Below are 47,962 nucleotides of genomic sequence, written 5' to 3' on the forward strand. Positions count from 1 at the left end.
CTTTTCCGGGGGGCCTGGGGGGTCGTCCCCCTAGAAGGGCACAGGCTCTTCCGGGGGGCCTGGGGGGTCGTCCCCTCAGAAGGGCACAGGCTTTTCCGGGGGGCGCGGCTTCGCGTTGATCAGCCGCCGCTGGTCACCGGGAGGTTGTTGGGGTTGAAGTACGGGGTCGTGGCGAGTTCGCGGAGCGCCGACAGGGCGTGCTTGTCGCCGGTCACCGCGAAGGCGCGGCGCCGGTCGCGGGCGTTCTTGGCCCGTTCGTCCGAGTTGAAGTAGACGACGGCCTTGACCTGCGGGTCCTGCAGCGTCTTGGACGCCTCGCGGAGCCATTCGGCACGGCGCTCGCCGTAGGCCGCCGGGACGCCGAACTCGGCGACCATGATGGGCTTGGGACGGTCCCGGGCCCACTGCATGAACAGCTTCAGGGACTCCGACAGGTCGCGGTAGTCGAAGTCGGAGCCGGGCTGCGCGTCGGCGCAGATCCAGTCCACATGGTCGTCGCCGGGGTAGAACGCGCCGGCGTCGGCGCCGCCGAACCCGCGGGCGGTCGGGCACCACACCCAGGCGACGTTGTGGACCTGCTCCTGCTCGAAGACCTGCCGCAGGTGCTTCCACGCGGCGACGAAGTCCTGCGGGGAGTGGACCCGCTTCCTGGCCGCCGCCGTGTCCATGTCGGGCGACCAGCGCAGGAAGATCGGCTGGCCCAGCTGCTTGACGGCGCGGGCGCGCCGCTGGATCAGCTCGTCGTACTCGCCCTGCACGATCTTCCTGGTGTCGGCGCCGGCCCAGGTCAGCAGCAGGTGGCGGTTGCCGTCGGCGACGGACTTCTCCAGGGCGCCGGGGAAGTCGGCCGTCCAGCCCCGGTAGCTCTGCACGATGTCGAGCCGCCGCCCGAGTTCGCGTTCGAAGCCGGTGACGGGCGCCATCGCGGGCTTGCCGGACGGCGAGGCCGAGGGGGACTCCGAGGGGGACGCCGAGGCTCCGCCGTTCTCCCCCTCGCGGCCCTTCTTCTTCCGCTCGCCGTCGTCGGCCGGCACCCAGGCCCCGAAGTACGCGCCCTCCTTCGGCGGGGTCGGAGCCACGCCCGCCCGCGCCGTCGTCGTGATCGTCGGTGCCGCGCCCGCGCCGCCGCCGCAGCCGGCCGCCACCGTGGCGATCATCGCCGCGGTGGCGAGCAGCGCCGTCCCCACGATCGGCAACTTCGCCCGCGCCGTGCGCGCACGCGCCCTCACCATCGACCTCCGCTCGTACCGACCCCGTGCCCCCGGGACGGATGTTCACCCCGCCGCGCCGAACCGCGCCTAGCGGGCTCCGGGATCAACTCCCCGGACTGAAGGACCATACTCGGCAATGCGGGCGAAGGCGGCCACGTCCAGAGCTTCGCCCCTCGCCCGCGGGTCGACGCCCGCGGCGCGCAGCGCCTCCTCGGCGGCGGGCGCGGACCCGGCCCAGCCCGCGAGCGCCGCGCGCAGCGTCTTGCGGCGCTGCGCGAAGGCCGCGTCGACCACCGCGAACACCTGCTCGCGGGTCGCCCTGGTCGGCGGCGGCTCGCGGCCGGTGAACGCGACGAGGCCCGAGTCGACGTTCGGCGCGGGCCAGAACACCGCCCGTCCGACGGCTCCGGCCCGGCGCGCCTCGCCGAACCAGGCGAGCTTGACCGACGGCACGCCGTAGACCTTGCCGCCGGGCGGCGCGGCCATCCGGTCGGCGACCTCCGCCTGCACCATGACGAGCGCGGACCGCAGCGACGGCAGCGTCGCCAGCAGGTGCAGGACGACCGGCACCGCGACGTTGTAGGGCAGGTTCGCGACGAGCGCCGTGGGCGCCGGCCCCGGCAGGTCCGTGACCTTCATCGCGTCGGCGCGCACGACCTCCAGCCGGTCCGCGACGCCGGGCGCCCGCGCCGCGACCGTGGCGGGCAGTTCGGCGGCCAGCACCGGGTCGATCTCCACCGCGACGACGCGGCGGACCTCGGCCACCAGCGCCAGCGTCAGCGAGCCGAGCCCGGGGCCGACCTCGAGGACGACGTCGTCAGCCGCCAGGCCGGCGGACCGGACGATCCGCCGGACGGTGTTGGCGTCGATGACGAAGTTCTGCCCGAGCGTCTTGGTCGGCCTGATGCCGAGCCGTCCGGCCAGCGCCCGCACTTCCGCCGGCCCGAGCAGGCGCGATGTCTCCCCCACGGGACAAGTGTCCCAGCTCAGGAGAACAGAAACTTCCCGCAGTTGGGCCACTGCCCCTGCCAGCGCCCGTTCACCTTGTTGTAGAGCTGCTGCGCGCGGTAGGTCTGCTCGTCCGGGCTGGCGTCGGACGGCCTGCCCGTCCCGCCGACCGACTGCCAGGTCGCCATGGAGAACTGGTAGAGGCCGTAGTACCCGGCCGGGTTCACGGCCTTCGGGTTGCCGCCGGACTCGCACTTGGCCAGCCCGGCCCAGTTCAGCCCGGCGGCCGAGCCGGTCCCCGCCGACTGCGGGCCGACCGCGAGGACCCGCGTGACGGGCGTGCGCTTCACCTTCTGCGCGAGGACCTTCTTGACCTTCCGGGTCCGGCCCTTCTTGTCCTTGCGCGGCACGTACGCCCACTTCACGATCTTGATGCCGGAGCGGCCCTCGCGCAGGACCTTCTCGCTCCACGGCGGCACGGAGTCGCTCTTCTTGCGGATCGTCTTGGGGGGCGTCTTCACGACCGTCAGCTTCGGCTTCGACAGCAGCCGCGCGATCTTCACGAGCTCCCCGGCGGGCTGGTCCGCCGCCGGCTTGACCAGGTCGTACGGGCCGAGCTTGATACCCGCCTCGTCCAGGACCTGCTGGACGGTCGTGCCGGTCGTCATCGCCTCGGTCTGCTTGCCGTCGACCACGATGACGACCTTGTGCGGCGCCGGAGGCGAACTGGCGGCCGGGTCGGCCGCGGCCACGTTGTTCTTGGCCGCCGATCCGTCGCCGCCGCAGGCCGTCGCCAGCAGTGCCACCGCCAGCAGCACGGACGCGGCGGAGGCCGCGGGAGTCCGGCGGGCGGGTTTCGATAGCGCGGGTTTCCAGAGCACGGGTTTCCAGAGCACGGGGAGTTCCTCCAGGGGGCGGGCCAGGGGGTGCCCGTTCAACGGCCAGAGACTAGAGCCACCCGCCCCGCCTCCGCCACCTCAACGCCCACACGGGCCTCTGACGGAACGCTCCGCCGGGGAGGCGCGTCGAAGGGATCATGCTCCGGGTCCGGCTGGTCGCGCTCACCCTGCTCACCGGGGCCGTTGCCGCCATGCTGTTCTGGCCGGTCGTCATGACCTACACGCTCGTGTACGGCGAGAAGGCGACCGCGTCCGTCGAGCACTGCGAGCGGGAATCGCCCAGGGCGAAGGGGGGACGCCGGCTGACCTGTACCGGCACGTGGCGCACCGAGGGCGGCGGATCCGGCGAGGGTGAGATCTACGGCCTCGGCGACGAGGACGCCGGCACGGACGTCGCCGTGCGGATCGGCCCCATGGGGCCCTACGCAGGCGGCTTCCTCAGAAACGGGTACCTCTTCCTCACGGCGATACCCCTCCTGCTCATGCCGTTCGTCATGTTCTGGGCGCTGCGGGTCACCCTGGCGTCCGGCCGGAGGCTCGCCAAGTCCCTGCTCGCGGACCCCGCCGCCGGGACGGTGCTCATCGTCTCCGGGGACAAGGTGTTCCATGCGGACGGCCTCCCCCACGCCGCGCTGGGCCCGCCCGGCCCGCCGCCGCCCGGGCACCGGCCGGTCGAGGTGCCGGGCCGCCGTCGCCGGCTGTTCGAGCGCTCCGGCTTCGACAAGGCGGCCGGCATCAACCGGGACGCGACCGAGTTCCGCGCCCTGACCGGCCCGCGCGGGCACACGCTCGCGGTCGTCGAGTACCGCTCGGCCGAGGACCTCGAACCGGAGGACGCGCTGCTGGATCCGTCCGGAGCTCCGCTGGCGCTGATCCGCAGGCTCGCCCCCGCACCGCGCGCCTACGAGATCGTCGACCCGGGCGGGGCGCCCATCGGCTCCGCCGCCGCCATCGGCGGCAAGTTCTCCAGCAGCCTGCGGCTGACGGACGCGCAGGGCGCCACGGCCGCGACGATCGCGCACACCGGGCGGCGGTGCGTGATCCGCGTGGAGAACGCGGCGCGGCCGCTGCTCCGCGACGTCGCGATCGTCATCGCCTTCGCGACGTTCCGCACCACGGACTGAGCAGCCCGCGCCGGTCACCAGGGGCCGAAGACGCGTTCTCCGTTCGCGGCGATCGCGGTGCACAGCTCGGCGACGTCCACGCCCTTGATCTCCGCCATCGCGCGGACCGTGTGCGGGATCAGGTACGAGGCGTTCGGCTTCCCCCGGTGCGGGATCGGCGTCAGGAACGGCGCGTCGGTCTCCACGAGCAGCAGGTCGAGCGGCGCCGCCCGCAGGGCCTCGCGGAGCGGCTCGGCGTTCTTGAACGTGACGTTCCCGGCGAAGCTCATCACGTAGCCGCGCTCGGCGCAGGTCTCCGCCATGCGGGCGTCGCCGGAGAAGCAGTGGAAGACGACGTTCTCCGGCGGGCCCGCCTCGTCCAGGACGGCGAGGACGTCGTCGTGGGCGTCGCGGTCGTGGATGACGAGCGCCTTGCCGGTGCGCTTGGCGATCTCGATGTGGGCGCGGAACGAGCGGTGCTGGTCGGCCTTCGGCGCCCAGTCGCGGTAGTAGTCCAGGCCGGTCTCGCCGATCGCGCGGACCTTCCGGCCGGCGGCGAGCCGCTCGACGTCGTCGAGGACGGCGTCCTCGACCCCGGTCGTCTCGTTCGGGTGGATCGCCACGGCCGCGTACACGTCGTCGAACTCGGCGGCGGCCTCCACCGCGAAGCGCGAGGACGGCAGGTCGCAGCCGATCGTGACGATGCGGGTGACGCCCGCCGCCCGCGCCGACCTGATCTGCTCCTGCACCGGCGTGTCGACGACGTCGAGGTGGCAGTGGCTGTCGAACACGTCCACCGGGAGGCGCTCGGGGAGCGGGGGGAACGAGCGCGAGGACTGGCCGTCGCCGTCCCGGCTCACGGGCTCTCCAGCCGGGCGAGCTCCTCGTCGACGACCGACGCGTCCAGCTTCTTGAACAGCGGGGTCGGCTTGGTCAGCGGGACGCCCGCCTTGACCGGCACGGACTCCCAGCGCGCCTCGGTCGCGTAGTCGCCGGTGAGGACGCGGTAGTCCGGCCCGCCCTCCTCGGAGACCGTCTTCAGTTCCGGCATGCCGCTCCACACGCCCTCGCCGCCGAGCATCTCGTACACCTGCTGCGAGGAGTACGGCAGGAACGGCGTCAGCAGCGACTTGGCGTCGTCCACGACCTGCAGCGCGGTGTGCAGGATCGACTGGACGCGGGCCGGGTCGTCCTTCAGCTTCCACGGCGCCTGGTCGGACAGGTAGCGGTTGGCGTCGCGGACGACGTCCAGCGCCTCGGTGATCGCGTTCTTGAACCGGGAGCGCTCCAGCTCGGCGCCCACGGCCGCGAACGCGTTGCGGCTGCGCTCCATCAGCGCGCGGTCGGCGTCGGTGAGGTCGCCCGGCTCCGGGATCGCGCCGAAGTTCTTCGCCGCCATGTTCACCGACCGGTTGACCAGGTTGCCCCACGCTGCGACGAGCTCGTCGTTGTTGCGGCGGACGAACTCCGACCAGGTGAAGTCGGTGTCCTGGTTCTCCGGCCCGGCGACGGCGACGTAGTAGCGCAGCGCGTCCACGTCGTAGCGGGCCAGGAAGTCCTGCACGTAGATGACGACCTGGCGGGACGAGGAGAACTTCTTGCCCTCCATCGTCAGGAACTCCGACGACACGACCTCCGTCGGGACGTTCAGCTCGCCGAGCGAGCCCGGCTTGCCGCCCCGGTCGCCCTTGCCGCCGTAGCCGAGCAGCATCGCCGGCCAGATCTCGGCGTGGAAGACGATGTTGTCCTTGCCCATGAAGTAGTAGGACAGGGCGTCCGGGTCCTGCCACCAGGCGCGCCACGCCTCCGGGTCGCCGGAGCGGCGGGCCCACTCGACGGAGGCGGAGAAGTAGCCGACGACCGCGTCGAACCACACGTACAGCTTCTTGGCCGGGTTGTCCCGCCAGCCGTCCAGCGGGATCGGGACGCCCCAGTCGAGGTCGCGGCTGATCGCGCGGGGCTGCAGGTCGTCCAGGAGGTTCAGCGCGAACTTCAGCACGTTCGGCCGCCACGCCAGCGCGCCGCCCTGCTTGCCGCGCAGGTACCGGCCGAGGACCTCGGTGAACGCGGGCAGGTCGAGCATGAAGTGCTCGGTCTCGACGAACTTGGGCTTCTCCCCGTTGATCCGGGACACCGGGTTGATCAGGTCGACGGGGTCGAGCTGGTTGCCGCAGTTGTCGCACTGGTCGCCGCGCGCGCCGTCGTACCCGCAGATCGGGCAGGTGCCCTCGATGTAGCGGTCGGGCAGCGTGCGGCCGGTGGACGGCGAGATCGCGCCCATCGTCTTCTGCGGGAAGATGTAGCCGTTGTCGTACAGGCCCTTGAAGATCTCCTGGACGACGGCGTAGTGGTTCAGCGTGGTGGTCCTGGTGAACAGGTCGTAGGACATGCCGAGGCCGTGCAGGTCCTCGGCGATGACGCCGTTGTAGCGGTCGGCGAGCTCGCGGGCGGACACGCCCTCCTTGTCGGCCTGCACCTGGATCGGCGTGCCGTGCTCGTCGGTGCCGCTGACCATCAGGACCTTGTTGCCCGCCATTCGCTGGTAGCGCGCGAACATGTCGGCGGGCAGCGCGAAACCGGAGACGTGCCCGATGTGACGGGGCCCGTTGGCGTACGGCCATGCGGGCGCGGTCAAGATGTGACGGCTTGACGAGGACATGGGATCAGGGTAGTCGCGTCGCGGGGGGCGATGTGCGCGAGTAGCCTGGTCCGGCGTCCGGCGGGCGGTCCGCCCTTCCGGCAACCGCAGGCTCCTTAGAAGGCAGAAGCGAGGCATGGCCCACACCCAGGCCGACCAGCAGGCCGACCGGCAGGCCGGCGAGCAGGAGGCGGGAACGACGAGGGACGCCGGCCCGGACGGGCGGCGCCGGTCCCCGGCCGCGCGGCTGCGGCGGACGCGGCGGGTGGTGTGGCTGTCCCTGCTGGTGTCGGTGTCCGCGATCGCCGTGCAGTGGGTGCTGCTGACGCCGCCGCTGTACTTCGACCCGTACTACGTGTGGCTCGCCGCGGGCTCCTGGCCGGACATCCCGCTCACGAGGTGGCCGTTCAACGAGGTCCCGCACCAGGTGACCCGGCTCGGCCTCGTGCTGCCCGCGCGGCTCGCGCAGGAGGCCCTCGGGTCCGGCGAGGCCGCCTACTTCGTCGTCGCGGCGCTCGGCGGCTGCGCGTTCTTCACCGGGACGTACCTGGTCGTCCGGTCGCTGTTCGGGGACGTGGCGGGGGTCGCGTCGGCGGCGGTCCTGCTCGTCCACCCGTTCTTCACGATGACCAACCCGTTCGGCCACGAGATCACGTGGTCGACCGGGGTGGTGCTGCCGGACATGCCGGGCGCCGGGCTGTTCGCGCTCGGGATGGCGGGCCTGGTCGTCGCGAGCCGCCGGACCGGGCGGGCCCAGACCCGGCTGCTGCTGGCCGCCGGGGCGTGCCTCGGCGCGTCGTTCCTCGTCCGGGAGTTCCTGGCGTTCCTGTTCCTCGCCATCCCGGTGTACCTGGCGCTGCTGCGGATCCCGTGGCGCCGCAACGTCACGGTCGGCGCGCCGATGCTCGCGATCCTGGCGGCCAACCTGATCCACAACCAGCTCGTGTGGGGGACGCCCCTCGCCGGGCTCGTCTCGGCCGCCACGCACGGCGGCCAGTCGCGCGACTACGTGACGCGCGAGCTGGCGCTCCGCTCGTTCCCGCGCGCCATGCACGACTGGCACGCGCTCGGCGCCGTCTTCACGGTCGCGCTGGCGCTGACGATCGTCGGCTGGGCCGTCACCCGGGACCGGCGGCTCGCGCTGGTCCTGGTCTGGTTCTTCACCCTCGCCGTGCCGCTGACGCTGTTCTCCGGCGTCCTCGACCCGAACGACATCAAGCTGCGGGCCTGGCTCCAGCGGTACTGGTTCGCGGTGCTGCCCGCGCTCCTGGCGGGCGGGTTCGGGTCGCTGATCCTGATGTTCCGGATGCTGCCGGCCGGGCTGCTCTCCCGGATGCGGCTGCGTTCGCGGGTCGTCCGCCGGGGCGTCGTCCTCGTGGTCGCGGTCGCGCTGGGCGGGACGTACGCGGTCGCCGCCGTCAGCGCCGTCCCCGACCTGCCGCGCGACAAGGCGTGGCACGAGCTGCGCGGCTACCTCGCCGAGCACCGCGAGATCACGCTGATCTGCGCCGACCGGCGGCTGGCGCAGACCCTGACGTTCTACACGCGGGACATGCGGGGCGAGCCGGTGTGGCGCGGCGAGATCCGCGACTTCCCGCACTACCTGCCGAAGGTGCCGCTGAACGCGCGGGAGGGGCCGATGCTCTACACGCGCTGGCGCGGCATGGAGTCGCAGATCGCGTCCGGCTGGCGCCCGTCCGACCACGGCTGGACGCTCAGGTGGCGCTCCTCCGACGGGATCCTCGAAATCTGGAACCCGCCGCCAGCGTCCGCAGACCCGGCCTGACGGCTAGCGGGACCAGGCGGCCCAGTCGCCGGTGTCGGTGCGGCGGCTGTCGACGACGTGCCAGCCGGGCGGGGCGCCGTGCGGCCAGGACGCGCTGGCCGGGACGTTGTCCGGCCACGCCAGGACGATGAGATCGGCGTTCTGCGGCGGCGGCGTCCAGCGGGCGTCGAAGACGCTCCCCTCGCTCCACCACGCCCAGTAGTAGTGCGAGAGCCGGGTCGTCCACGGGACGTTCCAGTCGACGGCTATGGAGCGGTGGTCGCGCAGGTCGACGCTTCCCCTGAGGTCGGTCTGCGCGACCGCCTCGCGCACCAGCGGGCGGGCGATGCGGTCGGTGGCGGTGACGCTCATGCCGATCCCGACGACGGCGAGGACGGCCGCGAGCACCGGCGGGCCGTGGCGCCGCGGCCGGGCGAACACCACCGCCGCGAAGAGGACGGCGAGGCCGGCGAGGGTGGCGTGCCACAGGTGGAACTCGGCCCAGTCCCAGGTGAGGAACGCCGTCTCGGGGAAGTCGTAGGCGGTGTAGGTGTACAGGCTGAGCAGGTCGCCCGCGTACCACTGGACGACGCACGCGGCGGCGAGGGTCAGCGCGGCCGCCGCGGCCGCCGCCCGGAGCAGCGCCCGCCGCGACGCGCGCAGCAGGACCGCGACCCCCACGGCGAACAGCACGGGCGTGACGCAGGCGAGGTAGCGGCCGTAGACGTAGTTGCCGATGCGGTACTCGACCGGCAGCGCGGCCGAGGTGGCGAACGCGATGCCCGCCACGACCGCGAGGACGGCGAGGGCCAGCGCCCGCGTCCGCCCGGAGGTGCCGGGCACGGCGGACGCGGCGGCGGGCCGGATCGCGGCGAACGCGACGGCGACCAGGCCGACCGCCGCCACGCCGCCGGTGGCGACGGCCTGGTACCAGACCTGGCCGGTGCCGAGCGACATCGTCCAGGCCCAGCCGTCCTCGGTGGTGATCCGCCGGACGACGTTGGCGCCGAGGTCGTTGTCCCCGTGCGGGTACATGTGCGGCAGCAGCGACCGGTTCAGCAGCGTCGCGGCGGCCGTCCCCGCGGCGGCGGCGAGCGCCGCGAGGGAGACGCCGGGCCGGCGCCGCCACCGGCACGCGAGCGCGGCCGCGAGCAGCCCCGCGTGCGCGACCAGCAGGATCGCGCCCCGCGAATGGCAGGCGTAGGCGTAGGCGACGAGCAGCGAGGCGCCCGTTCCCGCCAGGTGCAGGCGGACGGACGAGGCCCGGTCCGCAGGCGGCGGGGCGTTCAGCCACCTGTGGACGAGCAGCAGCCACCCGACGAGGATCACCGGCAGGACGGCGTCGGTCAGCGCGAACTCGGAGTAGAACAGCACGCACGGCAGCACCGCGGTCACGTGCGCGAACACGTACGACCAGCGCCTGCGGACCCCGAGGCGGCGCAGCAGCAGGTAGCCCAGCGGCAGCATCAGCGCGCTGACCAGCGCGTTGACCACCAGCGCGCCGCGGTAGACGGCGACCGGGCCGTCGCCGGCCAGGAGCGCGGGCAGGAGCAGCAGCGGGTATCCGCCGCGGTAGACGGTCCCGGACGACATGTCGGCGTCGGGGCCGCCGGCCAGGACCCGGGCGGCGAACAGGTAGCCGGACTCGTCGGGCGTCGCGACCGGCACCGTCTGCTCGGCGCCGAGCCAGAGCCGCACCGCGACCTGCGCCAGCCAGCCGAGGCCGAACAGCAGGGCCCAGCGGCGGCGGTCCGGCCGGGCGGGGGCGGTGCCCGGTGCGGCGGGCGCGGCCGGCGGGCGCGCGACGGCCGGGGACGGGGAATCGGCGCCCGCCGGTATTCGCGTGCTCATCGACGTACGGACCCCCGTGCAACGCTCAGCTACTTCTCGGCTTTCCCGGCGGCCCGTCCGGGCAGCCGTTCAGCTGGGGAGGCTAGGCGTCGTCGTCCTCGGGGACCGCCCTGCGGATGGCGATCTTCGCGCCCGCCGCCTCGTCGCCCTGCTCGGCGGCGCCCGCCTCGTCCTTCGCGACCTGCTGCGCGGCGGCGTCCACGACCCCGGCGGCCTCTTCGGCCGGGTCGGTGAGCGGCGGGTGCTGGCGGCGGCGGATGCCGAGGATGCTGACGAACAGCGACGCGAAGATGGCCTGGAAGCTCATCACCAGCGCGGTCGCGGCGGGGACGACGATGCGCAGCGAGTGCCGCGGGTCCAGCTCGCCGAAGCTGTTGACCCGCCAGTGCAGCAGCGACGCGACGAGACCGGCGAGGCCCGCGACGGCGAGCAGGCCGCCGAGCAGCAGGCCGCGCTCCAGGCTCCACCAGTCGATGATCTTCTGGACGCGGCGGTCGTGCGGCAGGAATCCCTCCTGCATCGCGTACACCTTCGTGAGCAGCGCGAACAGCACCGCCTGGAAGCCGATCACGAGCGCGGCGCCCGCGCCCACGAGGGTGTCGACGTCGAACGCGACCTCCCCGACCGTGACCGGGCCGGTCGACAGCGCGATCCCGGCGACCAGTCCGAGCGTCATGAATACAAGACCGGGGATGAGGAAGAGCCAACGAGGGCTGTAGAGCAGGAGGAAGCGCAGATGACGCCAGCCGTCGCGCCAGGTGTTCAGGTGCGGGGCGCGGGTGCGGCCGTCGGGCGACAGCGTCGTCGGCACCTCGCGGATGTCGTAGCCCTGCAGCGTGGCCTTGACGACCATCTCGCTGGCGAACTCCATGCCGCCGGTCTGCAGCCCGAGCCGCATGATCGAGTCCTTGTTGAAGGCGCGCAGCCCGCAGTGGAAGTCGCCGATCTTGCTGCGGAAGAACAGCCGGCCGATGAAGCTGAGCACCGGGTTGCCGAGGTAGCGGTGCAGCGGCGGCATGGCGCCCTCGGCGATGCCGCCCTTGAAGCGGTTGCCCATGACGAGGTCGGCGCCGTCGCGCAGCTCGTCCAGGAACGGCCCGAGGGTGGTGAAGTCGTAGGAGTCGTCGGCGTCCCCCATGGCGACGTACCGGCCGCGGGCGGCGGCGATCCCGCCCATCAGCGCGTTGCCGTACCCCTTGTCGATCACCGGCACGACGCGCGCCCCGGCTTCGCGGGCGAGCTGCTGGCTGCCGTCGGTGCTGCCGTTGTCGGCGATGACGACCTCGCCGTCGATGCCCTTGTCCTCGAAGAAACCGATCGTCTTGCGGACGCAGGTCTCGACCGTTTCGGCCTCGTTCAGACATGGCATCACTACGGAGAGTTCCACGCGATCTCCTTCGTTACCCCTGGTGACCGTCTGCGGCGGTGTTTTCCACTAATCTCTTTTGTTCCGCGGTGCGGCCCGTCGTCGGTTCATGATGCCTGCCGGGGACGGGTAATGATGGCCGCTCTCGTCAAGAGCACCCGTATCGTGTTGCGCACTTGCAACCGAAAGACCCTCACCGCCACGGTCGCGGGCGGCAGGCTAGGACGTCAAGCATACGGGCACAGCGGCCCGGAAAGGTTGGGTCGGCTGTGACGCGCGGCGGAGAACGCAGTGCCACCGGACCGGGGGCCGGACACCACAGGGGAGGTGCGGCAGTGGCGGGCGAACCAGCAGAGGGCACGGGGCTCGGCACGGCGCCGGGCACCGTGCCGGACGGCGCCGCACGGGGCGGCGACGACACGGGGGACGGATTCGCGAAGGCCGCCGACGCGGCCCGCGACACGCCCGGCGGGCCGAAAGTCGCCGACAAATCGGATGCCGCAATTTCGGACGATCCGAAAAGCACAGCACGTACCGGCCTGAAGTCCGGTTCGGGTCGCGCCCGCGGACTGTGGACACTTGCGCGCCGCCATCCGGCGTTCAGTGTGATCATTGCCACAGCGGCACTGCTCCGCGTCGTGGCGATGCTCGGCTACCAGCCGGTGATGTTCTTCAACGACAGTTTCGACTACCTGCACGTCGCCACCGAGCCGTATCCGCACCCTTTGCGCCCGAACGGCTACGCATTCCTGCTCCTGCTGCTCAAGCCGTTCCACAGCTTCGCGCTGGTCGCCGCCGTCCAGCACCTCATGGGCCTGGCCATGGGCGTGATGATCTACGCGCTGCTGCGGCGCAGGTTCGGGCTGCCCGGCTGGGGCGCCGCGCTGGCCGCCGCGCCGGTCCTGCTGGACGCCTACCAGCTCCAGCTCGAGCACCTCGTGCTCTCCGACACCATGTTCACCTTCCTGGTGGTGAGCGCGGTCACGCTGCTGCTGTGGCACGACCGCCCCTCCTGGAAGATCGCGGCCGCGGTCGGGCTGATCATCGGACTGTCGTGGCTGACCCGCTCGGTCGGGATGCCGGTGCTCCTCGGCGTGCTGCTGTACATGCTGGTCCGGCGCAGCGGCTGGAAGCTGATGGGGGTCACGCTGGCGGCCTGCATGCTGCCGGTCCTGGCCTACATGGGCTGGTACAAGGCGGAGAGCGGCAAGTTCGCCATCACCGAGAGCAACGGGATCTTCCTGTACGCCCGGGTCTACAAGTTCGCCGACTGCCACAAGATGAAGGACCTGCCGGTCCGCGAGTACCCGCTGTGCACGTTGCCGGCGAACCGGCTGCCCAACTCGCAGGACGGCATCTGGAACGCCCAGTCGCCGCTGAACCGCTCCCCCGGCATGCGCTTCGGGCCGGAGAACAACGCGCTCAGCAACGACTACGCCAAGCGGGCGATCATCTCCCAGCCCGGCGACTACCTGCGGGTGGTCGCGCACGACTTCTTCCGCGTCTTCCGGTGGGAGCGGACGGTCTTCCCCGACCCGGCGACGTACTCCCAGTACGAGTTCCGCCGGACGCCCACTCGGACGCTGCCCGACTGGCAGATGGACGCCAACTCGATCGCGTCCGCCGAGGCGCGGGCGTACGAGCGCGGCGACGCCGAGACCCGCGTGGTCGAGCCGTTCGGCGCCGTCGCCCGCGGCTACCAGGACGTCTTCTACCTGCGCGGGACGATGGTCGGCGGCATCCTGCTCATCGGCCTGGCCGGGCTGGTCCCGCTGTGGCGCCGCTTCGGCGGCCAGGCGGCGCTGCCCTGGACGCTCGCGACCGGGCTGCTGCTGGCGCCGGCGGCCACCGCCGAGTTCGACTACCGGTACGTGCTGCCCGCCGTCCCGCTGGCGGCGCTGGCCGCCGGCATGGCGTTCAGCCCGGAGGTCCGCCGCACGGTCGCCGGCTGGAAACGCGACCGGCGCCGCGCCGCCGTCTCCGATGCCCCCGCGCCACCGGTCCCGGCCGAGCAGGCCGAGACCAAGGTCCCGGAGGTCGCGGCCAAGTAGGCCCCGCTCACCAGGCGTGCATGCGGCGAAGGTGGAACACCATCGCCACGTCCTCGCCGCCGCGCGCCCGGGGCACCTCCGCGTGCGCGACCGGCCGCGCCGCGAGCGCCTTGACGTTCTGGCTCTGGCAGGCGGTGCAGCACCGGTCCAGCCAGGGCGTCATGCACGGCTGCCCGCCGCGCTCGTAGACGACGGCCTCGTTCCCGTGCCCGTCGGCGCAGTGCCGGACCTCCAGCTCCTCCGTCCAGGCCGCCGAGCAGTTCAGGCACTCGAAGGCCCAGCTCTCATGGCTCGTCCAGGTAGTCCGCACGACCGATTCCCCCTCGGTCCCCCATCCGATGTTTCCGAGTGGGTTTATTCCCTGAACAAGCAGGCCGCACCGCCAGAAGCCGGTTACTTCTTCGCCTGCACGACGGCGTCGTAGACGACACGCTTGGGGACGCCGTTCTCCTTGGCGACGTCCACGATCGCCTGCTTGCGGGGCGTCCCGGCGTCCACCCGGGCGGCGACGGCGGCCGCGAGGTCGGCCGGGTCCGTGAGGCCCTCCGGCTCGGGCGCTCCGCCGACCACCAGCGTGATCTCGCCGCGCACACCCTCGTCGGCCCACGCGGCGAGTTCGCCGAGCGTCCCGCGCCGGACCTCCTCGTAGGTCTTGGTCAGCTCCCGGCACACGGCGGCGGGCCGGTCCGCGCCGAACGCGTCCGCCATGTCCGCGAGCGTGCCGTCCAGCCGCCGCGGCGATTCGAAGAACACCATCGTCCGCGCCTCACCCGCGAGCGAGGCGAGCCGCCGGGCCCGCTCACCCGCCTTGCGCGGCGGAAACCCCTCGAAGCAGAACCGGTCGGTGGGCAGCCCCGACACCACCAGCGCGGCGGTAACAGCGGACGGCCCCGGCAGCACCGAAACGGGCACACCTTCAACGATCGCCGCCCGCACGAGCCGGTACCCGGGATCCGACACGCCCGGCATCCCCGCATCGGTGATCACCAGAACGTCCCGCCCGTCCAGCAGCTCCCCCAGCAGTTCCTCGGCCCGGGCCTTCTCGTTCTGCTCGTAATGCGAAACGACCCGCCCGGAAAGCTCAACACCCAACTCCCCCGCCAACCGCCGCAACCGCCGAGTGTCCTCAGCCGCAATAACGTCGGCCTCCCCCAAAGCCCGGACCAACCGCCCGGAAGCATCCTCCACCCGCCCAATAGGCGCCGCCGCAAGCACCAGAGTCCCCGTCACGAGAGCAATCCTCCCGCCAGCCACCACCACACACCAACCCCAACGTTCGCGACGCACCCGTCAGCCGAACACATCGCGGCACCCACTTTCACGACCACACCAGCCACCACCGCACCACGCACCGACCTCAACGCCTGCGATCGCGTCCGAAGGCAGGTTTCGAGCGAAGCAAGAAACCTGATCGCGCAGCGAGCCGCCAGGCGAGCCGGAGCGATGCAGCGATCGCGCGCAGCGCCCGTTGAAGGAAGGCGCTCAAGCGCCTGACGCCGAGGGCGCTGCAATAATCCAGAGATGACAACGGATCTGGTCCCCGCCCCGGCCGTTGGGTCTCGGCGGCGGCCGCCCCCGCTGCGGGAGTGGCTCGCGCCCCCGATCCCGGGGAGCCCGCTGCTGTCCTGGCTCGGGCCGCTGCTGGTGACGCTGTTCGCGGGTTTCCTCCGGTTCGACGGCCTCGGGACGCCGAAGGCGGTCGTCTTCGACGAGACGTACTACGCGAAGGACGCGCTGGCGCTGCTGGAGTTCGGCTGGGAGCGCAACACCGTCGAGAACGCCGACAAGATGCTGATCGCGGATCCGGACGCGAACATCTGGGCGGAGGGCGCGGCGTTCGTGGCGCATCCGCCGTTCGGCAAGTGGATGATCGCGATCGGCGAGTGGCTGTTCGGGGCGACGCCGTTCGGGTGGCGGTTCGTGCCGGCGCTGGCCGGGACGCTGTCGGTGCTGATCCTGTGCCGGCTGGCCCGCCGGATGACCGGGTCGACGCTGCTGGGCTGCGCGGCGGGGCTGCTGCTGGCGCTGGACGGGCTGCACTTCGTGACGAGCCGGGCGGCGCTGCTGGACGTCTTCGTGATGTTCTGGATCCTCGCGGGGTTCGCGTGCCTGGTGAACGACCGGGACCGTTCCCGCCGCGTCCTCGCCGAGAAGATGGAGGGCGGGTACCGCTCGGCGCACGGGCCGTTCCTGGCGCACGGGTGGCGGTACGCGGCGGGCGTGTGCCTCGGCCTGGCGTGCGCGACGAAGTGGACGGGCCTGTTCTACGTCGCCGCGTTCGGGCTGATGGTCGTGCTGTGGGATTACGGGGCGCGGCGCGCGGCCGGGGTCCGGTCGCCGTTCGCGGGGACGATGCTGCTGGAGGCCGTTCCCGCGTTCGTCCAGCTCGTCGTGGTGGGGCTGGTGACGTACCTGGTGACCTGGTGGGGGTGGATCTTCCGGCCGGGCGGCTGGGGGCGCGGCGACGCGGCCGACTTCGTGCTGTGGCGGCCGTTCGAGGCCATGCCGGACCTGTGGCGCTACCACGGGCAGATGCTCGGTTTCCACAGCGGGCTGGACGACGAGCATCCGTACCAGTCGTGGCCGTGGGACTGGCCGATCCTGCGGCGTCCGGTCGCGTTCTTCTACAACGAGCCGGAGAACGCCTGCGGGGCGGGGCGCTGCTCCCGCGAGATCCTCGGGATCGGGACGCCCGCGCTGTGGTGGGGCGCCATCGCCGCGCTCGTCGCCGTCGCGTTCATCTGGATCATGCTGCGGGACTGGCGGGCCGGGGCGATCCTGCTCGGGTTCCTCGCCGGGTGGCTGAGCTGGTTCCCGTCGGCGTTCAACGAGCGCACGATGTTCCTGTTCTACGCGACGCCGCTGCTGCCGTTCATGGTGCTGGCGGTCGTCCTGGTGCTGGGGTACCTGATAGGGCCCGCGCCCGCCGGGGTGAGGGGCGCGCACGCGGCGGACGCCGGTGGGCTCGACCACGGCGACTACCCGGCCGATCCGGACGGGTCCGGCGCGAGCCGGGCCGCGCCGGCCGGCGGGGCGGGGGCGCGGCGGCTGCTCGGCGCCGCCGCGGCGGGGGCGTTCGTGCTGGTGGTGCTGGCGAACTTCGCGTACTTCCATCCGATCCTGTCGGCTCAGACGATCCCCTACGACGACTGGCACGACCGGATCTGGTTCCAGTCCTGGGTGTGATCCGGGGCGTCAGGCGGCGGCCTCGGCGGTGACGGGGCGCGCCGGGGCCGGGCGCAGTGTCCGGGCTCCGAGGAGGCAGAGGACCAGGGCGAGGACGCCGCCCGCCCCGGCGCCGGCGAAGGCGCCGGGGACGCCTCCGACGTCCTGCCCGATGCCGGACACGAAGGAGCCGAGGGAGCCGCCCGCGCCGATCGCCGCGACGATCCAGGCGAACGCCTCGGTGACGGTCCCCTCGGGGGCGAGCCGGTCGACGAGCGCGAAGCTGCACGCCAGCACGGGCGCGAGGGAGACGCCGCTGACGAACGCGAGCACCGACATGGCGGGCAGGCCGGGCGCGAGGACGAGCGGGACGTAGCCGGCGGCGAGCGCGGCGAGCAGCCACGGCAGCCGCCGGTTCGGCTCGCCCGCCCACGGCCGGGCGCCGTAGACGAGCCCGCCGGCGAGCGCGCCGCCCGCCATGCACGCCAGCAGCAGCCCGGACGCGAGGTCGCGGCCGTAGCGTTCGGCGTAGGCGACGACGGCCACGGCGTAGACGCCGAGCGCGATCCCGGCGCAGGCGAGCGACAGCAGCAGGACCCGCATGCCCGGGGAGCGCAGCGGCCCGGCCCAGTCGGCGGCGCGCGGCCGGCCCCGCCAGCGGCGGGACGGCCCGGACAGCGCGACGACCAGCGTCCCGGCGATGCCGAGCGCGCCGGTGAGCAGCAGCGCGGCCTCGGTGTTCACGACGGCCGCGGCGACGACGAGCAGCGGACCGACGGTGAAGAGGAGCTCCTGGGCGGCGGCGTCCAGCGCGTAGGCGGCGTCGACCTGCTCCTGTCCGTCCAGGACGTCCGGCCACAGGGCGCGCAGCCCGGCCTCCAGCGGCGGGGTCGCGAACCCGGCGAGGACGACCGCGCCGACGGACAGCGGCAGCGGGCCGGCGCCGGTCGCGGCGAGCAGCACGAAGCCCGCGGCGGAGGCGCAGGCGGCCGGGAGCAGGACGACGGGCTGGCCGAGCCGGTCCATGGCGCGGCCGAGGACGGGCTGGCCCGCGGCCGTCGCGAGGCCGAGGATCGCGGCGAGCGTGCCGGCGAGGGGGTAGCCGCCGCCGTCGGCGCGGACGTGCAGCACGACGGCGAGCATCCCCATCCCGTTGGGGAGCCGGCCGAGGAGGGTTCCGCCGAGCAGTCGCGCGGCGAACGGCCTCCGCAGGAAGAGAACATAGCCGCGCATGGGGGGACCCGCCGTTCAGTCATACGTATTACCCGTCCGGTCATACGTACCATGTCGGTGCGGTCCGGCTCTACCCTGAATTCGTCCCAGCCGCCCGCAGGGGAGGAAAATGTGTCGTTAGCCGGCCGTCCCACCAGCAAGGACGTGGCCCAGGAGGCCGGAGTCTCGCAGTCCACGGTCTCGCTCGTGCTGGGCGGCAAGTGGGCGGGCCGGGTCTCCCCCGCCACCGCGCACAGCGTCCGCAGCGCGGCCGAGCGGCTCGGGTACCGGCCCAACCAGGCGGCCCGGAACCTGCGGCTCGGCACCACCCGGACCGTGCTGCTGATGGTCCCGACGCTGAGCGCGCCGTTCTTCGGCCCCGTCTACACGGGCGCGGCGCGGGCCGCGGCCCGGCACGGCTTCGCCGTGGTCGTCTCGACCTGGCCGGACGACGCGGTCGGCCCCGCGGACAGCCCGTTCGCCGTGACGGACGAGGCGATCGACGGGATCCTCGCGTCCTCGATGGCCGTGGAGGCGCTCGGCGGGTTCCGCGACACGCCCGCGGTCATGCTGGACAGCGGCCCCGCCGGCGAGCGCGTCCCCACGGTCGACTTCGGCGTCGCCGACGGCATGCGCGAGATCGCCGCGCACCTCGCCGGCCTCGGCCACCGCCGGATCGGGCACGTGGGCGCGGCCGTCGACCAGTGGACGTTCCACGCCCGGGGCGGCGCCCTCGCGGCCGCCGTCGCGGCCCTGCCCGGCGGCGTCCTCACCCGGGCGACCTGCGCCATCGACGTCACCTCGGCCAAGGAGGCCGCCGGACGGCTGCTGGACGCGCCGGACCGGCCGACCGCGCTCGTCTGCGACGACGACCTGATCGCCGCGGGCGCCTACAAGGCGGCGCGGGCCCGGGGCCTGGACATCCCCGCCGACCTGTCGGTCACCGGGTTCGACGACGTCCTGCTCGCGACCGCGCTGGAGCCCGAGCTGACGACCGTCCGCCTCCCGGCCGAGGAACTGGGCGCGCAGGGCATGACCACCCTGCTCGACCTCCTGTCCGGCGGGCGCCCGAGCCCCCGCGTGCTGCCCGGCGAGCTCGTCGTCCGGGAGTCCACGGCCCCGCCGGGCGCCTGACGGCCGCCCGTGCCGTCGAAGCCGGGTATGGAAGCTGGGTATGAGGGGCGCATGGCACCCCGTCCGTCCGAGAGCGGCGTCCCGTCCGAGACCGACGTCGAGGCGCATCCGGCGAACCGCATCGGCACCGCGCCGCCCCGGACCCGGGCCTGGCGCCGCGGCGAACTGGAGGCGGAGGGCTTCCCCGTCACCGCGATGCGGGAGCACCTGCGGCACCCGGACGCCGTCGTGTGGCTCGACCTGTGCGGTGCGCGCCACGAGGACCTCAACGTCATCGCCGACGAACTGGACCTCGACCATGTCGCGGTGGAGGACGCCGTGTCCCGGCACGAGCGGACCAAGCTCGACCGCTACCACGGGTACGCGTTCCTCAACACGTACGTCCCGGTGGTGGACGGCGGCGACCTCACGTTGCACGAGCTGTCGGCGTTCATCACCGATCGTGCGCTGGTCACGGTGCGGCAGGACCGCGGGTTCGACGTCGACGCGCTCATCCGGCGATGGGACGAGAGCGCCGGCCCCGACACCGGCGACACCGGTGCCGGGTTCCTGCTCTACGGGCTGCTCGACCTGGTCGTCGACCTGCAGCTGGACGCCGTCCAGGCGCTCGACGACGAGGCCGACGAGGTGGAGGAGCTGGTCTTCGGCGACGCGTTCCCCGTCAAGGAGATCCAGCGGCGCAGCTACCGCCTGCGCCGGAACCTGACGGCGCTGCGGCGGGTCGCGGTGCCCATGCGGGAGGTCGTCAACACGCTGCTCCGGCGGGACGTGCAGCTCGCGGCGCCGTCGCTGACGCCCTACTTCCAGGACGTCTACGACCACACCCTGCGCGTGGCGGAGTGGACGGAGGGCCTGCGCGAGCTCGTCGCCGACCTGCTCGACGCGCGGCTGGCGCTGCAGGGCAACCGGTTGAACGAGGTGATGAAGAAGGTCACCAGCTGGGCGGCGATCATCGCCGTGCCGACCGCCGTCACCGGCTTCTACGGGCAGAACCTCCCGTACCCGGGCTTCGCCGAGCACAGCGGCTTCATCGCCAGCACCGTCATCATCCTCGTCTGCAGCGGCACCCTCTACGTGGTCTTCAAACTCCGCGACTGGCTGTGAGCCGCGATTGGACAGCGGCTCCGCCGCTTTGATCTTCTTTCCGCATGAAGGGAAACACTCCCCGGCTCCGGGCGTCGCTCGGCACCGCCGTGCTCGCCCTCGCCGCCCTCACCGCCTGCGGCGACGGCGACACGGCCACCACGGGCGCGGAGGCGCCGGGCGGCGGCGCGTCCCGCGTCCCGGCCTCCGCCTCGCCGCCCGCGACGTCCGCTCCCGAGGTGGCGAAGCAGATCCGCCGCCTGGAGAGGACGCGGGACATGCGCATCGGCGCCTACGCCGTCGACACGGGCACCGGCCGGGCCGTCGGCCACCGGATGGACGAGACGTTCCCGTTCGCCTCGACGTTCAAGGCGATCGCGTGCGGCGCGGTCCTGCGCAAGGCCCGCAGTTCCGACCCTGGGCTGCTGGACCGCGTCATCCGCTACAAGGAGAGCGACCTCAGCGCCCACTCCCCCATCACCGAGAAGCACGTGAAGACCGGCATGACCGTCGCCGACCTCTGCCACGCGACGATCACGCAGAGCGACAACACGGCGGGGAACCTCGTCCTGAAGCAGATCGGCGGCCCCGCCGGGTTCACCGCCTTCCTCCGCTCGCTGGGCGACCAGGTCACCCGCTCCGACCGCTGGGAACCCGGCCTCAACGAATGGCGACCGGGCGAGAAGCGCGACACGACCGCGCCGCGCGCCTGGGCCGGGACCTTGCAGGCCCTCACCGTGGGCGACGCCCTCGCGCCCGCCGACCGCAAGCAACTGACCGCCTGGATGAAGGCCACGGTGACCGGGGACAAGCGCATCCGCGCGGGCCTGCCGGACGGCTGGACGGCCGGCGACAAGACCGGCACCGGCGGAACCTACGGCTCCGCCAACGACATCGCCATAGCCTGGCCCCCGTCCGGCCCCCCGGTGGTCATGGCGATCATGACGACAAAGCAGACCCCGGACGCAGCCGCAGACGAGCAGGCGATAGCCCGAACAACAACAATCCTCCTCCGGGGGGTCACAGGCCCCTGAGGAACTTCGCGGCGATGGGGGCGGCGGCTTCGGCTCCCGTGCCGCCGTCCTCGACTATGACGGCGAAGGCGATGTCCTTGCGGTAGCCGATGAACCAGGCGTGGGTCGGGGGCTCCTCGCCCGAGCCGAACTCGGCGGTCCCGGTCTTGCCCGCGGTCCCGGCCGGGAAGCGGACGTCGGACGCGGTGCCCTCGCTGACCACGGCGGGCATCAGGACCTGGAGGGCCTTCTCGACCGCGGGCTCCAGCTTCTTCGGCGGCACCGGCTTGCGGCCGCCGGCGTCGAGGGCCTGCGAGGCGAGGGACGCGTCGACGATGCGCGGCGAGTGCCAGGTGCCGTTCGCCGCCGCGGCCGCGACGCTCGCCATGTTGAGCGGGCTCGTCAGCACCTGGCCCTGCCCGAACGACGCCGCCGCCAGGGCGGTGTCGTCCTTGTTCTGCGGGAACGCGGCGCGGACGGCGGGGAGCCCCGCGATGATCGGAACGTTGAACCCGAACTGGCCGGCGACCTCGGTGAGCCGCTCCTCGCCGAGCTTGTCCACGGCTAGGCGCGCGAACGTGGTGTTGCACGAGTGCGCGAACGCCTCGCGGAACGGGACCTTCCCGAAGTCCTCGTCCTCGTAGTTGTGGAACGAGCGGCCGCCGATCGTGGTGGTGGCGGGGCAGCCGACGCCGGTGTTCACGCCCACCCCGTCCGCCACGAGGGCGGCGGCGGTGACGACCTTGAACGTCGAGCCGGGCGGGTACTGGCCCATCAGGGCGCGGTTGTAGCCGCCGGGTTTGTTGGCCACGGCGAGGATCTCGCCGGTGGAGGCGCGCAACGCGACCATGGAGGCGGGCTTCTTCGCGCCGGCCAGCGCCTCGCCGGCCGCGGACTGCACCTCCGGGTCGATCGTCGTCTTCACCGGCTCGCCGTCGGAGCCGTCGAAGCGCTTCAGCGTCTTGACCTCGTTGTCCTTGGCGTCGACGATCTGCACGGCGAGCCCGGGCGTCCCGGCGAGGCGGCGCTCGTACTGCCGGTGCAGGCCGTCGGTGCCGACCGCGTCGCCCTCCCGGTAGGGCGGGCCGAGCTCCTTCGCGGCCTTGGCGGACGCGGTCCCGAGCTGCCCGGCGAGCTGGCGGGCGGACCCGGACGGGGACGCGCTCAGCACGCTGCCGTCCGCGGCGAGGACGGAGGCGCGGCCGGACCAGTCGCGGGCCGTGCGCAGCCGCTGCCCCTCCTTGAGCTCCGGATGCAGCAGCTCCGGGGACCAGCGGACGCGCCATTCGCCGTCCCGCTCGACCAGTGCCATGGCGCCGTCGTAGGTGAAGGTCCGGGTCCGGGCCATCAGCAGCTCCGCCGTGTAGGACCCCTTCACCTCGCCGTCGTCCGCGTCCCCCATGGAGGCGACGGTGAAGCGCTGGCCAGTCACGGCCAGGTCGTCGAGCATGCGGGTGAAGCGCTGCTCGAAGTCGGGCGGCGGCCGGTCGGTCAGCGCCTTCATCGCGGCCAGGTCCCTGCTGCTCCAGGCCGCGAGGAAGCGCTCCGCGGTGTCCCGCGGGTCGTCGCCGCGGCGCACGAACCACACCGCCCCCGCTCCCACGATCACGACCACCACCGCGACGGCCGCGGCGATGATCACTCGGGATCGGTGCATATCGGTCTCCCTTCCCCTCCGATCAAGGCACAAGAACATCAGGCGCACCGCGAAATGTCCAAGATTGATATCTATGTCAGAGGGATATCTCACTTGATATCGTCGCTGATCGTGAACCTGGTCGGGCATCTGCGGTGCTTCGTCGCCGTGGCCGAGGAGCTGCACTTCGGCCGGGCGGCGGAGCGGCTCGGCATGGCGCAGCCGCCGCTGAGCCAGCGGGTCCAGCGGCTGGAGCGCGAACTCGGGGTGCGGCTGTTCGACCGGTCGAGCCGGAAGGTGGCGTTGACCGCGCCGGGAAGGCTACTCCTGGACGAGGCCCGTGACATCCTCACCCGCGTGGACCGCATCTACTCCGTCGCCGAGCGGGCCAGGCTCGGCGAGGTCGGGACCGTCCGCGCGGGCCTGCCGAGCGATCTCGGCGGCCCGATCGTCGCCGCACTGATCGCCGCGTTCCGGGCGCGCCGCCCGGACCTGCGGCTCGACCTGCGGGAGACGGGGACGGCCGAGCAGGTCCGCGGGCTGGCGGAGGGCGCGCTGGACGCGGGGATCGTGCGGCACCCGTGCGACTCCCGCGGCCTGGAGCTCGGCCCGATGCTGGGCCGGCCGCTCGGCGTGCTCGTGCCCGCGGCATCGGAGCTGGCCGCGTCGCCCGAGGTGCATCTCGCCGACCTCGGCGGCCGCGACCTCGTGGTCCCACCGCGCGAGGAGGCGCCCGGCGCCCACGACGACCTGCTGGCGTCCTGCCGCAGGCACGGCTACGCGCCGGACGCCGTCCACGAGGCCCGGCACCCGCAGTTCGCGCTGGGGCTGGTCCTCGCGGGGACGGCCGTGGCCCTCGTCCCCCGCGTCGACGACACCACCGGGGTGGCGTGGCGCCCGCTGGTGGGGGAACCGCTGGCGTGGCGGACGTCGTGCATCTGGCGGCGGGCGGGCGACCCCGAGCACCTCCGCGCCATCACCGACTTCGTCGCGGTCGCGACCGCCGTCCTGCGGCGCGAGGCGGGCATGACGCCGCTGGACGCCGCGCCCGCACGCCGTGTCGTCCCCCGGCCGTCTTCGGGGTTCCTGGCATGAGCGAAGCGAAGCGGGGGGCGTGGGGGGGCGACCCCCCACAGGCGGAGCGCATGAGCGAAGCGAAGCGCGTGGGCGAAGCGCGCCGGGCCGCCCAGGGGGAGGTCGCCGAGCGGATCGAGGCGGAGTTCCGGGCCGCCGGGGTGACCGGCTGCCTGCACGTCGTGGACATGGACAGCGGGCGGGAGGTCGCCGTCCGGGCCGGCGACCCGGTCGTCCTCGCCTCGGTGTTCAAGGTGCCGCTGCTCGTCGCGTTCCACCGGCAGGCCGCCGAGGGCGTCCTCGACCCGGCCGAGCCGGTCGTGCTGGGCCCGGCCGACCGCACCGCCGGGCCGACCGGGATCTCGGGGATGCTGGACGAGGTGCGGATGTCGCTCCGCGACCTGACGTTCCTGATGATCACGGTGAGCGACAACGCGGCGGCCGACGCCGTCCTCGACCGGGTCGGCCGGGACGCGGTCAACGCGGCCGCCGCCGCGCTGGGGCTCAGCGACACGGTCGTCGAGGTCAGCGGGCGCGAGCTGCACGAGTCGCTGCTCGCCGACGCGGGCGTGACCGGGTTCGCGGACGTGTGGTCCCGGCTGGACGACCCCGGCGTGGCCGCGCGGCTGCGCGCCCTCGACCCGCTCCGCACGAGCCGCAGCACCCCCCGCGACATGACCCGGCTGCTCTCGATGATCTGGCGGGACGAGGCGGCCCCGCCGGACGGGTGCGCGGCGATGCGGCGGCTCCTCGGGCTCCAGGTCTGGCCGCACCGCCTGTCGTCCGGGTTCCCGTTCGACGACGTCGTCGTCAGCGGGAAGACCGGGACGCTGCCGACGCTGCGCAACGAGGTCGGCGCGGTCGAGTACCCGGACGGGGGCCGCTACGCGGTCGCGGTCTTCACCCGGTCCCTGCTGCCCGTCGCCGTGCTGCCGCGCGCGGACGCCGCCATCGGCACCGTCGCCCGCCTGGCGGTCGAGGCACTCCGCCGTCCCTGACCTTCGGTACCGCCCCTATACCACCGATCGGCCTGTCCGCTACACCCGATCCGGGTGACCGCCAAGCCAGCACTCCCTCGGGAAACATAAGCTGTACCCCGGCTTTGATCACTCTTGGGGAGACTTCGTTGCGGCTGCCGGAGCATCTGGAGCTACTGCTCACCGACGAGCCGGTGCTCGACGTCTACTCGTACGGCCCGTGGCGCGTCCCGGACGGGCTGTTCGAGGAGATCGCGGCGCGGATCGACGGGCTGGCGGCCGACCCGCGGGCGGCGGAGCTGACGACCGACGAGCACAAGCTGCTCACGCTGCCCGCGACGCTGGTCACCGCGGAGATCTTCGGCATCCTCGCGTTCCTGCCGGGCGGCGGCGCGATCAAGGCGGGGTCGTACTCGCAGCTCCCCGAGCGGCTGCTGCACCGGCACCTGGTGAACCCCGGCCCGCTCAGCACCCGGATGACCCGGTGGGACGCGCCGGGCGGGCGGTGGCGCCCGCCGGTCGACTGGCTGATCGAGGCGCCCGACCGGGAGCTGGCGATCGAGCTGGCCCGCGACTGCCTGTCGGTCCTGGAGGGCATCCAGCCGCTGGAGGAGCGCCGCAAGGCGCTGCTGCGGCTGTACGACGACGCGCCCGTCTGCGACGTGAACCTGCCGAAGCCGGAGCTCCGCGAGCACTGGCACGCGCACGCCGGCGACGACATCGTCACGGCGGTGCCCGAGCTGCTCGGCCCGGTCGGCTACCTGGAGTGGGTCTGCACCGGGCTGCTGGCGGCCTACGAGGTGCTGGCCGAGGCGGCGCCGCGCGACGAGAGCGTCGAGACCCACCTGATCCAGCTGCTGCTGCAGGGCAGCATGGAGCACGTCCCGGCGGAGCTGGCCGTCGCGGTGGGCGAGGAGCGGTACCACGAGCTGCGGCGGCGGTTCCCCGCCGAGCACCGCGGGTTCAAGCCCGGGGCCTGGCAGGAGCGGACGCGCGCGTGGCTCGTCCGGGCGCTGGTCGCGGGCGCCGCCGACGCCTGCCGGGGCTGGCTCGACATGGCGATGCGGTTCGTCGCGATCGCCCAGGGCCTGCCCGGCGACCCGTGGTTCCCGAAGGCCGAGTGGATCCCGGTCGGCCAGTTCCAGACCGACCTGCGGCGGCTGTACGCGCCGCGCCGCCGCGTCGTGAACCCGCTCACCGAGACGCTCAAGAGCGTCGGGGAACCGGCCGGGGACGCCGCCGCGCGCACCGGCGGCCGGGCCGGCGGCGGGTCGGACCGCCCGGCGGAGATCGCGACGTCGCTGGTCGGGCAGCCCGAGGTGGTCGCGGCGCTGGCCGAGCTGACCCGCGGCGAGGAGCCCGTCCGGCTGCTGATCGCCGGCCCGGACGGCACCGGCAAGCGCGACGCGGCGCAGGAGCTCGGCCGGGCGCTGGCCCTCGGCCGCGACCCGCACTGGGTCACCGACAACCTGCTCACCGGGCAGCGGCTGTCGGACGCCGTCGCCAAGCTGCACGCCGACGCCCGCGACTGCGCGGGCGACCGGCTGCTGATCATCGAGGGCCTGGACACCATCGTCGGCGACCCCGGCAACGGGGAGGCCATCGCCGCGGAGCTGCACCGGCTGCTGGCCGTGCATCCCGACCTGCACCTGGTGGCGCTGGCCGGCGCGGGCGGCGACGAGCGGATCCGCGACATCAACCCCGTGCTGCCGCAGCGGTTCCGGATCGCGCGGACCCGGCCGTTCACCGCGCAGGGCCACGCCGAGCTGTTCCGCCGCGCGCTGGAGGCCCGCGGCGCCCGTGGCACCAGGCAGGCGATCGAGGCCGCGGGCGTGCTGCTCGCCGCGACCCCGCCGATGCAGACGCTCCGCAACGCCCGCCTCGCACCCCACCTCGCCGACCTGGTCGTCGCGGCGGCCCGCGCCCGCGCCGCCGCGGCGCGCGACGCTGCTGGAGAGGCGGCCGGCGAGGCGGCGGACGGCAGCGCGCCGAAGGCGGGCCTGCTGATCCGCAAGCAGGACATCCCGGACACGCTGGACACCTCGCAGGCCACCGGCAACCCGCTCGCCGAGCTGCGCGACCTCACCGGGCTGGAGACCGTCAAGCACGAGATCGCGCTGCTCGTCGCCGGGACGCACGCGGCGCGGCTGCGCAGCGAGTCCGGGCTGACGATCACCCCGCCGACCCGGCACATGGTGTTCACCGGCAACCCCGGGACCGGCAAGACGATGGTGGCGCGGCTGCTCGGCCGCATCTACAAGCGGCTCGGCGTGCTGTCGTCCGGGCACCTGGTCGAGGCGTCCCGCGCCCACCTCGTCGGCGAGTACATCGGGCAGACCGCGCCCCGCACCCGGCGGCTGGTGGAACGCGCGCTCGGCGGCGTGCTGTTCATCGACGAGGCGTACACGCTGACGCAGTCGCCGCTGAAGGGCGACTACGGGCACGAGGCGATCGCCGAGCTGGTGAAGCTCATGGAGGACCACCGGGAGGACCTCGTGGTCATCGTGGCCGGGTACGAGCAGGAGATGGCGGAGTTCCTCGCCGCCAACCCCGGCCTCGACTCCCGCTTCCCCAAGCAGATCCACTTCCCCGACTACACCGACGACGAGCTGATCATCCTGTTCGGGCAGCTCGCCGCCGCGGACGGCTTCCGGCTCGCGCCCGGCACCGAGGACGTCCTGCTGGCGATGCTGCGCCGCGCCCCCCGCGGCCCGTCGTTCGGCAACGGGCGGCTGATGCGCAACATGCTGGACGTCGCGGTCGCGAACCAGGCCGACCGCGTCGCGTCCGCCGCGGTGGTGGCGGGCAAGGAGATCGGCGGGGCCACCGGCAAGAGCGGCAAGAACCGCAAGCCCGCCAAGCCGCCCAGCAAGAAGGACCTGGTCACGCTCACGGCCGACGACCTGCCGCCCCTCCTGGACCACCCAGAAGAGTTCTTCGGCCTGTACCTGTGACGGCCGTCAGGCGGCGGCGAGGTTCGCGGCGGCGTCGAACAGCAGGGACTCGGCTCCCCGCCGGGTGACCAGCTGGGCGCCGACCGGGAGGCCGTGGACGGTGCCCGCCGGGACGCTCAGCGCGGGCAGGCCCAGCACGTTCCACGGGCACGTGAGGCTCACCAGCGTCGGCACGTGCGACCCGAGCGGCCCTTCCGTCTCGCCGATCTTCGGGGCGGTGATCGGGAGGGTCGGCAGCGCGAGGACGTCGTAGCGGTCGAGGAGCCCGGCGACCTCCGCCGCGAACCGCTCGCGTTCGCGGAACGCGCGCAGGTAGCGCCAGGCGGGCGTCCGGCCGGCGCGCTCCAGGCGTTCCAGGGTCGGCGGCTGGAACAGGCCGGGCGCCTCCGCGACCCGCTCGGCGTGCACGTCGTAGGCTTCGGCGTCCTGGATGGCGCGGAACACGGCCCTGATCCCGGGCAGGTCGATCCGCTCGGACGGCGCGTCCGGGAACAGCGCCCGGACGGCCCGCTCCACGTCCGGGTCGATCTCCAGCGGTTCGATCCAGGCGACGCGGCCGTGCGGCGCGCTCTCGTCCACCGGCGACGGCACGGCCTCCGCCGGGCCGGTCAGCGCCCGGTAGGCGATGCGGCAGTCGTCCGCGGACGCGGCGATGACGCCGACGTGGTCGAACGACACCGCCAGCGGGAACACCCCGCCGGCCGGGATGGCCCCGTACGACGGCTTGAACCCGGCGATGCCGCAGAACGCGGCGGGGATCCGCACCGAGCCGCCCGTGTCCGTGCCGATCGCGAGCGGGACCATGCCGGCGGCGACGGCGGCGCCGCTGCCGCTGCTGGAGCCGCCCGACATCCGCTCCCGGTCGTGCGGGTTGCGGACGGGCCCGTTCACCGACACGTCGCCGGTGCCGCCGTAGGCGAACTCGTGCGTGCCGGTCTTGCCGACGATGACGGCGCCGGCGTCCCGGAGCATCGTCACGCAGAGCGCGTCGGCCTCGGCGACATGGCCCTCGAAGTGCGCCGACCCCATCCCGGTCGGCAGGCCCGCCACGTCGATGATGTCCTTCACCGCGACCGGGACGCCGTGCAGCGGACCCCGGTCGTAGCCGGCCGCGAGTTCCTCGCCCGCGCGCGCGGCCGCGGCCCCGGCCCCCTCGGGGTCGAGGGTCACGAAGGCGTTCAGGTCCGGGTCGACCGACTCCAGCGCGCCCGCGAGCAGCCCCGCCGGAGACTCGTCCCCGGACCGCAGGCCGCGCGCGATGTCCGCCAGCGTCCGACCGCGAAAGAACCCACCCATGCCGCTCCCGTCCGCATCCGTCGACTGCCTGTGCGTAGCATGGCAGACCGCCGGGGCCGGACTTCCGGGCGGCGACCTCTCGTCGCAGATGCGCGACCGTCCACCGATCGCGCGCCCGAACCCGTGAACTTACGCGCTGGTAGGCGGCAGGCTTCCAGGCACCCAATGGAGACGCTCCCACCGGTTCGCTGGGGGGCGGGGCGGAGGCCGCGCCCGGGGGGCGCCGGGACACCGGCGCCCCGGACGCGGCGGCCGCCCCTGTAACCGGGTGACGTCCACATCCAGGTGGGGGGACAGGGCCACGGCGGCACGCACCCGCCGCCGTGGCCCTGCCGGTGCCCGGGACGGGCGGTCCCTTCGGGGGCGGGCTTCCGGTGATGGTTGAGGAGGCCAATCCGGGGGACGAGATCCCCCCGAGGACGGTTTCGATTCCTCGCCCCCCGAATCGAAGGGACAAGGACGCGCCATGACCGAGTCCGCCGCCATGACCGACGACGAAGTGCGGCAGATCGACGCGTACTGGAGAGCGGCCAACTACCTGTCCGTGGGGCAGATCTACCTGCTGGACAACCCGCTGCTCCGCGAGCCGCTCCGGCGGGACCACATCAAGCCGCGGCTGCTCGGCCACTGGGGCACCACCCCCGGCCTGAACTTCTGCTACGCGCACCTCAACCGTGCGATCAAGACTCGCGACCTGGACATGATCTACATCATGGGGCCGGGGCACGGGGGTCCCGCGGCCGTCGCGAACGCCTGGCTGGAGGGCACCTACAGCGAGGTGTACCCGGACGTGTCGCTGGACGAGCCGGGCATGCGGCGGCTGTTCCGGCAGTTCTCGTTCCCCGGCGGCATCCCCAGCCATGTCGCGCCGGAGACGCCGGGCTCGATCCACGAGGGCGGCGAGCTGGGGTACTCGCTGGCCCACGCTTACGGGGCGGCGTTCGACAACCCCGGCCTGGTCGTCGCGTGCATCGTCGGGGACGGCGAGGCCGAGACCGGGCCGCTGGCGGCGAGCTGGCACTCCAACAAGTTCCTCGACCCGGTGAAGGACGGCGCCGTCCTGCCGATCCTGCACCTGAACGGCTACAAGATCGCCAATCCGTCGTTCCTCGCGCGGATCCCCGAGCAGGAGCTCGTCCAACTGCTCGACGGCTACGGGTACCAGCCGTTCCTGGTGAGCGGGGACGAGCCCGCGTCCATGCACCGCAAGATGGCCGCCGCGCTCGACCAGGCGCTCGCCGAGATCGCCGAGATCCAGCGCGGCGCCCGCGAGGCCGGGGCCAAGGGGCGGCGCCGCTGGCCGGTGATCGTCCTGCGGTCGCCCAAGGGCTGGACGGGCCCGGAGGAGGTCGACGGGAAGCCGGTCGAGGACACGTGGCGGTCCCACCAGGTCCCGCTCGGCGGCGTCCGCGACAACCCGGAGCACCTGGCCCAGCTGGCGGAGTGGCTGCGGTCGTACCGCCCGGACGAGCTGTTCGACGGCACGGGCCGCCCGGTCGCCGAGCTGCTGGCCGCGGCGCCCGGCGGCGAGCGCCGGATGAGCGCCAACCCGCACGCCAACGGCGGGCTGCTGCTGAAGCCGCTCGTCCTGCCCGACTTCCGCGACTACGCGGTCCCGGTCGACAAGCCCGGCACGACCAGTACCGAGCCCACCCGCACGTTCGGGTCGTTCCTGCGCGACGTCGTGCGGGCGAACCCGTCCAACTTCCGCATCATGGGCGCCGACGAGACCGCGTCCAACCGCCTCCAGGACGTGTTCGAGGCCACCGACCGCGTGTTCCAGGGCGAGCTGCTCCCCACCGACGAGCACCAGGCCCCGTCCGGGCAGGTCATGGAGGTGCTGAGCGAGCACCTGTGCCAGGGCTGGCTGGAGGGCTACCTCCTCACCGGGCGGCACGGGCTCTTCAACAGCTACGAGGCGTTCGTCCACATCGTGGACGCGATGTTCAACCAGCACGCCAAGTGGCTGAAGGTCACCCGGAAGCTGCCGTGGCGGGCGCCGATCGCGTCGCTGAACTACCTGCTGTCCTCGCACGTGTGGCGGCAGGACCACAACGGCTTCACCCACCAGGACCCCGGGTTCCTCGACGTCGTCCTGAACAAGAAGCCGGAGATCGTCCGCGTGTACCTGCCGCCGGACGCGAACACGCTGCTGTCGGTGGGGGACCACGTTCTGCGGTCCCGCGACTACGTCAACGTCGTCGTGGCGGGCAAGCAGCCGGCGCTGAACTGGCTGCCGATGGACGCCGCCATCGCGCACTGCACCCGCGGCATCGGCATCTGGGAATGGGCGTCCACCGACGGCGGCGCCGACCCCGACGTCGTCCTCGCCTGCGCGGGCGACATCCCGACGCTGGAGACGCTCGCCGCCGTCGACCTGCTGCGGCGGCTGTTCCCCGACCTGCGCGTCCGGGTCGTGAACGTCGTCGACCTCATGCGGCTGCAGCCCGACAGCGAGCACCCGCACGGCATGCCGGACCGCGACTACGACGCGCTGTTCACCACCGACAAGCCGGTCATCTTCGCGTTCCACGGCTACCCGTACCTCATCCACCGGCTCACCTACCGCCGCGCCGGGCACCCGCACCTGCACGTCCGGGGCTACAAGGAGGAGGGCACGACCACCACGCCGTTCGACATGGTCATGCTGAACGACCTGGACCGCTACCACCTCGTCATGGACGTGATCGACCGCGTCCCGTCGCTCGGCGGGCGCGTCGCCCACGTCCGGCAGCGGATGGCCGACCAGCGGCTCGCGGCCCGCGCCTACACGCGGCTGCACGGCGAGGACGCGCCCGAGGTCAGCGAGTGGACCTGGCCCTACTGAGAGGTGAGCCGTCGGTGGCGGAGCGGTACTGAGGAGCGGTGATGCGGGTACTCACGGTCAACCCCGGGTCGAGCAGCCTGAAGGTGAGCCTCCTGGACGACGACGACACCGTCCTCGCGGTGGAGTCCGGAGTCGGCCACGAGATGGGCCCGACGGTGACCGACATGCCGCCCCCGGACGCGATCGGGCTGCGGTTCGTCCACGGCGGCACCGACTTCCCCGGGCCGGTGCTCATCGACGGCAAGGTGACCGAGCGGCTGCACGAGCTGGCCGACCTGGCGCCGCTGCACCAGCCGGCGTCGCTGGAGGCGCTGGCGGAGATCACCGAGGCGCTTCCGGGCGTCCCCGCCGTCGCCTGCTTCGACACCTCGTTCCACGCCGCCCTCCCGGCTGCCGCCGCCACGTACGCGCTCCCCGGGGAGTGGCGGCGCCGGTTCGGGCTGCGCCGCTACGGGTTCCACGGCCTGTCGTTCGCCTACGCCGTCCGCCGGACGGCCGAGATGCTCGGCACCGTTCCGGCCCGGACGGTCGTCTGCCACCTCGGGGCCGGGGCGTCGCTCTGCGCCGTCGCCGAGGGCCGCTCGGTCGACACGACGATGGGGTTCACGCCTTTGGAGGGCCTGGTCATGGCGTCCCGGGCGGGCAGCGTCGACCCCGGCATCCCGCTGTGGCTGGTCAGGCACGGCCTCTCCGCGGAGGACGTCAACACCGCGCTGGAGCGCGACTCGGGACTGCGCGGCCTCACCGGGACCGGCGACATGCGCAAGGTCCGCCAGCTGGCCGCGGAACGCGACGCGGACGCACTCGCCGCCCTGGACGTCTACCACCACCGGCTCCGCGCCTGCGCCGCCGCTATGACCGCGTCGCTCGGCGGTCTCGACGCGCTCGTGTTCACGGGGGGCGTCGGCGAACACGACCAGTCCGTGCGGATGCGCCTGGCGGAAGATCTCGCCTACCTCGGCGTCTCCATCGACCCGGACCGCAACACGGCGGCGGACGACGACACCGACATCACAGCTCCCGGCGCCTCCGTCCGCACACTCGTGATCGAGGCCCGCGAGGACCTGGAGATCGCCGCCGGGACCCGCCGGGTCCTCGGTCACGATTAAGCCCCTGCCGCACCGACCGGCGGTCGGTTGTCCGATGCGGACGCGGCCTCTACCTGGCCCTCGACCTATCGCCGGATGGCCATTGTCCAGTGGAACACGCACGAGAATGAGTTCCGTGTCGCTGTACCTTGGACGTTCGTCGTTAAATGGATGATGGCCGTACGTCCGATGTAGTCGGCCCCCCAGGTTCGATGGTGGAACAGCCCTGCAAGCCATTCACGAGCCATCTCTTCGCGCGCGCGCGGGAGATTTGAGCGAGGTCACAGAAAAGATCTCCAGGATCGATTTTGTTCGTGAATTCCGGTGGTCAAACCATCTCCCTCATGTCACTCTGTGCACTGGAAGTCACACGAAGAGTGCACACAGGCCGCCCTTCCACGGCAGCCGGCGCTCATGGCCGGTCGTCACCGGCCGTCCACGGTCAAGGGAGACAAAGCAATGGGACAACGTCCGAACGATCTGCGCCCCTGGGAGTCGCCTAACGCGCTGTTCGGATCCGAGCTGCGGCGCTACCGGGAAGCCGCGGGGCTGAGCATCGCGGGCCTGTGCGACCTGCTCCAGGACAGCGCGCCCTACTCGAAGAGCACGATCGGCACCGTGGAACGCGGGGAAACACGTCCTGACCGGCTCCTCGCCGTCCAGGCCGACCGCGTCCTCGACACCCGCGAGGCACTGACCCATCTGTGGGACGGCCTGTTCAAGGGCGCCAACGCCGTCCCGGCATGGTTCGCCGACTGGGCGATGCAGGAACCGAAGTTCGACGCGATCCGGAGCTACCAGCCACTGGTCGTTCCTGGACTTCTCCAGACTCCCGCTTACGCGGCCCACCTGCTCGACAACGACGAGGCCGCCGTTGAGGCTCGCCTCGCACGGCAGGAGGTCCTGGCCAGTGCAACACCACCACGTCTGATGTACGTGATGGATGAGAGCGTGCTTCTCAGGGACGCGGGAAACCCCGAGGTGATGCGTGACCAGCTTCAGCACCTGCTGGCGGTCTCCTGCCGTCGAGTCCGCGTCCAGATCGCCCCGCTCCGCCTGCACGAGGGCATCGGCGGAGCCTTCGCCATCGGAACTCTCCCGGATGGCGGCGAGGTAGGGTACAAAGACAACGCAGTCAGCGGCGACACGACCACCGATCGCCTCGAAATCAAACGGCTCACCGGGCTGTTCGCGTCAATTCAGTCCGCCGCGTACCCCGTGGACCAGTCCCTCGAACTGATAGCAAAGGTGGCGAAGGAAAAGTGGACCTGAGCACCGCCGTATGGCGGAAGTCGAGCCGCAGCTCCAACAACGGCGGCGACTGCGTCGAAGTCGCCCGTATGAGCGACGCCGTCGCCATCCGCGACAGCAAGAACCCCCACGGACCCAAGCTCCTCCTCACCCCCCATGACTTCAGGAACCTCACCCGGTCTCTGAAGAACGCCTGATCTCCAGGGTCCTGCCGGCTCCGTGTGCCGGCGTTCGCAGCCACGGTTCGTAGCCGCAGTTCGTGGGTTCGCGAGCCCATATTCGGCGGCCGTGCGGTGGGGGCGGCGCTGCGTACGGGGCCGCCCCTCCAAAGTCAAGGGCGCCTTCGGCGTCGCTTCGCGATGGGACTCCGTCCCACCCTTGACTTCGGAGCCTCTGCGGCCCCTGAGTGCAGCTTTCGTCGGGCAGGCTCCGCCTGCCCTCTGCCCGACGCGCCGCCCCCACCGCCAGCCAAGAGCTCCGCCGTCAGCCCTTCCAGCGTTGGCCCTTCCAGCGATGGCCCTTCAATTCGCTTCGTTTTCTTTTGGGACACGGAGTTGACGGGGTGGGCGGCAGGTTTATCAAGGCGAGGCGGTGTCCGAATTTTCGGGTTAGTTCTTTTGTTGGTCGGCGCCAAGTCCGACGTGGCGTAGGGGTGACAATTTTGGCTCCCGCTATGGGCTATAGGAGGGGTGGGTGGGCCTTAGAATTGAGGTATGGAAAGAGTTGCGGTCGATCTGGCGGTGGCGTCCACCATGGAATTGGTGAACGCCGCGTCCGCGATCGCGGCCGAACTCGCCCGGCGCGAACCGCCCGAATCTGCGGCCGCCTGCCTGGAACTCACCGAAGCCCTTTCCACGGCCACTGACATGAACGAGGCCGCCCTCACTGGATTCGTCTCCGTCGTGGACGCCGGTCGTGAGGTGCAGCGCTGGGGTTTCCCGTCCACGCAGTCGTGGCTCCGCAACCGGCTCGGCATGCGCGACTCCCGCGCCAAGGAACGGCTCGTCCTCGCTCGGCAGCGGCACCGCCTGACCGAGGTCACCGGACGGTGGAGCGCCGGTGACCTGTCCCTCGGCTACGCCGCCACGATCGCGGGAGCGGTCGCCCGTCTTGACGATGAGGACTGCGCCACCGCTGAGAAGATCCTGCTCGGCATGGTCGCCCAGGACTTCTCCGCCGGGAAGGTGGCTTCGTTCGGCCGCCGTATCCGTGACGTGATCGCAGAGCGGGACGGCACCGAACCGGCACCCGACGATGCTCAGCGGGGCTATGACCGGTCCTGGCTCGACTCGACGCGTTCCCTGGACGGCGGGCGGTACATCAAGGGATGGCTGAACGCCGAGGACGCCGCCATCTGGGACGGAACGCTCGGGCCGCTCGCCAAGCCCGCCGGTACCGATGACCGCCGCGACCTGTCCGAGCGGACCGCGGCGGCGTTGTCCTCCGTGTTGTCGGGCGGGCACAAGGCCACCAAGGTCACCGTCATCTGCGACCTGGACACCCTCACCGGCGGCACCGCACCCGGAAGACTGACCGACGGCACACCCGTCCCCGCCGAGCAGGCCCGGCGGATCGCGCTGGCGGCCGGGGTCTCGCCGCTGCTGCTGGGACGCGGTCACGTGCCGCTCTACCTCGGATACCGGGAGCGGTTCGCCTCCCCCGGGCAGCGACGGGTTCTCGAGGCCCTCTACCCCACTTGCGCGGTGGTGGGCTGCGAGGTCCCCGGAACATTGAGCGAGGTCGACCACGTCAATGGCTGGGCGCTGGGCGACAGCCCCACCGACGTCGACCAGCTGACCCTGACCTGCGGATTCCACAACCGGTACAAGGCCGCGCACCCTGGTCGGATCACGGTCCGCCGAGATACCGAAGGCCGCTACAGCTACCGTCTCCAGAAGCCTGAAACCGGCATCGGAGGCAAGACCGTGACACCCATCGCGACCGGCCGTCCGCCCCCTTGGAACCAGGCCGCCTGAACCTGGGCCGCCCCCTCCCTCGGCTGCGCACCGGTTCCGCCGGAAATGCAGCCGCCCATCACGCTGCCCATTGCCTTATGAGCGTGCTGTGGACGGTGTCGTCAAAGGCCGAGGGCAGATCACACCGAGCCTCGGCACCGCCGCCCAGATCCGTGGCTCCGGCGGCGCCCCCAGAGGACGCCGGTCGGGCAGGGCTTTGGGGAGGTGCGACTGCCCGGGGGCGTGATCGGCGACACGGCTCACTTCGATGACCGTGGCTTGGGAACACCGTCGCCGTCTTCCCCGGCAGGCCGGCCGTCGCGGCCGCGGTGCGTGCGGTGGGTGAGCAGGGCCTTCGTCGCTCGCACCGCGCCGCTCCTCAGCCCTTGGCGTCCGCGACCTTGTTCGGGCCGGCGAAGCCGAACAGGTAGCCGGCGACCCTGCGCATCTGGATCTCCTCGGCTCCCTCGGTGATGCGGTAGCGGCGGTGGTGGCGGTAGATGTGCTCGAACGGGGTGTGCCGGGTGTAGCCGAGGCCGCCGTGGACCTGCATGGCGCGGTCTGCGGCGTCGCACACGAACCGGTTGGCCCGGTAGTTGCACATCGAGACCCGGTCGCTGATCTCCATGTGCGGGACGCGGTCCAACTCCCAGGCGGTCTTGCGGACCAGGCCGCGCAGCATCTCGGCTTCGGTCTGCAGCTCCACAAGCGGCCACTGGATCGCCTGCCGGGTGGCCAGCGGCCGCCCGAACGTGACCCGCTCACGCGCGTAGGCAACGCTGCGGTCGATGCAGTACTGCCCGGCCCCGACCCCCGAGGCCGCCTGGCGGATCCGGTTCTCGTGCACGAACGTCTGCGCCACCGCGAGCCCCTCGCCCACCTCCCCGAAGACCGCCGAGTGCGGCACCCGCACATCGCGGATGGTCACCTCGGCGTGGTCGGTGGGCATGTTGAAGGTCCACCAGTGGAAGTCGACCGAGAAGCCCGGCGCATCGGTCGGCACGAAGAACGCGGTGATCCCGCGGGCGTCGCCGGGCTCGCCACCGGTGCGGGCGAACACCACGTCGTGGGTGGCCGAGTGCATCCCGGAGTTGAACCGCTTGGCGCCGTTGATGACCCAGTCGCCGCCGTCGCGGACCGCGGTGGTCTGCATCCAGGTCGCGTCGCTGCCGTGATCGGGCTCGGTCAGCCCGAAGCCGATCCGCTTGGCGCCGGTCAGCATCGGCTCCAGGTACTCCTGCTTCTGCTCGGGCGTCCCGAACTCCAGCAGCATGTGCGCGAACGGGAAGTTCCCGACGACGGACGCCTCGTTCTGCAGGTCGTTGTGCAGCCCGAGCCCCTTGTGCGCCAGGTGCTCGCGGATCACCGCCATGTCGAGGTTCGTCCCGCCGGAGCCCCCGGCCTCCTCCGGCAGGCCGAAGCGCAGCCACCCCGCCGCGTCCGCCCGGCGGAACATCTCACCCAGCAGTTCCTCCCACTCCGGGCGCGGCACACCCCCGTTCTCGAAATCGGTACGGGAGTACTCGCGGCGGTGGTCGAAGAACCGCTCGTTGTCGTCCTGGGCCTGCAGCGGCGCGATCTCCCGCTCGATGAACGCGTCCAGGTCCGCAAGACGCCGGGTCAGCTCCTCCGGAAGATCGAAATCCATACAATCTCCTCAACCTTTGTGGTGCGGGCCAGCATGGCACCCGCCGCCGCCCGGCAGGAAGGGCGGGGTCACCGCACGCTTACTGCCGCCGGGCCGCCGTCGGCCCCCGGCGCGGGTGCGTCCGTCGTCCCGGCCCCGGACGCCCCTTCCGCCGATGCCGCCGCCCGGGACCGTAGGGTGCGGGTCGTCACGCCGCCCGCAGGACGGACAGTTTCCGCGGCGCGACGGTGCGGACCGTGACGCGCACCCGGCGCCCGCTCCCGCGCGGTCTGGCAGCGCGCGGATGCTTGAACACCGTGCGGCCGAGCACCGCCGCGTAATCGGGATGGTCGACGGATGGCGGCGGGGGCGGGGACCGGGAATCCCAGTTGCCCGGGGCCAGCCCGGAAATCCATTCCCACACGTCGAAGAAACGCCCCCAGGGGATTTTCACCGTATAGGCGCTGGCGACCTTGAACTCCGTGCCGAGACTCCAGGAGCGCCGGGTCATCGGCGCCACGTCCTGCCCCACGACCTCCACTTCGCGAAGCGAGACGTACCTGGACCGGAAACGGGTACGGAAGTGCGACGTCTTGACGTCCATATACGCCTGCAGCCTGCCGTCCCCCGACATCGTGAGGCCGAAGTCCGGCGGGTTGAGAAAGCGCAGCCGGCCGCTCATCGAAGCCCGCGCCTCGAAGGAGAGCCCGGTGTGGCGCATTCCCAGGGCCGAGCCCACGGAAAAGGATCCGCCGACGCCGGCGCCTCCTTCGAAGGTGAGCGCCATTGCGTCCCGGGTGAGCGTACTGGTCACCCCGCCGCCGATTCCCCGGTAGAAACTGAACTTGAGGTCGAGGCCGGCGTCGTCCACGGGAATCGAGACGACGGAATCCCGGCCGGTGTCCGAGTTGTCCCCGGATTGGCGCCGCAGCGCCGCCCGCGCGGCGGAGTACGGCGCGTTCCCCGGTAACGGCCCCTCGCCGGAGAAGTCCCGCGAGGCGCAGGAGACGTCGACGACACAACCGCAGGCGCGGACGAGATCCGTCCGCACCTTCGGGACGATCAGCATTGCCGGAGCGGCCAGGACCATGGCGGTCACCAGGACGATCCGGACACGCCTGTCCCTGCATGCTCGCTTCATGATTCCTCAGTCCGCGTACCTGCCCCACCCGTACAGAACAGCGACACTATAACTCTAAGTATCCAAAGAAACACATAGAGTAACTACTGGCTTCTTTACGCGACATAGCGGCGTGGGCCGGGTATGTGGGGCGGATAGCACGGGATGCCCCCGGCACGGGAGGAACACGACGAGCCGGGCCCGCCGCACCGCCTCCGCGAGATCGCTGGAGGCGGGCGGCGGGCTCGGGAGCGGATCGGCCGGTCAGGACGCGGCGAGTTCGCGCCGGCGTTCGGCCCACTGGAGGGAGTGGCGGATGGCGTCCTCGATGGTGTACTCGGCCTTCCAGCCGAGCAGGTCCCGCGCCTTGGCCGGGTCGACGAAGGCGCCGACGACGTCCCCGGGGCGGGCGGGGGCGTCCTCGGCCCGGAAGCCGTCGCCGACGACCTCCCGGAAGGCGTCCACCAGTTCGCGGACGGTGGTCCCGTCGCCCGTGCCGAGGTTGATCACCTGGTAGCCGGGGCGGTCCCCCAGCGGCGGGATGATCGAGTCGAAGCGCAGGGCGGCCTCGTAGAAGGCGCGGGCGATGTCCCAGACGTGGATGTAGTCGCGGATCGCCGTGCCGTCCCGCGTCGGCCAGTCCACCCCGGTGATCTTGAAGGGGACGCCGAGGTCGTGGCACTCGATCATCTTGCCGAGGGCGTGCGTGGGCTTGCTGCTCTGCAGGCCGGTCCGCAGCTGCGGGTCCGCGCCGATCGGGTTGAGGTAGCGCAGCGAGACCACCCGCAGCCTCGACGCCTTGGTGAGGTCCTCCATCAGCAGCTCGGCCATCATCTTCGAGCGGGTGTAGGGGTTCTGGGGCTCCAGCGCGGAGGTCTCCGACACCGAGAGGTCCGGCTCGGGGCGGTACATCCCCGCGGTGGACGCGAAGATCATCCGGTCCCGGCCGTTGCGGATGAGGTGGCCGGCGAGGTCGAGGGTCTTGCTGAGGTTGACCCGGTAGTAGCGCAGCGGGTCGGCCATCGAGTCGGGCACCACGATCAGCGCGGCGCAGTGGACGGTCGTGACGATGTCGGGGTGCTCCCGGAAGATCCGGTCCACCAGCTCGCCGTCGCCGATGTCGCCCCGGTAGAAGATCCTCCCGTCGGCGAACTCCGGCCGGCCCGTGACGAGGCTGTCGAGCACCACGGGCGTCACTCCGCGTTCGGCGAAGGCGGAGGCGATGGTGCTGCCGATGAAACCGGCTCCCCCGGTGATCAGGACTTTCATGTGGCATCCCCTGATAGCCGTGCGTCCCCTGAAAGTGGTCACGCTCAGGATCAGGAGGCGGTCGCGGAGGGTCAACGGCCCGCACCCCAGGTGACCGGGTCCGGACGCCGGTGAACCGGCGGGGCCCTCCGGACGTCCGCGCACGAGTTCTTCTACGGCCGTCACCAGCGGGGATCCCGGGAGCGCGCCGGACGGCCCGGCGGACGTCCGAAACGGGCGGCCGGCGAGCGGGGGCGGCGAGCGGGCGAGTACAGCATTTGCAGGATCCGCCGCGCGGCGGCAGCGGTCATCGTCGGTGGATGCAACCGACCCGCGTCCTCATCGTGGACGACCACGCGCTCTTCGCCGAGGCCCTCGCGGCCCGGCTGGGCCGCGAGCCCGATCTGGTGATCCTGCCGATCGCGGCCGACGTGCGGCGCGCTCTCGCGCTGACCACCACCGAGCGCCCGCGGGTGCTCGTCCTGGACCTGACGCTCGGCGCGGAGAACGGGCTCGACGTCCTGGACCGGGTCCGCGAAGCGCACCCGGACGTGCGGGTCGTCGTGCTGACCGCGATGAGCGATCTGGACGCGCTGGTCCAGGCCGTCCGGCGCGGCGCCGTGGGCTGGCTGGAGAAGACTGAGAGCGCGGACCTCGTCGCCCGGGTGATCAGGTCCGCGGCCCGGCAGGGCGGCTGGATCCCGCCGGACGTGCTCGGCGAGGTGCTGCGCCGGCTCGTGCGCGGCGACGGGGAGCCGGCCGGCGGGGCCGCGCTCCTCGCCGGGCTGACGCCGCGCGAACGCGAGGTCCTGCAGTGCATGGTGGACGGCCTCGGCCGCGCGGAGATCGCGGAGCGGCTGGGCCTGTCGGCGAACACCGTCCGCACCCACACGCAGAACCTGCTGTCGAAGCTCGACATGCATTCCGCGCTGGAGGCCATCACGCTCGCGATGCGCGCCGGTATGCGCCCCACCGATCCCTGAGCCCCTCCCCCGCACCTGGTGCAAACGGCGTAGACGGGGGTCGTCTTTTGGGCGATTGCCCGCGTGACGGGCCTTCCTACGCTCGCCGTGACGAGGCCGAAGGGGAAGATCGTGGAGCTCGACGAAGTCGCGGCGCGGGTGGTTCGCAGCTACTGGGTGCTCTTGACGGTCATGACCGTCCTCCCGCTGACGCTGGTGGCGCTGCTGATGAGCGGCCGGGAGCCGGCGGCGGTGGCGCAGTCGCGGCTGCAGGCCGGCGCGACGTCGGCGGACGCGGCGGCCGGCGAGGCGGGCGCGAGCGTCGTGGTCAGCCAGGTGAAGGCGTTCGCGACCAGCGAGGGCCTGCTGACCGAGGTGCTGCGGGAGCAGAAGGCCGACCGGTCCGCGCGCAAGGTCGCCAAGTCGGTCGAGGTGACCGGGCTCGGGTCCTCGACCGTGGTCGAGCTGTCGGTGAAGGACCGGGACCCCGCCGTCGCGCAGCGGCTCACCGACGCCATCGCGACCAAGGTCGTCCGGCAGATCAACCACTCCAACCAGGACGCGATCCGCAGGCAGGTCGACGAGATCGACGAGCGGATCGGGAAACTGGAGGACAAGCTCGGGCCGCTGGCGCGGCGGGCGGGCGGCACGTTCCCCGACATCTCGGCGGCCAACGAGCGGGAGCGGGTGCAGGCGGAGCTGAGCGGCCTGCGGTCGAACCGCTCGGACCTGATGACGCAGCTCACCTCCGCGGGAACGGCGTCGGTGGTGCAGCACGCGGTGCCCGCGCCCCGGCGCGACCCGACGGTCATGATGGCGGCGATCGCGGGGCTGGCCGGGCTGGTCGGCGGCATCCTGATCGCGGTCGTGGCGGAGATGGTCCGGCCCACGATCCCGGGGCAGCGGCGGGTCGCGCGGCGGCTCGGGGTGCCGCTGCTCGGCTGGGCCGACCGGGGCCCCGCGCAGCTCGCCGACCTCGGCCGGCGGGTGCGGCTGGCGGCGAAGAAGGAGGGCGTCGGCCGGGTCACGCTGGTCGGCGCGCCCGGACCGCTGCCGCCGCGGCTGGTGTCGACGGTGGCGGCGGCCGTCTACGGCGACGAGACGCGGCCGGTGCAGCTCCGTCACGGCCGCGCGGCCGAGAACGGCGTCCCTGACGGCGGCGCCCCCGAAGGCGGGGAGGACGCCGGCGACGGCCCCTCCCTGAACAGCGACGGACCCGGCGGCCGGAGCGGCACGTCCGTGGTCCGCGCCGGCGGCGGCACCGCGGTCATGGCGAAGAAGCCGGGCGAGGTGTCGCCGTCGGAGACCACCCAGCCGGTCCCGGTCCGGCGCGCGTGCCACGTGCACGCGTTCGAGGACATCGACCCGGGCGCCGACGACACGGTCGGCGTGGTCGTGGTGGTCGGGCGGGTGACGACGGTGGCGGGGCTGGAGACGGTCCGCGACCTCGTCGCCGCGTCCGGCTGGCCGCTGCTCGGCGTCGTCGGCGCGTCGCGCAAGGCGACGACCCGCATTTCCGCACGCAGGCCCGCCAAGGGGCGCGAGACCAAGGAGTAGCCAGATGAGTTCAGCCGTTCCGTTCTGCGTCCCGCCGCTCACCGAGGGGGTGCCCGAGGCGGTCGCGAAGGTGCTCGACGGCCGGTGGCTCACCACCGGGCCGGACACCGCCGCGTTCGAGCAGGAGTTCGCCGACCACATCGGCGCCGCGCACGTCGTCGCGGTCGCCTCGTGCACCAGCGCGCTGGAGCTGAGCCTGCGCGCGATGGGCCTGCCGCCGGGGTCGCCGGTGCTGACGCCCAGCCTGACGTTCTGCGGCGCGATCAACGCGATCCTGCACGCCGGGCACCGCCCCGTCTTCGCCGACATCGACGAGGAGACGCTGGTGCCGAGCCCGGACACGGTCGCCGCCGCGGCGGCCCGGGTGGCGCCCGCCGCGATGGTCACCCAGAACCAGGCCGGCTACCCGGTGGACGTGCCGGCGCTCGCCGAGGCGGTCGGCCTCGACCGGTCGCGGGTGGTGGAGGACACCGCGCACGGGCCCGGCGCGGCGCGCGGCGGCGCCCCGGTCGGCTCGTCCTCGCACGCGGCGTGCTTCTCCTTCTACGCGACGAAGAACATGCCGATCGGCGAGGGCGGGGCCGTCGCGACGAGGGACGAGGAGTTCGCCGACCGGGTCCGGGCGATGCGGCTGCACGGGATGAGCAAGGACTCGTGGAAGCGGTACCTGCCGGGCGGTAGCTGGCGGTACGACGTGAAGGACGTCGGGCTGAAGGCGAACATGACCGACGTCCAGGCGACGATCGGCCGCGCCCAGATCCGCTCGCTGCCGGGCTGGCAGCAGACCCGCCGGGAGCTCGTCGCCCGCTACGACGAGGCGCTCGCCGGGGTGCCCGGGGTCGTCCTCCCGCAGCGGGAGAGCCTCGACGGCGTCCAGCACGCGTGGCACCTCTACCAGGTGCGCGTCCCGGACCGCGACGCGGTCGGCGACGCGATGCGGGAGGCGGGCGTCGGGACGTCCGTGCACTTCATCCCGGCGCACCAGCTGTCGGCCTACCGGTCGATCCTCGGCGAGGACGAGTGCGGCGGCCTCCCGGTCACCGACCGGGTCGGCGAGGAGCTGCTGTCGCTGCCGCTCTACCCGGGCCTGACCGCGGACGGCCAGGACCGGGTCGTCGCCGCCCTCACCGAGGCCCTGCGGACCCGGGCCTGACCGTGCGCTGGATCCCGCCGCACCGCCCGTCCCGGGGATTCCGCGTGTCGTTCGGCGACCGGGCCGCCGCGCCGCCCGCCGCGCCGCCGGCCGGTCCGTTCAGCCCGCTGCTGGACCGGGCCGAGATCCCGCTCGGCGACCAGCGGGGGCGGCGCCTGCTGCGCGGCCGGCGGGTGCTCGTCACCGGCGCGTGCGGGACGGTCGGCGGCGCGCTGTGCCGGCGGGTCTGGCGGCTCGGCCCGGCCGCGCTGTGCCTGGTCGACAAGGACGGGCGCGGGCTGGAGCGGCTCGCCCGGGAACTGGCCGGGCGGCCGGGCGGCGGGCGCGTCACCCTGGCCGAGGCGGACGTGCGGGACGCCCCCCGCGTCGACGCCGTCGTCGGGGAGGCGCGGCCCGAGCGGCTCTTCCACGCGGCGGGCCGGTACCGGCTGGCCGAGGTCGAGCACGACCCGTGCCGCGGCGTCGCCGACAACGTGCTCGGCACCAGGCACGTCCTCGACGCGGCGGTGCGGCACGGGGTGCGGCGCCTCGTGCTCGTCTCGTCCGACCGGGCGGCGGAGCCGACGTCGGTGCTCGGCGCGACGATGCGGCTCGCGGAACTGCTGCTGCAGACGGCGACGGGCGGCCCGACGTGCTTCGCCGCCGTCCGCGTCGGCGGCGTCATCGGCGCGCCGGGCACGCCGTTCGGCCCGCTCGCCCGCCGGATCGCCGCCGGCGAGGTCGTCACGATCGCGCACCCGGAGGCCGCGCGGCACGTCATGACGGTGACGGAGGCGGCGGGCCTGCTGATCGAGGCGGCGGCGCTGGCGGAGGAGGCGGAGACGTTCGCCCTCGACATCGGCAGCCCCGTCCCGGTGCTCGACCTGGTCCAGCGGTACGCCGCGCAGCTCCGCTCGCCCGCGGTGACGATCAGGTTCCGCGGGCTCGGTCCCGGCGAGAAGCTCGCCGAGAAGGCGTTCGCCGACTCCGAGCGGCGGATCCGCACCGCCCACCCGAAGATCTGGGGGACCCGGCCGCTGCCGCCGCCCGGCGGGGTGCCGCGGCTGCTCGACGCGCTCGCCGCGGCGGTCGAGGCGGGCGACGCGGACGAGGTGCGGCTGCTGCTGCGCCGCCTGCTGCCGGAGTACCGGCCGGCCAGGCGTTCCCTCCCGGCCAGTGAGGTGATCCGTGAGTACAGGTAGGAACCCGTGAGTACAGGTAGGAAGCTGCGCGTCGCGCAGGTCATCACCCGCTTCAACGGCGGCGGCGGCCGGGTGGCGCTGAACGGGGCGCTCGCGCTGCCGGACGGCACGTACGAGCGCGCGATCGTCACCGGCGGCGTCGGCATGGACAGCGAACCCTCGGCGAGGGGTGCCGCGGGCCGTTCCGCCGCGGGCCGCGACGCCGTCCTGCACGGCGATGAAGCCGTGGCGAACGCCGCCGCCGGGGACCTCACGCCCGCGGCGTACCGGGCCGGGATGGAGATCGTCCAGGTGGGGCCGCTGGTGCCGCAGATCTCGCCGCGCGACGACCTCGCCGCGCTGTCGACCCTCACGCGCGTGCTGGCGGAGGGGCGGTACGACGTCGTCCACACCCATTCGTCCAAGGCGGGCGTCATCGGGCGGCTCGCGGCGGCCCGCGCCGGGGTGCCCCGCATCGTGCACACCTGGCACGGGTTCCCGTTCAACGAGTTCCAGTCGTGGGCGCGGCGCAGCGCCTACATCCGCCTGGAGCGCATCGCGGCGAAGCACACCGACGCGTTCCTCGGGATCGGGTCGGAGACGGTGACGACCGCGCTGCGGCTCGGCCTCACGACGCCGGAGCGGGTGCGGCTGTCGTGGCCGGCCGTGGACGTCGACGCCTACGCGCCCGCCCCCGGGGCCAGGGCGCAGGCGCGCCGCCGCCTCGACCTGCCGCTCGGCGTGAAGGTCGTCGGGTCGGTCGGCCGGCTGACCTTCCAGAAGGGCCCGGAGATCTTCGCGAAGGCCATCGCCCGGCTGCCGGACGACGTGTTCGGGCTGTGGGTCGGCGGCGGCCCCATGGCGGAGCGGCTGGCGAAGCTGACCGCGAGGCTCGGCGTCGAGGACCGGATGCGCTGGCTCGGGCACAGCGACGACGTCGCCGCCGTCCTGCCGGCGTTCGACCTGATGGCGATGGCGAGCCGCTGGGAGGGGCTGCCCTGCGTGCTGGTCGAGGCGATCAGCGCGGGGATCCCGCTGGTCGCGACGGCCGTCCCGTCCAACCAGGACCTCGTCCTCGCCGGGGAGACCGGCCTGCTCGTCCCGCCGGAGGACCCGGAGCGGCTCGCCGGCGCCATCGCGGCGCTGCTGGACGACCCGGCCGCCGCCGACCGGATGGCCGAGCGCGCCCGCGGCCGGATCGGCGAGTGGTTCACCCCCGCCCACCTCGGCACGGTGCTGGACGAGACGTACCGCGGCACGTCCCGGCGGCCCTACCGGCGGTCATGACGGCGACCGCGACCAGGTCCGCTCCGACGACCGCCCCGGCAGCCGGGGCGCCGCCGCAGCCCCCGCCGCCCCGGCGGGGGCTGCGGCTGGAGGCCGTCGCCCTGGTCGCCGGCATCGCGTCGCTGCCGATGCTGATGCCCGCCGGGCTCGCCCCCGGGCCCGGCAACACCGCCCTGCCCGACGCCGTGCTGGGCGGCCTCGTCCTCGTGACGTTCCTGTGGGCGGGGACGCGGAAGGTCCCGCTCCGCTGGCCGTACCTCGTGCCGACCCTGCTCACGGTCATCGCGGGCGGCGTCGCGGCGCTCGCCAACGACGGCGCCGGGGGGCTCACGCTCGTCAAGGACCTGTACGTCCTGCTGTGGGCGGTCTGCATCGCCAACCTCGGCCGCGACCCGTCGCTGCTCCGCGTCGCGCTGCGCGCCTTCGTCTGGACGGGTACGGCCTACGCGCTCGTGATGATGGCCGGCTTCGCGATCGGGAACGACGCGCTGTCCGGCAAGCAGGTCGACGGCGAGCGCCTCATGTTCACGTTCGGCGACGCCAACTACGCGGCCAACTGGTTCATCTGCGTCTTCTTCATCGTGCGCGCCACCCGCTTCCCGGAGCGGACGTGGGCGCGCCGCGCCGTGTGCGGGATCCTCCTCGCCGCCGAGCTGCTGACCGGCTCGAACGGCGGCCTGCTCGCGCTGTGCTGCGCCCTGCTGCTCGGCTACCTGTTCCGGCTGTTCCGCGAGGGCAAGGCCCACCACGCCGTCGCGGTCGGCGCCGCGGCCGCGCTCTTCGGCGGCGGCGCGGTCGTCACGGTCACCCAGGTCGACATCCAGCCGTTCCTGGACCGCGCCGGGCAGGCGTCCCCGATCCTGCGCGACTCGATCGGCCGGACGACCGGGGAGAGCACCGAGTCCCGCAGCACCGTCTTCGCGACGACCTGGGACATGATCGAGGCTCAGGAGCACCCGTGGGGCATCGGCGCCGCGCAGACCGAGACGCAGATGCGCGTCCGGCAGGAGGCGTACGTCCAGGAGGCGCACAACGACTACATCGCGTCCGTCCTCGAACGCGGGTTCATCGGCGGGGTCGCGCTGATCCTGCTGCTGGCGGTGCTGATCCTGCGGACCCTGCGGATCGCGCGGCGGGACGCGCTGGAACCCGAGTACGCGCGGCTCGTCCCGCATCCCGAGCTCTTCGGCGCCCTCCTGGTCGTGTTCCTCGTCTGCGGCCTGTTCTACGAGGTGCTGCACTACCGGCACGGCTTCGCCGTCTTCGGCCTGATCGCGGCCCTCGACCTCTTCGGCCGCCGCGCGCCCGCCGCACCCGCCTTGACCGCGAACGCCACACCCTGTCTCTTATA

The 47,962-nt window shown here is 72.8% G+C and carries 35 protein-coding genes and 1 pseudogene; 21 read left to right on the forward strand and 15 right to left on the reverse strand.

Translation table 11 applies throughout. The features are described from left to right. Positions 1–119: 119 nt before the first annotated feature. From E1266_RS09665 to E1266_RS09675, 3 genes are all read right to left on the reverse strand, one after another. Positions 120–1,232, reverse strand: coding sequence for a hypothetical protein (locus E1266_RS09665; RefSeq protein ID WP_243718330.1), 1,113 nt, complete (start codon positions 1,230–1,232; stop codon positions 120–122). A gap of 66 nt (positions 1,233–1,298) precedes the next feature. Further along, complete coding sequence (gene rsmA / locus E1266_RS09670) at positions 1,299–2,180, reverse strand: 16S rRNA (adenine(1518)-N(6)/adenine(1519)-N(6))-dimethyltransferase RsmA (RefSeq protein ID WP_132045948.1); 882 nt, start codon at positions 2,178–2,180, stop codon at positions 1,299–1,301. 17 nt (positions 2,181–2,197) lie between these two features. Further along, positions 2,198–3,097 (reverse strand): transglycosylase family protein, encoded by a 900-nt coding sequence (locus E1266_RS09675; RefSeq protein WP_243718331.1) that lies wholly within the window; start codon positions 3,095–3,097, stop codon positions 2,198–2,200. A gap of 98 nt (positions 3,098–3,195) precedes the next feature. On the opposite strand from E1266_RS09675, the gene E1266_RS09680 reads away from it, so the two are divergent. Beyond that, positions 3,196–4,182 (forward strand): hypothetical protein, encoded by a 987-nt coding sequence (locus E1266_RS09680; RefSeq protein WP_132045950.1) that lies wholly within the window; start codon positions 3,196–3,198, stop codon positions 4,180–4,182. 14 nt (positions 4,183–4,196) lie between these two features. On the opposite strand, the gene E1266_RS09685 is transcribed toward E1266_RS09680, so the two are convergent. Together E1266_RS09685 and metG are read right to left on the reverse strand one after the other, a co-directional pair. Then, entirely contained in the window at positions 4,197–5,021 is an 825-nt protein-coding gene (locus E1266_RS09685; RefSeq protein WP_132045952.1) for a TatD family hydrolase, read from the reverse strand. Next, positions 5,018–6,820: a methionine--tRNA ligase gene (metG, locus tag E1266_RS09690; RefSeq protein WP_132045954.1), complete on the reverse strand. Its 1,803-nt coding sequence runs from the start codon at positions 6,818–6,820 to the stop codon at positions 5,018–5,020. Before metG ends, E1266_RS09685 begins: the two co-directional genes overlap by 4 nt. 115 nt (positions 6,821–6,935) lie before the next feature. Between metG and E1266_RS09695 the strand changes: the two genes are divergently transcribed. Beyond that, positions 6,936–8,585, forward strand: coding sequence for a glycosyltransferase family 39 protein (locus E1266_RS09695; RefSeq protein WP_207945521.1), 1,650 nt, complete (start codon positions 6,936–6,938; stop codon positions 8,583–8,585). A gap of 3 nt (positions 8,586–8,588) precedes the next feature. Here the strand turns inward: E1266_RS09695 and E1266_RS09700 are convergent, their stop codons facing one another. Together E1266_RS09700 and E1266_RS09705 are read right to left on the reverse strand one after the other, a co-directional pair. After that, positions 8,589–10,415 carry a hypothetical protein gene (locus tag E1266_RS09700; RefSeq protein ID WP_132045956.1) on the reverse strand — a complete coding sequence of 609 codons (1,827 nt, stop codon included), beginning with the start codon at positions 10,413–10,415 and terminating at the stop codon, positions 8,589–8,591. Between the two features lie 82 nt (positions 10,416–10,497). Next, positions 10,498–11,802, reverse strand: coding sequence for a glycosyltransferase family 2 protein (locus E1266_RS09705; protein WP_243718332.1), 1,305 nt, complete (start codon positions 11,800–11,802; stop codon positions 10,498–10,500). 584 nt (positions 11,803–12,386) lie between these two features. Between E1266_RS09705 and E1266_RS09710 the strand changes: the two genes are divergently transcribed. Next, entirely contained in the window at positions 12,387–13,832 is a 1,446-nt protein-coding gene (locus tag E1266_RS09710) for a glycosyltransferase family 39 protein (RefSeq protein ID WP_243718333.1), read from the forward strand. A 7-nt stretch (positions 13,833–13,839) separates the two neighbouring features. Here the strand turns inward: E1266_RS09710 and E1266_RS09715 are convergent, their stop codons facing one another. Both E1266_RS09715 and rsmI read right to left on the reverse strand, forming a co-directional pair. Then, positions 13,840–14,142 (reverse strand): hypothetical protein, encoded by a 303-nt coding sequence (locus tag E1266_RS09715; RefSeq protein WP_132045958.1) that lies wholly within the window; start codon positions 14,140–14,142, stop codon positions 13,840–13,842. An 83-nt stretch (positions 14,143–14,225) separates the two neighbouring features. Next, positions 14,226–15,071, reverse strand: coding sequence for a 16S rRNA (cytidine(1402)-2'-O)-methyltransferase (rsmI, locus tag E1266_RS09720; RefSeq protein ID WP_132045999.1), 846 nt, complete (start codon positions 15,069–15,071; stop codon positions 14,226–14,228). Between the two features lie 282 nt (positions 15,072–15,353). Here rsmI and E1266_RS09725 point away from each other — a divergent pair, with 282 nt between their 5' ends. Further along, positions 15,354–17,018, forward strand: coding sequence for a phospholipid carrier-dependent glycosyltransferase (locus E1266_RS09725; protein WP_132045960.1), 1,665 nt, complete (start codon positions 15,354–15,356; stop codon positions 17,016–17,018). A gap of 9 nt (positions 17,019–17,027) precedes the next feature. Here the strand turns inward: E1266_RS09725 and E1266_RS09730 are convergent, their stop codons facing one another. After that, positions 17,028–18,230 (reverse strand): MFS transporter, encoded by a 1,203-nt coding sequence (locus E1266_RS09730; RefSeq protein WP_132045962.1) that lies wholly within the window; start codon positions 18,228–18,230, stop codon positions 17,028–17,030. A 111-nt stretch (positions 18,231–18,341) separates the two neighbouring features. Here E1266_RS09730 and E1266_RS09735 point away from each other — a divergent pair, with 111 nt between their 5' ends. Genes E1266_RS09735 through bla form a run of 3 tightly spaced genes read left to right on the forward strand, consistent with a single transcriptional unit; the run spans position 18,342 to position 21,460 of the window. Next, on the forward strand, positions 18,342–19,343 hold the full coding sequence (locus E1266_RS09735; protein WP_243718334.1) for a LacI family DNA-binding transcriptional regulator: 1,002 nt from the start codon (positions 18,342–18,344) through the stop codon (positions 19,341–19,343). A 51-nt stretch (positions 19,344–19,394) separates the two neighbouring features. Beyond that, positions 19,395–20,447, forward strand: coding sequence for a magnesium transporter CorA family protein (locus E1266_RS09740; RefSeq protein ID WP_132045966.1), 1,053 nt, complete (start codon positions 19,395–19,397; stop codon positions 20,445–20,447). Between the two features lie 44 nt (positions 20,448–20,491). Beyond that, a complete protein-coding gene (bla, locus tag E1266_RS09745) occupies positions 20,492–21,460 on the forward strand; it encodes a class A beta-lactamase (RefSeq protein ID WP_132045968.1) in 969 nt (322 codons plus the stop codon). Here the strand turns inward: bla and E1266_RS09750 are convergent. Beyond that, positions 21,447–23,096, reverse strand: coding sequence for a penicillin-binding transpeptidase domain-containing protein (locus E1266_RS09750; RefSeq protein WP_132045970.1), 1,650 nt, complete (start codon positions 23,094–23,096; stop codon positions 21,447–21,449). The genes bla and E1266_RS09750 overlap by 14 nt on opposite strands. A gap of 93 nt (positions 23,097–23,189) precedes the next feature. Here E1266_RS09750 and E1266_RS09755 point away from each other — a divergent pair, with 93 nt between their 5' ends. The 3 genes from E1266_RS09755 to E1266_RS09765 all read left to right on the forward strand — a co-directional run bounded on the left by E1266_RS09755 (position 23,190) and on the right by E1266_RS09765 (position 28,080). Beyond that, complete coding sequence (locus E1266_RS09755) at positions 23,190–24,170, forward strand: LysR family transcriptional regulator (RefSeq protein WP_279436314.1); 981 nt, start codon at positions 23,190–23,192, stop codon at positions 24,168–24,170. A gap of 50 nt (positions 24,171–24,220) precedes the next feature. After that, positions 24,221–25,147, forward strand: coding sequence for a serine hydrolase (locus E1266_RS09760; protein ID WP_132045972.1), 927 nt, complete (start codon positions 24,221–24,223; stop codon positions 25,145–25,147). A 128-nt stretch (positions 25,148–25,275) separates the two neighbouring features. Next, the gene (locus E1266_RS09765; RefSeq protein ID WP_132045974.1) at positions 25,276–28,080 is read left to right on the forward strand and encodes an AAA family ATPase; all 2,805 of its coding nucleotides are present in this window, start codon (positions 25,276–25,278) and stop codon (positions 28,078–28,080) included. A gap of 6 nt (positions 28,081–28,086) precedes the next feature. On the opposite strand, the gene E1266_RS09770 is transcribed toward E1266_RS09765, so the two are convergent. Continuing rightward, positions 28,087–29,376, reverse strand: a complete 1,290-nt coding sequence (locus E1266_RS09770) for an amidase (RefSeq protein WP_132045976.1) — start codon at positions 29,374–29,376, stop codon at positions 28,087–28,089. A gap of 463 nt (positions 29,377–29,839) precedes the next feature. On the opposite strand from E1266_RS09770, the pseudogene E1266_RS09775 reads away from it, so the two are divergent. The 5 genes and pseudogenes from E1266_RS09775 to E1266_RS09795 form a co-directional block, all read left to right on the forward strand. Continuing rightward, positions 29,840–32,203 (forward strand): annotated as a pseudogene (locus E1266_RS09775) (phosphoketolase family protein); the annotation flags it as partial. A 41-nt stretch (positions 32,204–32,244) separates the two neighbouring features. Beyond that, positions 32,245–33,312 (forward strand): acetate/propionate family kinase, encoded by a 1,068-nt coding sequence (locus E1266_RS09780; RefSeq protein ID WP_132045980.1) that lies wholly within the window; start codon positions 32,245–32,247, stop codon positions 33,310–33,312. A 438-nt stretch (positions 33,313–33,750) separates the two neighbouring features. Next, positions 33,751–34,563: a helix-turn-helix transcriptional regulator gene (locus E1266_RS09785; RefSeq protein WP_165966003.1), complete on the forward strand. Its 813-nt coding sequence runs from the start codon at positions 33,751–33,753 to the stop codon at positions 34,561–34,563. Beyond that, the gene (locus tag E1266_RS09790; protein ID WP_132045984.1) at positions 34,554–34,739 is read left to right on the forward strand and encodes a DUF397 domain-containing protein; all 186 of its coding nucleotides are present in this window, start codon (positions 34,554–34,556) and stop codon (positions 34,737–34,739) included. The genes E1266_RS09785 and E1266_RS09790 overlap by 10 nt, the downstream gene beginning before the upstream one ends. A 516-nt stretch (positions 34,740–35,255) precedes the next feature. Then, positions 35,256–36,518: an HNH endonuclease signature motif containing protein gene (locus tag E1266_RS09795; RefSeq protein ID WP_132045985.1), complete on the forward strand. Its 1,263-nt coding sequence runs from the start codon at positions 35,256–35,258 to the stop codon at positions 36,516–36,518. A gap of 358 nt (positions 36,519–36,876) precedes the next feature. Here the strand turns inward: E1266_RS09795 and E1266_RS09800 are convergent, their stop codons facing one another. The 3 genes from E1266_RS09800 to galE form a co-directional block, all read right to left on the reverse strand. Then, entirely contained in the window at positions 36,877–38,145 is a 1,269-nt protein-coding gene (locus tag E1266_RS09800; RefSeq protein ID WP_132045987.1) for an acyl-CoA dehydrogenase family protein, read from the reverse strand. 187 nt (positions 38,146–38,332) lie between these two features. After that, positions 38,333–39,223 carry a hypothetical protein gene (locus E1266_RS09805; protein WP_132045988.1) on the reverse strand — a complete coding sequence of 297 codons (891 nt, stop codon included), beginning with the start codon at positions 39,221–39,223 and terminating at the stop codon, positions 38,333–38,335. Positions 39,224–39,508: 285 nt separating this feature from the next. Continuing rightward, entirely contained in the window at positions 39,509–40,513 is a 1,005-nt protein-coding gene (gene galE / locus E1266_RS09810; protein WP_132045989.1) for a UDP-glucose 4-epimerase GalE, read from the reverse strand. Positions 40,514–40,812: 299 nt separating this feature from the next. On the opposite strand from galE, the gene E1266_RS09815 reads away from it, so the two are divergent. From E1266_RS09815 to E1266_RS09840, 6 genes are all read left to right on the forward strand, one after another. Next, entirely contained in the window at positions 40,813–41,475 is a 663-nt protein-coding gene (locus tag E1266_RS09815; RefSeq protein WP_132045990.1) for a response regulator transcription factor, read from the forward strand. Between the two features lie 87 nt (positions 41,476–41,562). After that, positions 41,563–43,011 carry a hypothetical protein gene (locus E1266_RS09820; RefSeq protein WP_165966004.1) on the forward strand — a complete coding sequence of 483 codons (1,449 nt, stop codon included), beginning with the start codon at positions 41,563–41,565 and terminating at the stop codon, positions 43,009–43,011. A gap of 4 nt (positions 43,012–43,015) precedes the next feature. Next, the gene (locus E1266_RS09825) at positions 43,016–44,164 is read left to right on the forward strand and encodes a DegT/DnrJ/EryC1/StrS aminotransferase family protein (RefSeq protein ID WP_132045992.1); all 1,149 of its coding nucleotides are present in this window, start codon (positions 43,016–43,018) and stop codon (positions 44,162–44,164) included. A gap of 44 nt (positions 44,165–44,208) precedes the next feature. Next, positions 44,209–45,345, forward strand: a complete 1,137-nt coding sequence (locus E1266_RS09830) for an SDR family NAD(P)-dependent oxidoreductase (RefSeq protein ID WP_165966005.1) — start codon at positions 44,209–44,211, stop codon at positions 45,343–45,345. A gap of 6 nt (positions 45,346–45,351) precedes the next feature. Beyond that, positions 45,352–46,611, forward strand: a complete 1,260-nt coding sequence (locus E1266_RS09835; protein WP_132045994.1) for a glycosyltransferase — start codon at positions 45,352–45,354, stop codon at positions 46,609–46,611. Beyond that, a partial coding sequence (locus E1266_RS09840; RefSeq protein WP_207945522.1) for an O-antigen ligase family protein occupies positions 46,608–47,962 on the forward strand: 1,355 nt, incomplete at its 3' end. The genes E1266_RS09835 and E1266_RS09840, both read left to right, overlap by 4 nt.

It is taken from the genome of Actinomadura sp. 7K534, assembly GCF_004348575.1.
In the GTDB taxonomy this organism is placed as follows: Bacteria; Actinomycetota; Actinomycetes; order Streptosporangiales; family Streptosporangiaceae; genus Spirillospora; species Spirillospora livida.

Coding starts and splice junctions, on each gene's coding strand:
- E1266_RS09665 (WP_243718330.1), bottom strand. CDS start 1,232: ATGGTGAGGGCGCGTGCGCGCACGGCGCGGGCGAAGTTGCCGATCGTG.
- E1266_RS09680 (WP_132045950.1), top strand. CDS start 3,196: ATGCTCCGGGTCCGGCTGGTCGCGCTCACCCTGCTCACCGGGGCCGTT.
- metG (WP_132045954.1), bottom strand. CDS start 6,820: ATGTCCTCGTCAAGCCGTCACATCTTGACCGCGCCCGCATGGCCGTAC.
- E1266_RS09695 (WP_207945521.1), top strand. CDS start 6,936: ATGGCCCACACCCAGGCCGACCAGCAGGCCGACCGGCAGGCCGGCGAG.
- E1266_RS09700 (WP_132045956.1), bottom strand. CDS start 10,415: ATGAGCACGCGAATACCGGCGGGCGCCGATTCCCCGTCCCCGGCCGTC.
- E1266_RS09725 (WP_132045960.1), top strand. CDS start 15,354: ATGACAACGGATCTGGTCCCCGCCCCGGCCGTTGGGTCTCGGCGGCGG.
- E1266_RS09730 (WP_132045962.1), bottom strand. CDS start 18,230: ATGCGCGGCTATGTTCTCTTCCTGCGGAGGCCGTTCGCCGCGCGACTG.
- E1266_RS09740 (WP_132045966.1), top strand. CDS start 19,395: ATGGCACCCCGTCCGTCCGAGAGCGGCGTCCCGTCCGAGACCGACGTC.
- bla (WP_132045968.1), top strand. CDS start 20,492: ATGAAGGGAAACACTCCCCGGCTCCGGGCGTCGCTCGGCACCGCCGTG.
- E1266_RS09750 (WP_132045970.1), bottom strand. CDS start 23,096: ATGCACCGATCCCGAGTGATCATCGCCGCGGCCGTCGCGGTGGTGGTC.
- E1266_RS09760 (WP_132045972.1), top strand. CDS start 24,221: ATGAGCGAAGCGAAGCGCGTGGGCGAAGCGCGCCGGGCCGCCCAGGGG.
- E1266_RS09770 (WP_132045976.1), bottom strand. CDS start 29,376: ATGGGTGGGTTCTTTCGCGGTCGGACGCTGGCGGACATCGCGCGCGGC.
- E1266_RS09780 (WP_132045980.1), top strand. CDS start 32,245: ATGCGGGTACTCACGGTCAACCCCGGGTCGAGCAGCCTGAAGGTGAGC.
- E1266_RS09785 (WP_165966003.1), top strand. CDS start 33,751: ATGGGACAACGTCCGAACGATCTGCGCCCCTGGGAGTCGCCTAACGCG.
- E1266_RS09795 (WP_132045985.1), top strand. CDS start 35,256: ATGGAAAGAGTTGCGGTCGATCTGGCGGTGGCGTCCACCATGGAATTG.
- E1266_RS09800 (WP_132045987.1), bottom strand. CDS start 38,145: ATGGATTTCGATCTTCCGGAGGAGCTGACCCGGCGTCTTGCGGACCTG.
- galE (WP_132045989.1), bottom strand. CDS start 40,513: ATGAAAGTCCTGATCACCGGGGGAGCCGGTTTCATCGGCAGCACCATC.
- E1266_RS09815 (WP_132045990.1), top strand. CDS start 40,813: ATGCAACCGACCCGCGTCCTCATCGTGGACGACCACGCGCTCTTCGCC.
- E1266_RS09825 (WP_132045992.1), top strand. CDS start 43,016: ATGAGTTCAGCCGTTCCGTTCTGCGTCCCGCCGCTCACCGAGGGGGTG.